General features: G+C 43.8%; 56 protein-coding genes, 7 tRNA genes, 1 pseudogene and 1 other annotated feature. Of the genes and pseudogenes, 45 read left to right on the top strand and 19 right to left on the bottom strand.

Translation table 11 applies throughout. The features are described from left to right. Nucleotides 1-75 precede the first annotated feature (75 nt). From KFT32_RS19805 to tsaD, 6 genes are all read left to right on the top strand, one after another. Nucleotides 76-384, top strand: coding sequence for a hypothetical protein (locus KFT32_RS19805; RefSeq protein WP_211749210.1), 309 nt, complete (start codon nt 76-78; stop codon nt 382-384). Then, the gene (locus tag KFT32_RS19800) at nt 384-569 is read left to right on the top strand and encodes an H-type small acid-soluble spore protein (protein WP_211749157.1); all 186 of its coding nucleotides are present in this window, start codon (nt 384-386) and stop codon (nt 567-569) included. Before KFT32_RS19805 ends, KFT32_RS19800 begins: the two co-directional genes overlap by 1 nt. 193 nt (nt 570-762) lie before the next feature. Beyond that, a complete protein-coding gene (tsaE, locus tag KFT32_RS19795; RefSeq protein ID WP_283246452.1) occupies nt 763-1,251 on the top strand; it encodes a tRNA (adenosine(37)-N6)-threonylcarbamoyltransferase complex ATPase subunit type 1 TsaE in 489 nt (162 codons plus the stop codon). Continuing rightward, entirely contained in the window at nt 1,248-2,060 is an 813-nt protein-coding gene (gene tsaB, locus KFT32_RS19790; RefSeq protein WP_211749148.1) for a tRNA (adenosine(37)-N6)-threonylcarbamoyltransferase complex dimerization subunit type 1 TsaB, read from the top strand. The genes tsaE and tsaB overlap by 4 nt, the downstream gene beginning before the upstream one ends. An 18-nt stretch (nt 2,061-2,078) precedes the next feature. After that, nucleotides 2,079-2,600 carry a ribosomal protein S18-alanine N-acetyltransferase gene (gene rimI / locus KFT32_RS19785; protein WP_211749140.1) on the top strand — a complete coding sequence of 174 codons (522 nt, stop codon included), beginning with the start codon at nt 2,079-2,081 and terminating at the stop codon, nt 2,598-2,600. Then, nucleotides 2,597-3,637 carry a tRNA (adenosine(37)-N6)-threonylcarbamoyltransferase complex transferase subunit TsaD gene (tsaD, locus tag KFT32_RS19780; RefSeq protein WP_211749130.1) on the top strand — a complete coding sequence of 347 codons (1,041 nt, stop codon included), beginning with the start codon at nt 2,597-2,599 and terminating at the stop codon, nt 3,635-3,637. The genes rimI and tsaD overlap by 4 nt, the downstream gene beginning before the upstream one ends. A gap of 433 nt (nt 3,638-4,070) precedes the next feature. Here the strand turns inward: tsaD and KFT32_RS19775 are convergent, their stop codons facing one another. Further along, entirely contained in the window at nt 4,071-6,020 is a 1,950-nt protein-coding gene (locus tag KFT32_RS19775) for an ABC-F family ATP-binding cassette domain-containing protein (RefSeq protein ID WP_211749128.1), read from the bottom strand. A 291-nt stretch (nt 6,021-6,311) separates the two neighbouring features. Here KFT32_RS19775 and KFT32_RS19770 point away from each other — a divergent pair, with 291 nt between their 5' ends. From KFT32_RS19770 to KFT32_RS19720, 11 genes are all read left to right on the top strand, one after another. After that, nucleotides 6,312-6,974 carry a 5-formyltetrahydrofolate cyclo-ligase gene (locus KFT32_RS19770; RefSeq protein ID WP_211749126.1) on the top strand — a complete coding sequence of 221 codons (663 nt, stop codon included), beginning with the start codon at nt 6,312-6,314 and terminating at the stop codon, nt 6,972-6,974. A gap of 16 nt (nt 6,975-6,990) precedes the next feature. Further along, nucleotides 6,991-7,494 (top strand): cyclic pyranopterin monophosphate synthase MoaC, encoded by a 504-nt coding sequence (gene moaC / locus KFT32_RS19765; protein ID WP_211749124.1) that lies wholly within the window; start codon nt 6,991-6,993, stop codon nt 7,492-7,494. A gap of 16 nt (nt 7,495-7,510) precedes the next feature. Continuing rightward, nucleotides 7,511-7,996: a MogA/MoaB family molybdenum cofactor biosynthesis protein gene (locus KFT32_RS19760; RefSeq protein WP_160032308.1), complete on the top strand. Its 486-nt coding sequence runs from the start codon at nt 7,511-7,513 to the stop codon at nt 7,994-7,996. A 154-nt stretch (nt 7,997-8,150) separates the two neighbouring features. Further along, nucleotides 8,151-8,393 carry a twin-arginine translocase TatA/TatE family subunit gene (gene tatA, locus KFT32_RS19755; protein ID WP_211749122.1) on the top strand — a complete coding sequence of 81 codons (243 nt, stop codon included), beginning with the start codon at nt 8,151-8,153 and terminating at the stop codon, nt 8,391-8,393. A 138-nt stretch (nt 8,394-8,531) separates the two neighbouring features. Next, the gene (tatC, locus tag KFT32_RS19750; protein WP_211749120.1) at nt 8,532-9,311 is read left to right on the top strand and encodes a twin-arginine translocase subunit TatC; all 780 of its coding nucleotides are present in this window, start codon (nt 8,532-8,534) and stop codon (nt 9,309-9,311) included. A 212-nt stretch (nt 9,312-9,523) separates the two neighbouring features. Beyond that, nucleotides 9,524-9,805, top strand: a complete 282-nt coding sequence (gene groES, locus KFT32_RS19745; RefSeq protein ID WP_211749112.1) for a co-chaperone GroES — start codon at nt 9,524-9,526, stop codon at nt 9,803-9,805. A gap of 73 nt (nt 9,806-9,878) precedes the next feature. Continuing rightward, nucleotides 9,879-11,513 carry a chaperonin GroEL gene (gene groL / locus KFT32_RS19740; protein WP_211749110.1) on the top strand — a complete coding sequence of 545 codons (1,635 nt, stop codon included), beginning with the start codon at nt 9,879-9,881 and terminating at the stop codon, nt 11,511-11,513. 257 nt (nt 11,514-11,770) lie between these two features. Further along, nucleotides 11,771-13,357 (top strand): PucR family transcriptional regulator, encoded by a 1,587-nt coding sequence (locus KFT32_RS19735; RefSeq protein WP_249436001.1) that lies wholly within the window; start codon nt 11,771-11,773, stop codon nt 13,355-13,357. 127 nt (nt 13,358-13,484) lie between these two features. After that, nucleotides 13,485-14,762, top strand: coding sequence for a cytosine permease (locus KFT32_RS19730; protein WP_211749106.1), 1,278 nt, complete (start codon nt 13,485-13,487; stop codon nt 14,760-14,762). Then, on the top strand, nt 14,759-15,862 hold the full coding sequence (locus KFT32_RS19725) for a DUF917 domain-containing protein (protein WP_211749104.1): 1,104 nt from the start codon (nt 14,759-14,761) through the stop codon (nt 15,860-15,862). The genes KFT32_RS19730 and KFT32_RS19725 overlap by 4 nt, the downstream gene beginning before the upstream one ends. Next, nucleotides 15,855-17,405 carry a hydantoinase/oxoprolinase N-terminal domain-containing protein gene (locus tag KFT32_RS19720; RefSeq protein ID WP_211749102.1) on the top strand — a complete coding sequence of 517 codons (1,551 nt, stop codon included), beginning with the start codon at nt 15,855-15,857 and terminating at the stop codon, nt 17,403-17,405. Before KFT32_RS19725 ends, KFT32_RS19720 begins: the two co-directional genes overlap by 8 nt. A 132-nt stretch (nt 17,406-17,537) precedes the next feature. Here KFT32_RS19720 and KFT32_RS27295 read toward each other — a convergent pair. The 3 genes and pseudogenes from KFT32_RS27295 to KFT32_RS19710 all read right to left on the bottom strand — a co-directional run bounded on the left by KFT32_RS27295 (nt 17,538) and on the right by KFT32_RS19710 (nt 19,496). After that, nucleotides 17,538-17,876 (bottom strand): annotated as a pseudogene (locus tag KFT32_RS27295) (LexA family protein). A 25-nt stretch (nt 17,877-17,901) separates the two neighbouring features. Beyond that, entirely contained in the window at nt 17,902-18,261 is a 360-nt protein-coding gene (locus KFT32_RS19715; RefSeq protein WP_211749101.1) for a YxeA family protein, read from the bottom strand. 320 nt (nt 18,262-18,581) lie between these two features. Next, nucleotides 18,582-19,496 carry an ArsR/SmtB family transcription factor gene (locus KFT32_RS19710; protein ID WP_211749099.1) on the bottom strand — a complete coding sequence of 305 codons (915 nt, stop codon included), beginning with the start codon at nt 19,494-19,496 and terminating at the stop codon, nt 18,582-18,584. A gap of 167 nt (nt 19,497-19,663) precedes the next feature. Between KFT32_RS19710 and KFT32_RS19705 the strand changes: the two genes are divergently transcribed. The 4 genes from KFT32_RS19705 (at nt 19,664) to KFT32_RS19690 (ending at nt 24,149) form a co-directional block, all read left to right on the top strand. Continuing rightward, nucleotides 19,664-21,439 carry a glycoside hydrolase family 2 protein gene (locus KFT32_RS19705; protein WP_249436000.1) on the top strand — a complete coding sequence of 592 codons (1,776 nt, stop codon included), beginning with the start codon at nt 19,664-19,666 and terminating at the stop codon, nt 21,437-21,439. Nucleotides 21,440-21,976: 537 nt separating this feature from the next. After that, complete coding sequence (locus KFT32_RS19700) at nt 21,977-22,954, top strand: ring-cleaving dioxygenase (protein WP_211749094.1); 978 nt, start codon at nt 21,977-21,979, stop codon at nt 22,952-22,954. Between the two features lie 150 nt (nt 22,955-23,104). Beyond that, the gene (locus tag KFT32_RS19695) at nt 23,105-23,698 is read left to right on the top strand and encodes a nitroreductase family protein (protein ID WP_211749092.1); all 594 of its coding nucleotides are present in this window, start codon (nt 23,105-23,107) and stop codon (nt 23,696-23,698) included. 175 nt (nt 23,699-23,873) lie between these two features. Beyond that, nucleotides 23,874-24,149 carry a phage holin family protein gene (locus KFT32_RS19690; protein ID WP_211749090.1) on the top strand — a complete coding sequence of 92 codons (276 nt, stop codon included), beginning with the start codon at nt 23,874-23,876 and terminating at the stop codon, nt 24,147-24,149. Between the two features lie 127 nt (nt 24,150-24,276). Here KFT32_RS19690 and KFT32_RS19685 read toward each other — a convergent pair whose 3' ends face one another. Beyond that, nucleotides 24,277-26,025 carry a glycine betaine ABC transporter substrate-binding protein gene (locus KFT32_RS19685; RefSeq protein WP_211749089.1) on the bottom strand — a complete coding sequence of 583 codons (1,749 nt, stop codon included), beginning with the start codon at nt 26,023-26,025 and terminating at the stop codon, nt 24,277-24,279. Further along, complete coding sequence (locus KFT32_RS19680; protein ID WP_211749087.1) at nt 26,003-27,220, bottom strand: quaternary amine ABC transporter ATP-binding protein; 1,218 nt, start codon at nt 27,218-27,220, stop codon at nt 26,003-26,005. The genes KFT32_RS19685 and KFT32_RS19680 overlap by 23 nt, the downstream gene beginning before the upstream one ends. A 449-nt stretch (nt 27,221-27,669) precedes the next feature. Between KFT32_RS19680 and KFT32_RS19675 the strand changes: the two genes are divergently transcribed. The 7 genes from KFT32_RS19675 to KFT32_RS19645 all read left to right on the top strand — a co-directional run bounded on the left by KFT32_RS19675 (nt 27,670) and on the right by KFT32_RS19645 (nt 37,219). After that, nucleotides 27,670-28,236 carry a GbsR/MarR family transcriptional regulator gene (locus KFT32_RS19675; protein ID WP_211749085.1) on the top strand — a complete coding sequence of 189 codons (567 nt, stop codon included), beginning with the start codon at nt 27,670-27,672 and terminating at the stop codon, nt 28,234-28,236. A gap of 219 nt (nt 28,237-28,455) precedes the next feature. Next, nucleotides 28,456-29,658, top strand: coding sequence for a LolA family protein (locus tag KFT32_RS19670; RefSeq protein WP_211749083.1), 1,203 nt, complete (start codon nt 28,456-28,458; stop codon nt 29,656-29,658). A 248-nt stretch (nt 29,659-29,906) separates the two neighbouring features. Continuing rightward, nucleotides 29,907-31,088 carry an alanine racemase gene (gene alr / locus KFT32_RS19665; protein WP_211749081.1) on the top strand — a complete coding sequence of 394 codons (1,182 nt, stop codon included), beginning with the start codon at nt 29,907-29,909 and terminating at the stop codon, nt 31,086-31,088. A gap of 219 nt (nt 31,089-31,307) precedes the next feature. Next, nucleotides 31,308-31,589, top strand: a complete 282-nt coding sequence (locus KFT32_RS19660) for a CopG family ribbon-helix-helix protein (protein WP_283246451.1) — start codon at nt 31,308-31,310, stop codon at nt 31,587-31,589. Between the two features lie 3 nt (nt 31,590-31,592). Further along, complete coding sequence (locus KFT32_RS19655; protein WP_160032284.1) at nt 31,593-31,943, top strand: type II toxin-antitoxin system PemK/MazF family toxin; 351 nt, start codon at nt 31,593-31,595, stop codon at nt 31,941-31,943. 295 nt (nt 31,944-32,238) lie between these two features. Then, nucleotides 32,239-34,428, top strand: a complete 2,190-nt coding sequence (locus KFT32_RS19650; RefSeq protein ID WP_211749079.1) for an alpha-galactosidase — start codon at nt 32,239-32,241, stop codon at nt 34,426-34,428. A gap of 589 nt (nt 34,429-35,017) precedes the next feature. Then, nucleotides 35,018-37,219: a Tex family protein gene (locus KFT32_RS19645; protein ID WP_211749077.1), complete on the top strand. Its 2,202-nt coding sequence runs from the start codon at nt 35,018-35,020 to the stop codon at nt 37,217-37,219. A gap of 83 nt (nt 37,220-37,302) precedes the next feature. On the opposite strand, the gene cmpA is transcribed toward KFT32_RS19645, so the two are convergent. Further along, nucleotides 37,303-37,446 carry a cortex morphogenetic protein CmpA gene (gene cmpA / locus KFT32_RS19640; RefSeq protein WP_211749075.1) on the bottom strand — a complete coding sequence of 48 codons (144 nt, stop codon included), beginning with the start codon at nt 37,444-37,446 and terminating at the stop codon, nt 37,303-37,305. A 136-nt stretch (nt 37,447-37,582) separates the two neighbouring features. Further along, nucleotides 37,583-37,936: a hydrolase/acyltransferase gene (locus KFT32_RS19635; protein ID WP_211749073.1), complete on the bottom strand. Its 354-nt coding sequence runs from the start codon at nt 37,934-37,936 to the stop codon at nt 37,583-37,585. Between the two features lie 114 nt (nt 37,937-38,050). Here KFT32_RS19635 and KFT32_RS19630 point away from each other — a divergent pair, with 114 nt between their 5' ends. The 6 genes from KFT32_RS19630 (at nt 38,051) to KFT32_RS19605 (ending at nt 41,681) form a co-directional block, all read left to right on the top strand. Beyond that, nucleotides 38,051-38,521, top strand: coding sequence for a SprT family protein (locus KFT32_RS19630; RefSeq protein ID WP_211749207.1), 471 nt, complete (start codon nt 38,051-38,053; stop codon nt 38,519-38,521). Between the two features lie 27 nt (nt 38,522-38,548). After that, the gene (locus KFT32_RS19625) at nt 38,549-39,304 is read left to right on the top strand and encodes an ABC transporter ATP-binding protein (protein WP_211749071.1); all 756 of its coding nucleotides are present in this window, start codon (nt 38,549-38,551) and stop codon (nt 39,302-39,304) included. Beyond that, on the top strand, nt 39,292-40,041 hold the full coding sequence (locus KFT32_RS19620; RefSeq protein ID WP_211749063.1) for an ABC transporter permease: 750 nt from the start codon (nt 39,292-39,294) through the stop codon (nt 40,039-40,041). Before KFT32_RS19625 ends, KFT32_RS19620 begins: the two co-directional genes overlap by 13 nt. Nucleotides 40,042-40,090: 49 nt before the next feature. After that, a tRNA-Asn gene (locus KFT32_RS19615) sits at nt 40,091-40,166 on the top strand. Nucleotides 40,167-40,171: 5 nt separating this feature from the next. Next, nucleotides 40,172-40,260 (top strand) — tRNA-Ser (locus KFT32_RS19610). A gap of 123 nt (nt 40,261-40,383) precedes the next feature. Next, nucleotides 40,384-40,644: a binding site (T-box leader), on the top strand. A 41-nt stretch (nt 40,645-40,685) separates the two neighbouring features. Next, nucleotides 40,686-41,681, top strand: coding sequence for a tryptophan--tRNA ligase (locus tag KFT32_RS19605; protein WP_211749061.1), 996 nt, complete (start codon nt 40,686-40,688; stop codon nt 41,679-41,681). Between the two features lie 53 nt (nt 41,682-41,734). Here the strand turns inward: KFT32_RS19605 and KFT32_RS19600 are convergent, their stop codons facing one another. Both KFT32_RS19600 and KFT32_RS19595 read right to left on the bottom strand, forming a co-directional pair. Continuing rightward, nucleotides 41,735-42,613, bottom strand: a complete 879-nt coding sequence (locus tag KFT32_RS19600; protein ID WP_211749205.1) for a Cof-type HAD-IIB family hydrolase — start codon at nt 42,611-42,613, stop codon at nt 41,735-41,737. A gap of 2 nt (nt 42,614-42,615) precedes the next feature. Beyond that, nucleotides 42,616-43,395, bottom strand: a complete 780-nt coding sequence (locus tag KFT32_RS19595; protein ID WP_211749059.1) for a DeoR/GlpR family DNA-binding transcription regulator — start codon at nt 43,393-43,395, stop codon at nt 42,616-42,618. Between the two features lie 228 nt (nt 43,396-43,623). Between KFT32_RS19595 and KFT32_RS19590 the strand changes: the two genes are divergently transcribed. From KFT32_RS19590 to KFT32_RS19570, 5 genes are all read left to right on the top strand, one after another. Beyond that, nucleotides 43,624-43,695, top strand: a tRNA-Glu gene (locus KFT32_RS19590). 8 nt (nt 43,696-43,703) lie between these two features. Next, nucleotides 43,704-43,779, top strand: a tRNA-Val gene (locus KFT32_RS19585). A gap of 55 nt (nt 43,780-43,834) precedes the next feature. Beyond that, nucleotides 43,835-43,909 (top strand) — tRNA-Gln (locus tag KFT32_RS19580). Between the two features lie 7 nt (nt 43,910-43,916). Then, nucleotides 43,917-43,992: transfer RNA gene (locus tag KFT32_RS19575), tRNA-Lys, on the top strand. 15 nt (nt 43,993-44,007) lie between these two features. Then, nucleotides 44,008-44,090: transfer RNA gene (locus KFT32_RS19570), tRNA-Leu, on the top strand. A 182-nt stretch (nt 44,091-44,272) separates the two neighbouring features. On the opposite strand, the gene KFT32_RS19565 is transcribed toward KFT32_RS19570, so the two are convergent. After that, the gene (locus tag KFT32_RS19565; protein WP_211749057.1) at nt 44,273-45,115 is read right to left on the bottom strand and encodes a DegV family protein; all 843 of its coding nucleotides are present in this window, start codon (nt 45,113-45,115) and stop codon (nt 44,273-44,275) included. Between the two features lie 229 nt (nt 45,116-45,344). On the opposite strand from KFT32_RS19565, the gene KFT32_RS19560 reads away from it, so the two are divergent. Further along, a complete protein-coding gene (locus tag KFT32_RS19560; protein ID WP_211749055.1) occupies nt 45,345-45,728 on the top strand; it encodes a helix-turn-helix domain-containing protein in 384 nt (127 codons plus the stop codon). A 122-nt stretch (nt 45,729-45,850) separates the two neighbouring features. On the opposite strand, the gene KFT32_RS19555 is transcribed toward KFT32_RS19560, so the two are convergent. The 6 genes from KFT32_RS19555 to KFT32_RS19530 form a co-directional block, all read right to left on the bottom strand. After that, the gene (locus tag KFT32_RS19555) at nt 45,851-46,798 is read right to left on the bottom strand and encodes an urease accessory protein UreD (protein ID WP_211749053.1); all 948 of its coding nucleotides are present in this window, start codon (nt 46,796-46,798) and stop codon (nt 45,851-45,853) included. After that, nucleotides 46,707-47,423: an urease accessory protein UreG gene (gene ureG, locus KFT32_RS19550; RefSeq protein WP_211749043.1), complete on the bottom strand. Its 717-nt coding sequence runs from the start codon at nt 47,421-47,423 to the stop codon at nt 46,707-46,709. The genes KFT32_RS19555 and ureG overlap by 92 nt, the downstream gene beginning before the upstream one ends. Nucleotides 47,424-47,481: 58 nt before the next feature. Further along, nucleotides 47,482-48,180, bottom strand: coding sequence for an urease accessory protein UreF (locus KFT32_RS19545; protein ID WP_211749041.1), 699 nt, complete (start codon nt 48,178-48,180; stop codon nt 47,482-47,484). Between the two features lie 87 nt (nt 48,181-48,267). Next, entirely contained in the window at nt 48,268-49,986 is a 1,719-nt protein-coding gene (gene ureC, locus KFT32_RS19540) for an urease subunit alpha (protein ID WP_211749039.1), read from the bottom strand. Then, nucleotides 49,983-50,372 carry an urease subunit beta gene (locus KFT32_RS19535; protein WP_211749037.1) on the bottom strand — a complete coding sequence of 130 codons (390 nt, stop codon included), beginning with the start codon at nt 50,370-50,372 and terminating at the stop codon, nt 49,983-49,985. Before KFT32_RS19535 ends, ureC begins: the two co-directional genes overlap by 4 nt. A 59-nt stretch (nt 50,373-50,431) precedes the next feature. Beyond that, a complete protein-coding gene (locus KFT32_RS19530; protein ID WP_211749030.1) occupies nt 50,432-50,734 on the bottom strand; it encodes an urease subunit gamma in 303 nt (100 codons plus the stop codon). A 292-nt stretch (nt 50,735-51,026) separates the two neighbouring features. Between KFT32_RS19530 and urtA the strand changes: the two genes are divergently transcribed. Genes urtA through urtE form a run of 5 tightly spaced genes read left to right on the top strand, consistent with a single transcriptional unit; the run spans nt 51,027 to nt 55,788 of the window. Next, complete coding sequence (gene urtA, locus KFT32_RS19525) at nt 51,027-52,283, top strand: urea ABC transporter substrate-binding protein (protein WP_211749028.1); 1,257 nt, start codon at nt 51,027-51,029, stop codon at nt 52,281-52,283. 46 nt (nt 52,284-52,329) lie between these two features. Continuing rightward, nucleotides 52,330-53,235, top strand: a complete 906-nt coding sequence (urtB, locus tag KFT32_RS19520; RefSeq protein WP_211749026.1) for an urea ABC transporter permease subunit UrtB — start codon at nt 52,330-52,332, stop codon at nt 53,233-53,235. Nucleotides 53,236-53,248: 13 nt separating this feature from the next. Then, nucleotides 53,249-54,343 carry an urea ABC transporter permease subunit UrtC gene (gene urtC / locus KFT32_RS19515; protein ID WP_211749024.1) on the top strand — a complete coding sequence of 365 codons (1,095 nt, stop codon included), beginning with the start codon at nt 53,249-53,251 and terminating at the stop codon, nt 54,341-54,343. Continuing rightward, on the top strand, nt 54,303-55,115 hold the full coding sequence (gene urtD / locus KFT32_RS19510) for an urea ABC transporter ATP-binding protein UrtD (RefSeq protein WP_211749022.1): 813 nt from the start codon (nt 54,303-54,305) through the stop codon (nt 55,113-55,115). Before urtC ends, urtD begins: the two co-directional genes overlap by 41 nt. Continuing rightward, nucleotides 55,093-55,788, top strand: a complete 696-nt coding sequence (gene urtE, locus KFT32_RS19505; protein ID WP_211749020.1) for an urea ABC transporter ATP-binding subunit UrtE — start codon at nt 55,093-55,095, stop codon at nt 55,786-55,788. Before urtD ends, urtE begins: the two co-directional genes overlap by 23 nt. 80 nt (nt 55,789-55,868) lie before the next feature. On the opposite strand, the gene KFT32_RS19500 is transcribed toward urtE, so the two are convergent. Continuing rightward, entirely contained in the window at nt 55,869-56,492 is a 624-nt protein-coding gene (locus KFT32_RS19500) for a PAS domain-containing protein (RefSeq protein WP_211749017.1), read from the bottom strand. A gap of 260 nt (nt 56,493-56,752) precedes the next feature. Continuing rightward, entirely contained in the window at nt 56,753-57,451 is a 699-nt protein-coding gene (locus KFT32_RS19495) for an urease accessory protein UreF (protein WP_211749015.1), read from the bottom strand. Nucleotides 57,452-57,671 lie beyond the last annotated feature (220 nt).

Genomic DNA, 57,671 nt, shown 5'->3' with positions numbered 1-57,671 from the left:
AATAACCGGAAATAGACGCATGATCCTTCCTTGTACCGGGCATAGTACATAAATAAATCAAAGGGGGAACTATAGATGGCATGGGATCATTCGGATTCACATGAAGAACGAGAAGGAAGAGACAGAGGAGGACTACCCAGTGATTTTGGCGGACCGGATATGATTGCAGCTAATTTAGTGAACTGGGAGGCCGTTACTGAACCGGAAGATGAGGTAGAAGAATCGCTTGAGAATACTGCATTTGACGTTGATCGAATGGTGAATGAAGGGCTTGGCGGTGGACAAGTTACCGAGGATAACGGATATATCGGGGACAGTACGAGCGATGCTCTTTATGACGAAAGCGAATTTCATTTGGATGATAATAAAGGAGGAGAATCATAATGGAAGCAGCACGTGCCAAAGCAATCTATGATGCGAAAGAAAATTACGCAGTGAAATTGGATGGAGAGAAGCCGGTATGGATCGAGCATGTGGATCTGGACAATAAGATGGCAACCGTTCAAATCGGAAATAATCCGCTAGATACACATACCGTGAATGTAGATCGTCTGGTTGAGGGCGAGTAGAAAAGGTAGCCTGCATTATTTAGCTTCATAATAGATGACAGTACGAATAACATAAGAACTCGGTGAGAGGTATATCCCCCGGGTTCTTTGCCATGTCTTTCGCCTTGCGAGTGAATGTCTTGAACTATATAATGAGATGAAGTATTTTGTTATCGTTGCCTTTAGGATAACGGACCGAAAGAAGGTTAGTACATTGACACAAGAGCATCAGGAATGGGTTTTTCACTCTAGAGGTGTACAAGACACGGACAAACTCGCAGCAATGATTGCGAAAATTGCGATTCCGGGTACAGTGATCGCACTTGATGGAGATTTAGGTGCCGGAAAGACGGCATTTTCCCAAAGTTTCGCGAAGCACCTCGGCGTGGAAGGGGTTGTGAACAGCCCTACTTTTACTCTGATTAAGGAATATAAAGGAAGACTTGCACTATATCACATGGATGTGTACCGCATTTCACTGGATGAAGCGGAAGGACTGGGCCTTGATGAATATTTCTATGGGGATGGCGTGAGTCTGGTTGAATGGTCCAGCATTATCCCTGAGCTGCTTCCAGAAGCTCATCTGCATATTCAGATGGAGGTTACGGGAGCCGAAGAACGTGTTATTCGTTTGGACGGTTATGGAGCACCCTATGCTGCATGGTGTCAGGAATTAAGCAGAAGTGGAGTCGATATGGGATGAACGAAGAACATAAGCCGCGTCAGCGGTTTTTGGCGTTGGATACATCGACGGCTGTGCTAGCCGCAGCGGTCATGTCAGAGGAATCACTCGTGGCTGAAAGCAATACAAGAGCAGATCGGAATCATGCAGTGCACGTCGTGCAGGCTTTGAAGGATCTGATGGAGAATAATCAAATTACAAAAGAAGATATTGCAGGTATCGCTGTCGGCATCGGTCCCGGATCATATACGGGGGTCCGCATTGCGGTGACGGCTGCTAAAACACTAGCATGGGCATGGGATGTGCCCGTAACTGCCGTATCGAGTCTTGCTGCTCTTGCTATGGGCGGGCTCAGCTCTTATGTGAGCGATAAAGAGCCGGCAGTAGGACAGGCTAGATCAGTAGAAGATAACGGAAACCGCTACTGGGTCGTACCATTGATGGATGCACGGAGAGGTCAGGCATACACCGCTCTCTTTGAAGGGGACGGTCCAAATTCAGCACTGCACCGGATGGAACCCGATGCGATCCGACTTGTGGATGGCTGGGTAGATGCTATCGCTTCGCTGCTAAGTGAACTAGATTCTTCATCAGCGCCAAGCGGAATACTTTTCGTGGGAGATGTAGAACCGCATAGACAAACGCTCGAGAAACTTCAGACGATGCAGCCTGAAGTTGAGGTCCATCTTCTTTCTTATGAGATGGAAGGGCGTTATGTAGGTAAGCTGGGAGCAGCTAGATTGCTGCAAGGAGAGCAGAATGATGTGCATACATTACTGCCGAACTACACCCAACTTGCGGAAGCGGAAGCGAATCTTCTACGTAAATGAAAGGAGTCGTAGAGCTGCATGGATAGTAAGCAAGAAAAGGGGCATCTCGTATTCCGGATGATGACGCTTCAAGATATACCGGATGTCCTTATCATTGAACAAGAATGTTTCACATTACCATGGACGGAAAGTGCGTTCGTGAACGAACTTACACATAACCATTTTGCTAAATATATGATTATGGAACTAGACGGTAAACCCATTGGGTATGCAGGAATGTGGACGATTGTAGATGAGGCCCATATTACGAATATTGCTGTACTAGAAGCCTACCGTGGGAGAAAGCTCGGAGAGAAGCTGCTCACAGAACTAATGAAGACTGCAGCCTATGTTGGTATGACAAGAATGACGCTGGAAGTGAGAGTCTCGAACACGGTAGCACAAGGGTTGTATGAGAAAAAAGGATTCAGACCTTCCGGACTACGCAAAGGTTATTATTCAGACAATAATGAAGACGCGATGATTATGTGGGCAGATTTGCCTGCGAGCGCGAACCTCGGTATGGAAGGAACAGAGGAAGGAAGTCTAAGAGATTCATGACACAATCGTCCTTACAAAATACAAGTTATATTCTCGCTGTTGAGACAAGCTGTGATGAAACATCCGTTTCCGTCATCAAAGACGGACGCGAAGTACTGGTAAATTTGATTTCCAGTCAAATCGAGACACATAAAGCTTTTGGTGGAGTTGTGCCAGAAGTTGCTTCCCGAAAGCATGTTGAGGTTATCACTCTGATCATGGAGCAGGCGATCGAAGCGTCGGGAATTAAGCCGAAGGATCTTTCAGCCATTGCGGTGACGCAGGGACCTGGACTTGTCGGTGCTTTGCTCGTGGGTATCGTTGCAGCCAAAACGCTTGCGATGGCACTCGATAAACCGCTGATCGGAACGCACCATATTGCTGGACATATTTATGCGAACCGTCTTGTGGAAGAGCTGGAGTACCCGGCCATGGCGCTGGTTGTCTCTGGTGGACATACGGAGCTTACTCATATGCCCTCGGAAGGAAAGTTTCAAGTGATTGGCCGTACGCGGGATGATGCAGTGGGTGAAGCTTATGATAAAGTGGCACGAGCACTGGGTTGTCCTTATCCAGGAGGACCGCATGTGGACCGGATGGCGCATGAGGCAGAAGCAGTCACACCACTTCCAAGAGTATGGCTTGAACCGGATTCTTATGATTTCAGCTTCAGCGGTCTTAAATCCGCGGTGCTCAATATTGTGAATCAGGCCTCCATGAAAGGTAAAGAACTTGATCGTAGCAGTGTGGCACGCGGTTTTCAGGAATCGGTGGTTGAGGTTCTTGTGGAAAAAGCGGTACGCGCTGTACGCGCATATGGTTCCAAACAGCTCCTGCTAAGCGGAGGTGTTGCCGCTAACCGTGGGTTACGCAAGGCACTTGAAGAACGTTGTGCGAAAGAGAACATCAAGCTTCTCATTCCACCTATGGAGTATTGCACGGACAATGCGGCGATGATTGGAGCAGCGGCTTACCTGAAATGGGAACGAGGCGTGTTCTCTGATCTGAAGCTTCAAGCAGAGCCAGGATTATCTTTGGAGAATTGGTCAGTGGAATAGAGTAGACTAGTAACTTATTTATTGAAACATAAAGTCGACATCTTTTTAAAAGATGATCGGCTTTTTTATTTATTCAATGGAATTGTGAACCAAGTAAGAAGGCATAGGATGGAAAATATGTCAAGATGTTAACAAAGTTATCCACATATCCGGAAGAAAATGGGGATAATTACAGAAAAGTGAGCAAAATTACGCTTTTGCAAATGAATGAAAATGGCTGGAATTCTTAACATCCTTTAAGTAGGTAAATTGTGGATAATGTGGATAGTTTGGTGGATAAAATTGGATTTATGATGAAAATGGCTTTATTAAGCCAAAAAAACAGCCCAATGGGCTGTTTAGATGGATAGATTATCCACTTTTTCTGTGGATAAAACTGTTAATTACTTCTTTTAAATGTAATTATTTTTTATTTAGATAAAAGTTTTAGCCTTTATTCGGCTAGTTCTTCCCATTCAGCATACACTTCACTAAGCTTATTCTTCAAAGTTTCGATCGATTGCTGAATCTCTTGTAGTTTCATGTAATCTTGATAAATCTCAGGCTTAGCCATTTCAGCTTGTTGATCTTCGATCTTCGTCTCGAGGTCAGCGATTTGCTCTTCAAGACTCTCCAATCTACGCTGCCTGTTCCGCTCTTCCCGCTTTGCCTGCTTCTCTGCTTGAAAAAGATCGGCTCCAGACTTCTCAGCAGGCGGAGATGCTTGTGCACTCTGTTTCGTAGTCGCTGCCCTCAGTTCCTGGCGTTCCTGCTCTATTTCTTCAAGCTCCAGCTTTTTCTGCACATAATCATCATAATTTCCTAGGAAATGCTGTGTTCCTTCTGGATGCAGTTCGACAATGCGTTCTGCCATCTTGTTCAGGAAGTAACGGTCATGTGAAATGAAGAGCAGAGTGCCTTCATAATCGATGAGCGCAGATTCCAGCACTTCTTTACTGAATAAGTCCAAGTGGTTGGTAGGCTCATCCAGAATAAGTACGTTGGATTCCTGAAGCATAAGTTTGGCCAGAGATACACGAGCTTTTTCACCGCCGCTAAGTGCGCTGATCCGCTTTTGAACATCGTCCCCGCTGAATAGGAAATTACCTAGGACAGTACGGATACGTGCCTCTTCCATATGTGGATATTCACTCCACAATTCTTCGAGTACCGTGTTTTTATCATTTAATGCCGTCTGCTCCTGATCGTAGTAGCCAAGTTTAATCTTGGTACCCCAATCCATTCTTCCTGTACGAGGAGTCATCTGACCTGTTAGGCATTTTAACAAAGTGGATTTTCCAATTCCGTTTGGTCCAATCAGGGCAACCGTCTCGCCTCTACGGAGATCCAGATCCGCATGTTGGAATAGAGGTTCACTTTCCTTGTCAAAAGCGACAGATAAGTCGCGTACATGGAGTACTTCTTTTCCAGACATATAGGCAATATCAAAAGAAAAATGAGCTTTCTTGAGGTCTCCTTGCGGCCGATCCATGACATCCATTTTCTCAAGTGCCTTGCGCCGGCTTTGTGCACGTTTCGTAGTAGAAGCTCGAACGATATTGCGCTGAATAAAATCTTCCAGCTTGGAGATTTCATCCTGCTGCTTCTCATATTGTTTCATCTGGGCTTCGTATTCGGCTGCTTTCAGCTCCATATAACGGCTGTAATTGCCTGTATATTTACGTGAACGATGACGTTCAATTTCGACGATGCCGGTTACGAGCCGGTCAAGGAAATATCGGTCATGAGACACAACTAACAGAGCGCCGGAGTAACCACGAAGATAATCCTCAAGCCAAGTGAGTGTTTCAATATCCAAATGGTTCGTCGGCTCATCCAGCATGAGTAGATCTGGTGCTTGGAGGAGGATACGAGCAAGAGCAAGCCTCGTTTTCTGTCCTCCGCTTAGTGTCGAAATCTTCGTGTCTGTAGGGAACTGACCAAATCCCATCCCATGAAGGACGCTGCGAATACGAGTTTCGATCTCGTAGCCGCCATGATCCTTGAACCAGTCCGAACGCACGGCATAACGCTCCAGCAGGTCGGCATATTTTTTCTCATCGTTCATTTCTTTCGGATCTGCAATTCGCTGCTCCATCTGTCTCAGTTCTGCTTCTGTTTCCGTAAGGTGAGCAAATACCTTTAGCATCTCTTCCCAGATGGTTCCATCGGACTCCAGTCCACTGTTCTGTGCCAAATATCCGAGTGTCGTTTCTTTGGCCTTGAAAATTTGACCTCCGTCATAGGACATCTCACCTGCTAGAATTTTCAGAAGGGTGGATTTACCTGCGCCGTTTACCCCAACGAGTCCAATACGTTCACGTTCCAATATCTGTAGGCTGACACCTTCAAGAATGCTGTCAATGCCATATCTTTTTATAATTCCGGATGCTTGAAAAAGCATGATGTTTCCTCCTGTCTCCAAAGCAATAAACTAGTCCTAGTTTACATGAAAAAGAGAGGCTTTGCACCGCCTAGAACAAGTTAAAAGAGAAGTTCCCCGCAAGTCCCTTATGAAAAGGTTTTGAACTTTCTCTCTCTTATAGTCTTTTCATGAAATAGGTGATAAACTTAATAAAGAATAATACCGAAATTTCAAGACATGCAAACTAACGTCAATTGACGAACTATATAAATGAAAAGATAGTGGAAGTACATTTTCGCACTGCGGGATGGAAACGGAGGGTGAGAATGGATGGAGGAACATCCGGACAAGCTTCAGTTAAAGAAGCAGCTTCGATCCAGAATGCATGAACTTAGGGAAGACATACCTCCTGACAGACGTACAGAAGTCTCTCGAAAGGCCTGTGAACATGCTATTCAGGAGATGAACCGTCTGCGCAGTGAACTGGGACAGAGGAAGCTGATTCTTTTTCTATATATGACTTTTCGAAGTGAAGCGGATACGTCTATATTACTGGCGGAGGCGCTGGCCCAAGGGGACATAGTGCTTATTCCCAAGGTAAGGGGGGATTCGCCACTTATGGAACTTAGGGAGATCAAGAAGAGGGAAGATGTAGAGCCGGGAAGATGGAATATTCCTGAGCCTGCTGAACATACCTCGGTGTACCCGGTAGAGAAATGGCTTGAGATTGATCTTGTTATTGTACCGGGTCTTGCTTATGATCTGCACGGAGGAAGAATTGGATACGGTGGAGGGTATTATGACCGCTTTGCCGAACTGATTGATATAGAAATCCAGCGCCAAGTGAAGCAAGGTCAAGTTGCAACACCGCCGATATATGCGGGACTTGTTCTTCCGGGGCAACTTCTTCAGCCGCATGAAATTCCGATGGAGTCTCAGGATTTTAGACTAAACCTTCTCTTTACGGAGAGTGGTGTCTTACATATTGAATAAAGGAACGTGATGGAACATGGACGCGAAGTCACAGAACGGACAGGCTGTACCTGAACTGACTCATTTCAATGAGCAGGGACGTGCTAAGATGGTGGATATCTCCGATAAGCCGATCACCGTTCGTACAGCCGTCGCAGAATCGATGATTACGATGGAAGAGGCAACTCTTCAGGCAATCAAGGCTGGAACCGTTGGCAAAGGAGATGTACTGGCGGTTGCCCAAGTTGCAGGAATTCAGGCAGCGAAGCGTACGTCGGACTGGATTCCGATGTGTCATCCGCTGCCACTTACCGGAGTGAACATTTCTTTTGCAGACAATGGAGAACGTGAGCTGTATATTGAAGTGTCCGTCAAGACAGAAGGAAAAACAGGGGTAGAGATGGAAGCTCTTACGGCTGCATCGGCAGCTGCACTAACAATCTATGACATGTGTAAGTCTTTGCAGAAAGATATGGTCATAGGTCCAACACAGCTCACATCAAAAACGGGCGGAAAAAATGGAGATTATAAATCCAAATAGAGGGATGGGTGATCTTATGTTGTGGAAAACAGCGATCCTTACAGCAAGTGATAAGGGAGCGAGAGGAGAGCGGGAAGACACGAGTGCGCAGGTCATCCGTGAACTTGTCGAAGAAGAACTGGGCGGAGAGATTATTGAATACCGCATCGTACCGGATGAACCTGACGAGATTATTGCTGCGCTTATCGAAATGACCGATTATTTTCATGCTGACCTCGTACTTACGACAGGTGGGACAGAGCTTGCGATCAGGGATGTTACCCCAGAGGCAACGCGGAGAGTCATTGACCGTGAAGTACCTGGTATGGCGGAAGCAATGCGTATGACAGTACTGCAGAAGAACCGGGGAGCCATGTTATTTAGAGGAATTTGCGGCATTCGCGGAAGGACGCTGATCGTCAATCTTCCTGGTACGCCAAAGGGAGTTCATGAGAACCTTGCAGCCATTATGGATCAGCTTCCAGAGGCTCTTCTAATGGTAACAGGACAATTTAGACAGTAAGTAGGAATCATTTCCTTCTTTCCATTTTCTTGTTAATACAGACTATGTATGTGATTACATTTGTGGTATGATTTCATGTAGATGGATTATTATGGATGTGTAATCGTATGTACATTCATACATACATGAAGTACAACAAGAAGGAGGAGTAAACGTGCCTAATATTGGAGGAACTGGATTTATTCTGCTTGTTATTGTTGCCTTGTTGTTATTTGGACCGAACAAGCTTCCTGAACTGGGACGAGCTGTCGGAAGAACGTTTCGTGAATTTAAGAATGGTGCACAAGAGATTATGTCGGATGAACCTTCATCCCGTAAGCAATCTTCTACAAACGAAGTGAAACCGGCTGAAGAGGTGACTGTTCAGAAAACAGAGGACAAGCGCCTGCCGGAGTAATTTTATATGTCTTGAGCTAGCACCGATTGAGGTGCATATGAAGTGCCTTTTGGTTGTTCAAGTAAGATTATGATCCCTTCTTTTAAGAAGGGTTTTGTTTTTTCTTCTACCTTGGTATAGCAGAGAGGGAGTGTAGAGATGTCTGAACATGAAGAAGGTATGACGCTGGTACATCATCTAGGGGAGCTTCGAAGACGTCTTGTCGCTGTGCTGGTGGTACTTGTACTGGGACTGATTGGTGGTCTATTCATCAGTGATCCGATCTACAAATATTTGACGTTACACGGGCCTCTCCCGGGTATTGAGCTTCATGCACTTACGCTGTGGGATGGACTTGGGATGTACATGAAAATTGCGCTTGTTTTTTCCCTTGTCATTACATTACCTTTTACCGCGTATCAGATTTGGAAGTTTGTGAGTCCGGGTCTGAAGCCGAATGAACAAAAAGCAACACTGCGCTACATACCGTTTGTATTTTTGCTATTTTTACTCGGGATCGCTTTTTCATATAAAATATTGCTCCCGATGGCAACCTCTTTTACAAGCAGCATCAATCAGAAGCTAGGCCTTGTTGAAACTTACGGGCTAGCACAATATTTTACGTTTATGTTTAATTTAATCTTGCCAGTATCGCTTTTGTTTGAACTGCCAGTGGTCGTTATGTTCCTGACCAAACTACGAATACTCAATCCGCTGCGCCTACGCAAGATGCGCCGTGTCTCCTATTTTGTACTTGTTTTTATCGCCGTATTTGTAACCCCGCCTGATTTTATATCCGATATTTTGGTTACTATTCCTTTAATCCTTCTATATGAGTTCAGCGTCTTTTTGTCTTCCGTTGTTTATCGTAAGCAGCTCGCGGAGGCCGAGGAATTCGAATCCAGGTATGTTAAGGTGGACACAGGAGAGCAAGCTTAGGACGAGCATAATTTACAAAGGATTGGATAGAATGGAAGATGGCTTCAAAGACTTACACAAAAGTTCCTTTAAAATCGTGAAAAGGACTTGAAATCATCTTCTAATTTCAGTATCATGAAATTGGTTGTTAGCACTGACGACTGTCGAGTGCTAATACATGAGTGCAACAACCGTAAGATAGGTAATTTACTTAATTAAGGAGGCTATTTTTCATGATCAGACCTTTAGGTGAACGCGTATTGGTAGAACCGATCGAACAAGAAGAAACAACAGCTTTCGGAATTGTACTTCCGGACTCTGCTAAAGAAAAACCGCAAGAGGGTAAAATTATCGCTGTTGGCGCTGGAAGCTTAAAAGATGGCGTTCGTGTTCCTTTGGAAGTGAAAGAAGGAGACCGCGTTATTTTCTCCAAATACGCTGGAACAGAGCTTAAATACGAAGGTAAAGAATATTTGATTATGAAGGAAAGCGACATTCACGCAATCTTGGGTTAATCTTCATACGTGAAGAGCTTGAATATATGAATCGAAGCGTAGATTTCATAATTTATTAGGAGGTTTTATCACCATGGCTAAAGATATTAAATTCAGTGAAGACGCTCGTCGTTCCATGCTTCGTGGTGTGGACGCTTTGGCAAATGCAGTGAAAGTAACACTTGGACCAAAAGGACGTAACGTTGTTCTTGAGAAAAAATTTGGTAGCCCGCTCATCACGAATGACGGTGTAACGATCGCTAAAGAAATTGAACTTGAAGATGCATTCGAGAACATGGGTGCTCAGCTTGTTAAAGAAGTAGCGACAAAAACAAATGATGTAGCTGGTGACGGTACAACAACGGCAACAGTTCTTGCACAAGCCCTCATTACGGAAGGTTTGAAAAACGTAACTGCAGGTGCAAGCCCAATCGGTATCCGTAAAGGGATCGACAAAGCGGTTCGTGCAGCAGTAGAAGAACTGCGCAGCATCTCCAAACCTGTTGAGAACAAACAATCCATCGCACAAGTTGCTGCTATTTCCGCAGCTGACGAAGAAGTAGGCGAATTGATCGCTGAAGCTATGGAAAAAGTGGGTAACGACGGTGTTATCACTGTTGAAGAATCCCGTGGTTTTGAAACAGAACTTGAAGTGGTTGAAGGTATGCAGTTCGACCGCGGATACATTTCTCCATACATGATCACTGATACAGATAAAATGGAAGCTGTCCTTGACAACCCATACATTCTGATCACTGATAAAAAAATTACAAACACGCAAGAAATCTTGCCTGTTCTTGAAAAAATCGTTCAACAAAGCAAACCGCTTCTGTTGATCGCTGAAGATATCGAAGGCGAAGCGCAAGCTATGCTGATCGTGAACAAACTGCGCGGAACATTCAATGCAGTAGCTGTTAAAGCTCCTGGATTTGGTGACCGTCGTAAAGCAATGCTGCAAGATATCGCTGCTTTGACTGGTGGCCAAGTGATCACTGAGGAACTCGGACTTGATCTGAAATCCGCTTCTATTGATCAACTCGGTACTGCTCGTCAAGTACGTGTAACTAAAGAAAACACAATCATCGTTGACGGTGCTGGAAGCAAAGAAGACATCGATGCTCGTGTGAAACAAATTCGTTCCCAACTGGAAGAAACAACTTCCGAGTTCGATAAAGAGAAATTGCAAGAGCGTCTTGCTAAACTTGCTGGCGGCGTAGCTGTTATCAAAGTAGGTGCAGCAACAGAAACTGAGCTGAAAGAACGTAAACTTCGTATCGAAGATGCGCTGAACGCAACTCGTGCTGCAGTTGAAGAAGGTATCGTATCCGGTGGTGGTACAGCTCTCGTGAACGTATACGGCGCTGTAGCTGCAGTAGCTGAGAAGCTCGAAGGTGACGAGCAAACAGGTGTAAACATTGTTCTGCGCGCACTGGAAGCTCCAATCCGTACGATTGCTGCTAACGCTGGTGAAGAAGGTTCCGTTATCGTGGATCGTCTGAAACGCGAAGAAGTTGGCGTAGGTTACAATGCTGCTAACGGTCAATGGGTAAACATGATCGAAGCGGGTATCGTTGACCCTGCGAAAGTAACTCGTTATGCACTTCAAAACGCAGCTTCCGTAGCAGCTATGTTCCTCACTACTGAAGCAGTTATCGCTGACAAACCAGAACCAGCAGCTCCTGCAGGTCCAGATATGGGCGGCATGGGTGGAATGGGCGGTATGATGTAAGGCTTACAAGCCCTAAATCATGTGCCTAGCGGAGTGAATTTTGGGTCAATTTGATCTGAGATTTATGAAGCAGTCACTGTTACGAACTATAATTAATACAACGACCACTCCTTAAAGTATTAAGGAGTGGTTTTTTTTGTTGGTTTCTCTTTTAGGTAGGATGGGCTCCAAATTCATAGCGTGAATTGCCAATATCAAATGAGATATAATAAAGGCACGACAACCATAAGAAAAACACAGAAGAAGTGGTGATAGTCATGGGGATAACCGTCAAAGACATGCTGCAATTGCCCTCCTTCCGAGGAGCAAAGGTGTTAACTGGAAATAATAATATTCAACGTACGGTCTCCTCTTTATCCGTACTCGAGGTTTCTAACGCGGATTTTTCATCTCAAATCGTCCATACGATCCAAGAAGAGTGGTATGCGGAAGAGATTGTCATCAGCTCTTTTTTCTCCATTAAAGATAGTGTGAAAAAACAGTGTGAAGCGGTCCAATACCTGATCGATCTTGGAGAAGTGGGACTGATTTTATATTATGTAGGAATTATTATTCCGGAAGTGGCTGAAGAGGTACTGCAACTGGCAGAGTCCCAAAATTTCATTATCATTTGCATGCCTGAAAACGATTATTCCCTTCGTTATAACGAAGTCATATATGAAGTGATGGAAGCGATTGTCCTGAACAATCAAACGATCAATGATAATTTTGTGAATGAATCGTTAGAGAAAGTTTCTCTTTTGCCTGAACATTTGCAGAGTGTGGAAATTACGCTGAAATTGTTATCTGATCGGCTGAAAGCGAACATTGTCCTGACGAATACCCATATGGAGATTGTGAACCAAGTGATGTGGCCTCGTAATTCTACGTTAGACGTGTCTCATCTTATTGAGGAATATGCGCCTTACTTGATGAATGGAGCGAAGGGACAAGCAGAGACCTATTCAGACTGTTTTGTAGAATACAAAAGTATTCATCAAAAAAACGGGGAATTGCTGTATCTATTTCTGATTAAAGAAAATTCGAAATTACCTACCAAAACGATCGATAAAATTAGCGAAGTTGTCCAGGTGGCTATTAATTTGTGGGGAGACAAGCATAACGAGATCAGCGAATATGCTTTGGTAAAAGCGATCATTAATGATGAAAGCGAAAAAATGCGCAGACTGGCTCATTTTCTCCATATTGATGTCTCTGCTATTCAAATGATGTGGTTAGTGTATATTCAGGATTTGTCGGAAGAGAAACGGATTCGCGAAGAGCTCCAAGATCATTTGTTCAAATATTACAAAACGGCGGTCATTCAAACCATCGACCATTGTATTATTGTCCTCTTGGGAAATTGTTCTTATAAGTACAATGAGTACGAAATTGCCGTAGAGTATATGGATACGACGAATTCTGCCTCATTTATATCTGAAATCGTGTACGCCCCTAGAATGAGAAACACGCAAGAAGTACGCCGCATGTATCAGCTCGTGAACAGTGTGGGACAGAAAGTCCATCTCATTTATGAACAGCGTAGATTATATACGGCAGCTGAGATCCGCTCGATGAAGCGGGCTATTGATTTTAGTGAACAAGGAGAAGAAGCTATTGAAGAGTGGATGTCTGTAATTGATCCCATTCTGGATGATCCGATGTCGATGAGAACGCTCACGACTTTTCTATTAGATGCTAAAGGCAGTTTCGATGACTGCGGAAAATTGCTGTTTGTTCATAAGAATACAGTAAAGTATCGCATTAAAAAGATCAGTGAATTAATTGGGTATGACGTAACGGTGAATTCTGAATTTTACGATGTGTACATCGCCTGCATGATTTATCGACTCATTCATAGATAACATGGTCCGTAACTTTTGTCGAAAAAGACAAAAATTACGGATCTTTTTTTTATTTTAGCAAAAGACGCTCCCTATGATTCCTTCTATAATAAGAAAAATCTACTTTACGAGATCGGAGGAAGGGTTCATGAAAAAAGAAGGAACACAGCACCAGTCTTGGTTCACGCTGGCGATTGTTTGGGCCGGAGCGATGATCAGCATACCCGGTCTCCTGGTAGGAAACACGCTCATATCGGGGATGAGCCTACCTAAGACTTTACTTGTCACCTTAGTTGGATATTCCATTATCGTTGCCATCATGATTCTTCAAGGTATTCAAAGCACGGACCTAGGTAAGTCAACCGTTCAGGTCGCAGGTCAGGTGTTTGGGAAAAAAGGCTCGCGAACGATTCTATCTATTATTCTCACCATTGCATGCCTCGGTTGGTTTGGGATTCAGGCCAATGTATGTGGGGAAGCGCTGGCGAATTTGTTGACAGAGTTTGGAATGACGGTTCCTGTTCCTGTTGCTTCTCTAATTAGCGGCTTGGTCATGGTAATCTCTGCGATGTACGGAATCAAAGTACTGCGTGTACTCAGTTATATTGCAGTGCCATTATTAGTCGTCATATGTATATATGGTTTATTTCAAGCTTTCACTGGGGGTTCTTGGGATCTCATTTCGAACTACCAGCCTGACCAGCAGATGAAATTCATGGATGGATTATCAGTTACGATGGGATCTTTTGCCCTGGGGGCCGTCATTGCAGGCGACTACTCGCAGTTTTCGATAAAGCGTTCTGATGTGTGGAAAGCAGCGATTTTCGGAATTATACCGTCTGGTGTTCTGATGATCAGTGTAGGGGCTATCTTAACACTCGCTTATCAAACTAACGATGTCGCAGCCGTATTTTTGAATATTACAACGCCTTTTATCGGCGGGATTGTTTTCATCTTGGCGGCATGGAAAACGAACATGGTCAATGCCATCTCAGGTGGATTTGCCTTGACCAATGTATTCCGCGTTTCCAAAGATAAAGAAAAATGGGCAGTGGGTGTTGCTGGACTTATCGGGACTATACTCGCAGTGGTCGGTATCTTGAATTACTTCACGCCAGTGATGTCGATATTTTCGGCTATGGTTCCGCCTGTAGCAGGGGTCATGATTGCTTCCTACTGGGTGATGAACAAAGGGGATAAGAATAGCTGGAAAGAAACAGAAGGCGTTAATCGTCTAGGTGTATTTTCTTGGCTCATCGGTTCTGTCATTGCTTGTATACCTGTCGTTATGTCCTTCTTCCCAAGTTTGCCTCAAGTAACGAATCAGCCATTGATCGGGATCGTCATTTCATTTGTCATTTATGTAGTATGCTACCGATTCACTGCTTCAGCTTCAAAGACTGTCATATTGGAGGAAAATAGATGAGATATTTAGATAAAGACGCCATTGAACATATTGCGGTAGGCGCTGCATTTTTAGGTACAGGTGGTGGGGGAGATCCTTACATCGGTAAACTCATGGCTCTTTCAGCTATCGAAAAAAACGGGCCTGTAAGATTATATTCCGTGGATGAAATTGCAGATGATGACTTTTTTATTCCTGCTGCCATGATGGGTGCACCTTCCGTCTTAGTTGAGAAATTCCCTAGAGGGGACGAGTTTGTTAAGGTATTTCAAAAGCTCGCCAAGTATTTGGGCAAAGAAAAAATTACAGGCACGTTTCCGATGGAAGCGGGGGGAGTCAATTCAATGGTTCCCATTGTTGTTGCAGCGCAGCTAGATTTACCACTAATTGATTGTGATGGTATGGGTAGAGCATTTCCTGAACTTCAGATGGTGACTTTTAACCTGGACGGCATTTCCGCCGCGCCGATGGCGATCACAGATGAAAAAGGAAACATCGGTATCTTCGAAACAATCGATAATAAATGGACTGAACGGATTGCAAGGGCAGCTACGGTGGAGATGGGGGCTAGTGCTTTAGTAAGCCTATATCCAACGACGGGTGCCCAGATTAAGAAGAGCGGTGTCCACAACATTGTGACCCTATCTGAACAGATTGGCGAGATCATATCTTCCAAAAACAGAGAAGCCAAAGATAAGCTTCAGCAACTGCTGAGCTTGATATCCGGCTATGAGCTCTTTCAAGGAAAGATAACAGACGTAATCCGGGAAACCAAAGGTGGCTTCAATCTGGGGAAAATGAACCTAGAAGGCATTGAGACGAATAAAGACGAACAGATGCATGTTCATTTTCAGAATGAGAATCTGCTTGCAGAGAAGAATGGTCAGGTAGTAGCCTTGACGCCGGATTTAATATGTCTGGTCGACTATGAAACGCTATTACCCGTTACAACGGAGAGTTTGAAATATGGAAAACGTGTACGTGTCATTGGGCTCCCGGCGCATCCGAAGTGGCGAACCGAAAAAGGAATCGAAACGGCAGGACCGAGATACTTTGGATATGATTACGATTACGTTCCGATTGAGGAACTGGTGAGTAAGGCGGTGGCTAAACATGTATAGAATCGGGATTGATGTAGGCGGTACGAATACGGATGCCATTATTTTGGACGGACACAACCATTTGATCCATAGTGTGAAATCCCCAACAACGCTGGATATTAAAACAGGGATTGAGAACTCGCTGCGGAACCTGCTTCATGAAGCGAATATTGATAAAACAAAAATTACCCATGCGATGCTCGGGACAACGCAGTGTACGAATGCCATCGTGGAACGTAAAAAATTAGCCAAAGTTGGTGTAATCCGTTTGGGATTCCCAGCTACCGCTTCCGTTCCTCCGTATACAGCTTGGCCAAAAGACATGGTGGAGAAATTATCAGGAAACTACGCATTAGCTCATGGCGGATATGAATATGATGGTCAATTGCTGGGTGACATCAACGAACAGGAGATTAAAACTCTACTAGGCGAATGGCGAGATAAAGTAGAATCGATTGCGGTCATTGGCGTTTTCTCATCGATCAAAAATGATCAGGAACTCAAAGTTAGAGAGTGGATCTGGGAAGAATACGGGGAAGCTTATCCGGTTTCTTGCTCATCTCTAATCGGTTCTGTTGGCCTCATTGAGCGCGAGAATGCAACGATCCTGAATGCGGCTTTATGCAAAGTCATTGAGACGACCACGACAGGATTTGTTCACGCATTAGAAGAAGAGGGGATCAAAGGTGCCGAAGTGTACTTATGTCAAAATGACGGAACACTCATGTCGATTGAATATGCTAAAGATTTCCCGATACTCACCATTGCCTGTGGACCGACAAACAGCATACGGGGTGCATCCTATCTAGCCAATATTAAAGATACGATGGTCATTGATGTGGGCGGGACCACTTCCGATATCGGTGTATTGCAGGATGGATTCCCAAGAGAATCTTCTGTAGCGGTGGAAGTAGGAGATATTCGCACGAACTTTAGAATGCCGGATATTATCTCAGTAGGACTTGGCGGAGGAAGCATCGTTCGCGTGGATAACGGCAAGATTACGGTTGGGCCGGATAGCGTAGGTTATAAAATCGGAGAAGAAGCGCTTGTCTTTGGCGGAAATACGCTGACGACAACGGACATTGCGGTTCGACTCGGACTCGCTGACATGGGTGACAAGAGTCTAGTAAGCCACATTGATGAGGCTTTTGCGAAGCAGGTTCAAACCGAAATTTCTTCGATTATTGAACAAGCCATTGATAAGATGAAAACTTCGTCCGAAGATGTGCAGATCGTGCTCGTCGGCGGGGGCAGTGTCATTATTCCGGATCAGATCCGCGGAGTTGCCAGCATTATTAAAGCGGAGAACGGAGGCGTCGCGAATGCCATTGGTGCATCGATTGCTCAAATCAGCGGACAGTACGAGCAAATCTATATTTACTCTCGCGAGCCGCGCGAGGATTCGCTCAAAGATGCAGAGGAAAAAGCAGTGAAACAAGCGGTAATGGCAGGAGCCGACCCAACGACGATTGAACTGGTTGAAGTGGAAGAAACGCCACTTGCCTATCATCCAGAAAATGCGACCAGACTTAGAGTCAAAGTTGTAGGTAAAATGAGTTAAAGGCATTGTATCAATAAAGAGGCTTCTCAGCAGTAATGAATCACTGTTGAGAGGCCTTTTTCTGTATGTTTTTCACATCAAAAAGAAGCTTATCTTCACCCAGAGGAGCTTCTTCTTTCAATACCAAGGGGGTTATTGCCGAAAATGGCCTACATACGTACCGCACACCATAAATTCATTCGGGGTCAATTCGAATGGATCATACGCATCATTCTCCGGTGATAATGTAAATTTACTCGAATCCTCAGACCATCTCATCCGTTTAAGTGTCCCTTCCTCGCCATTAATAATGACAGCAACAATCTGCCCATTATATTCCGGCCATGAAGCCTATTTCATAAACACAATATCCTGATCAAGAATTCCTGCATGAATCATGGAATCGCCTTGTACTCTCAGCGCGAAATCAGGCTGAGGCTGTGCTGGGAAGGGGTAGCTAACATAGGCTTCAATCTCTTCGCTCGCAATCATAAGGAATATAACTATTTTATCTACCTTAATCTGTCAACAAACTCCTCGGAACCTCAGTCTCCTTCACTTCCTCATATCCAATAACGAAACCTGACTTTTCTTTAATTCGTAAAAAAGCATCCTCACGCAATTTCTTCAATCCTGTAAACTCGATATCTTTACGCTTATTTTTATCATTAACCGCTGGAAGCTTGTAATCATATTGTCCCATATCCGATTTACTAACGATCCCGGCTGAATCTACTTGAACATACCAATGTTCTACTTCAATAAACGGGTTAAACATGGCCTTATTTACATCTGACATCTTGTTATAACCTATGTTAACTCCGATCCCGGCAATAATAATGATTCCGAGGAGAAAGACGAAAATATACTTTTTCAATGTGAACACCCCTGTAAGGTTTTTTATTTATTTTCATTATAGCTAGCTCCAAAAATAGGGGACATCGATTCCTCTTACAATGGACTAACATTTTTGTCACACGGATTTAATACAAGGTTATTCTTTTGATTTCGCTCTGTTTTTCTCCTTTGCAAAATGAATCTAACATAAAAAAGGTCTCCCTAAGCTTGAAGAGCTTAAGAGAGACCTTTTATTTTTTTGGCAACTTTGTCAATCAGGAAACCGAGCAAAAACCAGATCATCAAGGAAATCAGATCTACGATCCTCTCCCTTTCATTTTTGACGTGTTCTCTAAGTACCTACGCTTCCTCGTAATGTACCGTTACTCTGATGTCCTGATCATAGTTCCCAAACTTCTTCCCAAACAGGCTTATTCCACCCGCATTGCGTGCATCCGGAGGAGAGGAAAGACGAAAACGGAAATCCTCACGCTTGTTCATAGGAATGGACGATAAGGAGATATCAGATAGCTTTACCCCATCCAGATAGGTTCCATCTGTACGTACAGACAAGGTCTTGAGTAGTCCGTTTTGTGTACCTAAGTCCCACCAGGAAGGGGTTAGTGCACCACGCTTGCTTCCAAAGTCACCCGGGCATGTCCACATGCCAATACAAACATCATTTATATAAAATGAGATATCGGATGGCCAGTCCTCATTATATTTTGGAGCTTCCGAACATAACTCTAACGCGAATTCCAATGAAGTAATATGCTGTGTTCCATATAGATAATTAGGGACCCGGTATTCCACATAACCGCTACCGAACCATAGATGGGCTGCCTCTGTCCGCTCAGGGTCTGAGAAGTAACGCGGATCGTCGACAAGGCCAATGATTTTATGTGATGAAGCGAGTCCACATGTAGGATTTACTTCATAGGATGAGTACTGCCCAACAGGAATTTCTACTGTATATTTGGTTTCCTTAACCGGTTGTTCCGAGGTTTTGTGAAGCTGGAGGGTAATTTCCTCAACAGCGAGAGTACATATCTTCGGGGCACCTCTTGTCCCACTGAGAATACGTGTAGAAACAATACCTGCTTCCTCCAGCTTCTGAATATGTTTGGTCGTAATAGCTGCAGACAGTCCAAGTAAACCGGCCAATTCCTTGATGCTGTGAGGTGATTTATTTAATAGTTCAATAATATGTACCCGAGTAGAAGAAGAGAAACACTCTAGTATAGGCATGGAGCTGCGATTTACAGGGATTTTCATGAGAAACCTCTTTCTAAAGGAAGAATTCCATCTATTATATAACTCTAAAGTTAATTGAACAACATTTATGTTGACGTTATAAAAGGTAGAAGCTAAAATGAAATCGTATTAAAGTTACTCATTTGTTGTTATATTAACTTATAAATTAATAAATGGAGGAATACAAAATGACAGTTGTACCAAGCCGTTCTGATTATCCGCGTCCTCAGTTCTCACGTAGTTCCTGGCTTAGCCTAAATGGTGAATGGGATTTTGAATTTGATGATGAACGAGTAGGAGATGCTGGTAGATGGAGTCGTGGGAAGCATACGTTTCGTCGGAAGATCCAAGTTCCTTTTAGTTTTGAAAGCAAACTCAGCGGAATTGGAGAACCTGATTTTCATGATGTGGTTTGGTATCAACGAAAACTGGACCTGCAAGAGAAAGGGACAGACAGCCGCATTCTGCTCCATTTTGGAGCTGTAGATTATGAAGCAACGGTGTGGGTGAATGGAACGCAGGTCGCCTATCATGAGGGAGGCCATACGCCTTTTTACGCAGATATTACAGATGCACTTGAAAAGGACAATAATGTGTTGGTCGTAAAAGCAGTAGATTATGGTGAAGACGTATACTTACCGAGAGGTAAGCAGTTCTGGAAAGAGAAGTCGGCAGGGATTTGGTATACACGAACTACGGGGATCTGGCAATCGGTTTGGGTAGAAACGGTGCACAAAGTTCATCTGGAGAAGGTCAAATATTTACCTGACATCGATCATAATGAAATTAATATTCGTTCCTTTGTACACGGGCTGGAGCATCTGAATAAATCTTCAAACGTTGAACTTGCGATATCTATTTCTTTTCAGGGGGAGCGAGTATCTACGAGCCGATATCAAGTCTTAACTTGCGAGGAGAGTCGTACCATTCGTCTTACAGGACTGAATGATCATGGGATGGACCGCTTTTGGAGTCCGGAGCATCCGAATCTATACGATGTAGAATATACTCTTCTCGTAGATGGCAATGCAGTGGATGAGGTGAAAAGTTATTTCGGTATGCGCAAAATATCAATCGAAAGCGGCCGTTTTAACCTAAATAATCGTCCTTATTTTATGCGTCTTGTGCTGGACCAAGGATATTTTCCAGACGGTAATCTGACACCACCCTCTGATGAAGCTATTCGCCAGGATGTGGAACTGATGAAGCAAATGGGCTTTAACGGCGCACGTAAGCATCAGAAGGTGGAGGATCCTCGTTTTCTCTATTGGTGTGACAGACTAGGGTTAATCGTATGGGGGGAAATGGCGAATGCGTATGATTTCTCTGAAAAATACGCTCAGCGTTTCACCAAAGAGTGGCAGGAAGCAATGGAGCGGGATTACAATCACCCTTGCATTGCGGTATGGGTCCCGCTGAATGAAAGTTGGGGTGTTCCGAACATTCAGGTTGATGAGCGTCAGCAGCAGCATGCCCTCGCGATGTACCATTTGACTAAATCGCTTGATACCTCACGGCTTGTTGTTTCCAATGATGGGTGGGAGATGGTGAAGACGGATCTCTTTAACATTCATGATTATGAATGGCGCAAGGAAGTGCTTGAAAACCGCTACAGTACAGTAGAAGAAGCAACATCTGGTATGCCAGGGAACCGAAGACTCAGTGTTGAAGGATATCCTTATGAGGGGCAGCCGATCCTTATTACTGAATTTGGAGGGATTGCTTACAAGAAAAGTGATTGGGAAGGCTGGGGATATTCCGGTGCATCAACAGATGAAGATTACGCCGATCGTCTTACGAACGTGATCCTGCCGCTTCTTCATTCGGGGGTGGTTCAAGGTTATTGTTACACACAGCTGACGGATGTAGAGCAGGAGATCAATGGACTGCTTACATATGACCGTGTACCGAAACTTCCGCTGGAGACGATTGAACGAATCGTAAAAGGGTTGCCTGAAAAATAGAAAGTAGCCTCAATCCTCTATAGTTAGTGGGGGAAAGAGGCTTCTTTCTATTTTATAAATGCTAACATGTGACTGTTTTATGATAATAAAAGGGTCTCATATGTTCGGAATTGTTAAGAAAATGAATAAAGCTGTTCATTTTTGTTTAATGATAGGTATGGTTTTACTCCATTAATGAAGTAAAAAACAATCAAATATATTTTCAGAAAAACGGTTGACATTTCATCAGTTTAGTAATAAACTTTATTTAAGTGATTGAGAAAAAGTAAGTCACAAACGCAAAGTAATGAAGATTAGATTTGGGAATCTCAGAGTTTGTCGTAGTCGTGTTTTTTGTGTAAAACAGAAACATTGTAAGACGTTCGTCGTCAACTATTGAACAACAGTATAGAGATTCTTATTTTAAACCATATATCTTAATTTTATAATACTTTAATTAGAGATATATGAGGGTTGCTCTATTAAGAATAGAAGTTTCTTATAAGGGGTAAACTTCGGTAGGCTTTGCTTCTAGGTAATGTAAGGGGATGAACATAAATGAACCATTTAAAAGGAATTCACCATGTAACGGCGATTACTAGCAATGCGGAGAAAAATTATGAGTTTTTCACTTATGTATTGGGTATGCGCCTCGTGAAAAAGACAGTAAACCAAGATGATATCCAGACGTACCATTTGTTCTTTGCAGATGATAAAGGTAGTGCAGGTACGGATATGACCTTCTTCGATTTCCCTGGTATCCCGAAAGGGGTCCATGGTAATGACGAGATCTATAAATCTTCTTTCCGTGTTCCAAATGACGAAGCGATTAATTATTGGAAAAACCGTTTTGATCGTCTTGGAGTAAGTCATACGGGAATCCAGGAATTGTTCGGGAAGAAAACCTTGTCTTTCGTTGATTTTGATGATCAGCAGTATCAGTTGATTTCAGATGAGAATAACAAAGGTATTGCTTCAGGAACGCCTTGGCAAAAAGGTCCGATTCCGTTGGAATATGCAATCACAGGACTGGGTCCGATTTTTGTACGATTCTCCCAGTTTGATTATTTCAAAGAACTGATGGAGAGAGTGCTGATGTTCAAGGAAATTGCTCAAGAAGGGTCCCTTCATTTATTTGAAGTAGGAGAAGGCGGAAATGGAGCACAGGTTGTCGTTGAAGACAACACTGAACTTCCACCAGCACGCCAAGGATACGGCACGGTTCACCATGCTGCATTCCGTGTAGAAGACCGTGCAGTGCTCGATGAGTGGACTTCCCGTATGGAAAGCTTTGGCTTTACTACTTCGGGCTATGTAGATCGTCACTTCTTCGAATCGCTGTATGCGAGAGTGACACCGCAAATTCTATTTGAATTTGCTACAGATGGTCCTGGATTTATGGGGGATGAACCTTATGAAACGCTGGGAGAGAAATTGTCCCTGCCGCCATTTTTGGAACCACATCGTGAACAGATTGAGCGGGATGTTCGCCCGATTGATACGATGCGTAGCGATAAAGTTTTCAACAAGGAATAACCTGCAATAATTAGGTCAATCTTGAAATGAGCTGATGAATTATTGCAGGGACCTGCAAAATTCGCTCAATCTCGAAATGAGCTGACTAATTTGAAGGTGACTTGTGAAATATATAAATAATATGTTCAATTAATAGGAGGAAAATTTATTATGAATTTTTTTGAAGCTGTAGAAACACGTCGTTCCGTATATGCATTAAACAAGGATGTAAATGTATCAGATAATCGTATTAAAGAGATCGTGGAGCATGCTGTGAAAAATGTACCATCTGCATTCAACTCCCAATCTTCTCGCGTGGTTGTTCTCCTGAAAGGCGAGCACGATAAATTGTGGGACATGACGACTGAAGTTCTTAAAGCTGTAATGGGCGATGCTGACTTCTCTGGTACACAGCAAAAAATGGATATGTTCAAAGGTGCTTATGGTACAGTATTGTTCTTCGAAGATCAAGCTGTAGTAGGTGGACTTCAAGAAGCATTCCCTTTCTATGCAGATAACTTCCCAATCTGGTCTGAACAAACGACGGGTATGCACCAATTCGCAGTATGGACAGGTCTTGCTACAGAAGGTCTGGGCGCATCCCTGCAGCATTATAACCCTCTTGTAGACGAAAGAATTGCTAATGAGTGGAACGTTCCTGAATCTTGGAAACTTCGTGCTCAAATGCCTTTCGGCGGAATTGCACAACCAGCTGGCGAAAAAGAATTCAAACCGCTTGAAGATCGTATTAAATTCTACGGATAAGTTATCTTCCATATCAAAGCCGTTCCTTCATCTTCGGATAAGGGACGGTTTTTTATTTCGCATTCATAAGAAAAATCCATTTAATCAATCATATTACCTTTCCATCTGTACTGTCTTTCCTGCTTACTGCATACATAACATTATATCTTACTATGTAGAAGAGGAGAGTGGGAAGATGGACTGGAGTGTCATATGGAATCTCATCGACCCACGTCTGGTTGGCGTTGTAGCGGTTTGTTGGGTAGTAGGGTTTATACTCAAGTCCACACCGCCTATACCGGACTGGACGATCGTATATGTTGTAGTCATCGTTGCAATATTGCTTACCATTTGGATGCTTGGTTGGTCTCCCGATTCAGTCATACAGGGAATTTTGGCAGGTTCCTTTTCCGTATATGGGCATCAAGTGGTCAAACAGACACGCAGTATCGGAAAAGAGAGCAAGGGATAAAGTGAAAGGGAAGCACATGGAGATCTATTTCATAAGTATCAGATTTGTTTTCCGATATATAACACAAAAAAAGCCGTAACCCAGTTGGGTTACGGCTTTTTGCTTTACGCATTATTCTATATCGGTCTTATTTTAAATCTTCAATGGAGTTGACATCCATGTAGGCAGGAACGGTAAGACCTGTTTTAGCACCTTCCATGTTAACACCGATATCTTCAACCTGATCAATATACCGATCGTAATATGCAGCTGAAGTGATAGGTAGCCATGCGGCAAGTGTTGCATCGACATCGCCTGAAGCGACACCCGTCCACATTGGGCCCATCTCTACTTGAAGGGAAGTTACTTTGTAACCAAGCTTCTCTGCGAGGATATATTGTACAAGATTCGTACTTGCAATTTCGGAATCCCAAGCTACATAACTAAGTTTTAGTGTATCGCCATTTACAGGTTTAAGGCCTTTCGTCCACTCAGCCACTTTGTCTTTATGAGCTTCAGCCCAGTCTTTCGCAGCTTTTTCAGGAGTTACTCCATCCTGGATAGCGATCATGATTTCACCCATATCTTCTGGAGTCCAGTTAAAGCGATCCAAGAATTCATAAGCTGTTGGCTTATCTTCTTTAAGCCCTTTACGAACAATCGTATGAATTTCCTCTGCTTCTCCATAAGATTTAAGTGGGTCTTCAAGATATTTTAAATCATATTTGTTGAACATCCAGTGTGGTGTCCAGCCTGTAATAACAATAGGTTCTTCGTTCTTCATGGCTTTTTCCAGCATTGCCGTCATTGCAGAACTCGAGCCTTCAACAAGCGTCCAATCGGTTAGTCCGTAATCTTCCATCGCTTGTTTGGTGGAGGCCATGATGCCAGCACCAGGATCAATACCGATAATTTGATAATTCACTTCTTTACCAACTGCATTGCCGCCTTCTGCACCACCAGCAGTGTTATTACCTACAAAATACTGAGAGAAACCAGCAATGAGTACAATGGCTGTAGCAGCCGATGTCATCCAAATTCGCTGTTTCGAGGTGAAACGGCTCGTTTTTTTCTTACCAGGTTTTCCTACTAGGTTTTGTGAGAAGCGGTCAAGCACGATGGCGAGAACAACCACAACAAGGCCTGCTTCGAAACCTTTACCAATTTGTAGCTGACCAACTGCACGATATACTTCCGCACCAATACCTTGTGCACCAATCATCGACGCGATTACGACCATGGAAAGGGACAACATAATGGTTTGGTTAACACCACTCATCAGCGTTGGCATTGCCAAAGGAAGCTGAACTTTAAACAGTTTTTGTGCCGACGTAGAACCAAAAGCATCTGCTGCTTCCACAAGTTCCGTTGAAACTTGACGAATACCAAGATGTGTCATCCGGATCGTCGGTGGAATAGAGAAAATAACGGATGCAATCACACCCGGTACCACACCAAGACTGAAGAATGTAACCGCTGGTAGTAGATACACGAATGCTGGCATCGTCTGCATCAGATCAAGGATCGGAGTAACGACTCTTTCTAAACCTCGACTGTACGCAGATAAAATACCGATAGGTACACCTAGGATCACGGATACGATCCCTGAAGTTACGACAAGACCAAGGGTATCCATGGACTGCGGCCAGTAACCGAGGTTATAGATAAGTAGGAAGCCGAGAACTGTAAACAGAGTGAGCTTCCATTTTCCGAGTAAATAAGCAAGTAAACCAATAATAATAATGAAAAGAAAAGGATGGGGCAGCATGAACAGCCCCGAGAAAAATCCGACGACACTTTCGATAATAGTCGAAATGACGCCGAAGAATCCGGAGAGTGAATCATTCAGCCAATTAACTGCGGCATCTGTCCACTCAGCTATGGGTAACTTCGGCATTAGATGGTTCCTCCTTCGTTGTAACTTCGCCGCCAAGTGCACCTAGAAGCGCGCCTCTTACGATGACACCTACTAGCCTTCCATTTTCACCAACAACGGCAACAGGAACTTTGGCAGAGCTTGTAATTTCGAATAGATCATTCATCATCGTTTCAGGTGGTACTTGAGGTCCATCTGTGATGAGAATATCTTGAATTGTTTTTCCTTCTTTAAAAGCACGAGCTGCATCTTCTGCTGTAATAACACCAAGTAATTTCTTCATACGGTCGATTACGAACAGGTTAGAAATCCCACGCTCACGCATAAGTTCGAGTGCTACACGCGGACCGCGATCTAGTGTGATTGTCTCGGGTCTAAGCATCACATGAGATGCAGTGAGTACTTTGGACAAATCCACATCCTCAACGAAACGAGCTACAAATGAGTTAGCAGGTTGAATCATGATTTCTTCTGGTGTACCAATTTGTTCAACCGCTCCATCTTTCATGAGAGCAATTCGGTCACCGATACGAAGAGCTTCATCCAAATCATGAGTAATGAAGATGATCGTTTTTTGCATGCGTTCTTGTAGCTCAAGCAGCTCATCTTGCATGTCACGGCGAATCAGCGGGTCAAGTGCACTGAAGGCCTCATCCATGAGCATTACTTCAGGGTCGTTTGCGAGGGCACGCGCCAGACCGACACGCTGCTGCATCCCACCACTAAGTTCGCTTGGAAGTTTATCTTCCCAGCCCTTGAGTCCAACAAGTTCAAGTGCTTCTTTTGCTTTTTGTGTACGTATTGATTTGTCTACTTTTTGAATTTCCAGACCATATTCCACGTTATCGAGAACCGTCCGGTGAGGTAGAAGAGCAAAGCTTTGGAACACCATGCTGATGGTTTCTCTGCGTACTTTACGCAGCTGCTCTTTATTCATTTTGCGAAGGTCTTTCCCGTGAACGAGTATTTCTCCAGAGGTAGGCTCAATTAAGCGATTTAGCATACGAACGAGCGTAGACTTACCACTACCGGACAACCCCATAATGACAAAGATTTCTCCTTGCTTGATTTCCATGTTGACTTGATTTACGCCGACCGTAATATTTTTCTCTTTGGCCAGACGCTTCTTGTCCCAACCTTGTTCAAGAAGCTTTACTCCCTCTTGAGCGCCAGGACCAAACAGTTTGCTAACATTTTTTACTTCCAGTATGGTCATGCTTACACTCCTTTTTTAAGAACTATATAAGCTCGTGTAGCCTATTTTTGAACATTAGCCTTTGCCATTGTAACAAAATTGTACTATAGTTTCAATTGTATATTCCGTATGTATAGTTTGTACAGAAAAAACTGTACGGATTGAATACACGGAAAATACGTATAATTCCTTAAGTATTCTTGGTTTTCTGGCATTTAGCTACGGATTTGACATCTTTACTTTTCATATGGCTTTTTTTAAAATAGATCATGTCATTTCAAAATAAAATGTGATCTAGGTATCGATTCCTCAATTTTTCTCAATGTAAATATAGATTGTCCTTAAAGTATTTCTTTTATGATTCAGTTCATAGGGTTAAAATCATGAGGTTATATAAATAAAAAATCAAACCAGTAAGCGTTTTTATAAATGAAAGTTGAAGGATTAAGGTAGAATGGGAGGTTGCAAGCATGAGCTTGGACCAATTAAACGAAGAACAACAGGCAAAAATAATGAATATTCGTAAGCGTGTCATACAAACGGTGGGGAAAAATATGGAATTGTACGGTCTTACCTCTTCTGCCGGACATCTGTATGGACTGCTCTTTTTTGCTGATAAACCGATGACGCTTGATGAGATGGGCAGAGAAATGGAAATGAGCAAGACGAGTATGAGTACCAGTGTACGTAACCTTCTTGATCTACAAATGGTAAACAAGGTGTGGAGCAAAGGTTCCCGCAAAGATCAGTATGAAGTGGAATACGACTGGCATCAAACTTTTACGGATTATTTTACACTTAAATGGAGACAAGCAGCGGAGAGTAATCTCCTTTCTTTTAAAAAAGCGATTGAAGAGCTGAACCGGCTCTTGAGTGAACATGCCGAGGATGAATATTTGTACCCAATTCTATCTATAGACAAGCAAAAGATGGAGGAAGCCGTTGCTTATTATAAGTGGCTCAACCGATTAATTGATGCGATGGAATCAGAAGAAATTTTTAAACTTGTTCCGAAACAGGAAGATATGAACGGATAAATAATGGATGAACTTAGGACATTATTGATGATGGTTTCTGGGTAGTGTGTATCAAATAAGTCTCACTTTCTGAACTAGAAGGCTGGGGCTTTTTTGTGTTGTCTTTTCTTTATCTATAAATATTGTTTTTATGCTTGTCAGGCTAGTCTGCATAAATCGAACAAGTCCCTCATAAACATGTATCAATCAGTTGAAATCAGTGTTAAAGGGGATGATGTCATGCGCCGGATATCATGGATAATTGCCATGGTACTGTGCTTTTCAGGTCTGCTTACGGCTTGTGGACCAAAGGATGCAGAGTCAGTAGTAAAAGATTTGAACGAGGTCGTAGGTGATCTTGAAAGTTACCAGGGTTCGGGTGTAATGACTCTCTATTCTGGTGAAACACCTCAGGAATACAAAGTGGAAGTATGGCATCAAAAACCTTCTTATTACCGAATCGCTTTAACGAATGCTAAGAAAAATATTACTCAAATTGTTCTTCGTAATGATGATGGGGTGTTTGTCCTTACACCAAGTCTCAACAAAAGCTTCCGTTTTCAAAGCAATTGGCCAGACGATCAAGGCCAAGTCTACTTATATGAAACACTTGTCCGCAGCATTGTTGGTGACAATGCCCGTCAGTTTGCAGATGAAGATGACAGCTATGTATTTGACGTAGCAGCTAATTACAACACACATTCTCTTGTCCGCCAGAAAATTTGGCTCGATAAAGAAAACTATTCACCAAAGCATGTCGCCGTATCTGATGCGAACGCGAATGTAGTCGTAGATGTTAAATTTGATAAGTTTGAATTTGGTACGAAATTTGAAAAAGAATCTTTTGATATGCAGAGAAATATGTCCACTGGTGCAGGCCAAAATACCACTCCTGAAGAAGGAAACACATCTACCATTAATGAGGATGTAAATACTCCGGAAGTAACTGTTCCTGAGTCTGGTGATAAAGATCAGGGTTCTGATCAACCCGATCAGCCTCAAGGAGGTCAACCGGGTGACGAAGTTGGAGGGGAAGTAGATCCTGATGACAGTGCGACACTTGCACCTGGGGCGGAGGAAGAGGAAGCGAGTAGCGAACTTGGAGACTTTGGGGTCATCGAACCAACGTATCTTCCGAATGGTGTAAACATGAAAGATGAGCCGACGATTATGGAAACAGCAGATGATTATGCAGTCATGTTGCGATATGAAGGAACATATAATTACACTATCATTGAAGCAAGACCTCAAGACCGTGCTTCTTCCTATGCGGCTACGACGCCAGTAGATCTTGGATTCACCATTGGTATGATGACCACGGATTTACCACAAACATTGACGTGGTTTGATGAGGGAATGGAGTACCGAATTACGAGCGATAATCTACCTGTTGCAGAAATGGTACAAATCGCCGCTTCTATGCAGGACCAATCGGGTAAATGATATATGAGACAGGCGGATACCGATCATTTACGGAGTCATTTTCCGTAAATTACACGGCTGTTCGCCTCTTTTTTTATCCGCTGAATGTAGGCAAAATGAGGCATTACGTCGAATATGTCAATAAAACGTATTCCAATTCCTTTAACTTATAGGAATACCTTAGTCACAGGGATTTGACAGTGGACTTTCTCTCGCATACCATTAGTTTATTGCTCGCATGGAAATGAAATCAGGGAAGGTGACTAAGGGTGGAAGGACAGTATCGCCCGACCCAAGCTGAAATTAACTTGGATCATTTAAGACATAATGTAGATGTTTTTCGTAAGACTTTGCCTAAAGATGTGTTATTCAGTGCTTGTGTTAAGGCGAATGCCTACGGACATGGAGCTGTAGAAATAGCGAAGGAACTGGAAAAGATAGGAGTTGACTATCTTAACGTCGCTTTTCTTGACGAAGCTCTAGAACTGCGTAGGGCAGGTATAAGCACACCTATACTTATACTGGGATATACACCACCGGAAGGGATAGAGGTTGCATATCGTTATGATATTACGGTAACGGTATTCAGTGAGGAAGTGATCTCTAGAATTGAATCCCTTACTCCTTCCGAAGACATACGCAAGCTGAAAGTGCATTTAAAAATTGACAGTGGAATGGGCCGTCTAGGGGTCATTACTACGAATGATGCTGAACAGGTTTTACGTCGCCTGTCACGTCTTTCTTATGTTGAACTCGAAGGAGCTTATACCCATTTTGCCAAGGCGGATGAAGAAGAAAAAAGCTATACACTGATGCAATATCAACGGTTTATGGATGTGACTAGCGCGCTGCGGGATTTAGGTTATAGGCTCCCGATCATACATACGGGTAATAGTGCTGCTGCGATCGATACTCCGTCCCTCTCTCCAAATATGGTGCGAGTGGGGATTAGTCTTTACGGACTGTACCCATCGGACGAAGTAGATCACCAGAATGTTCATTTACTCCCAGTGCTGACGCTCAAATCAAAGCTAGTTTATGTAAAAAATGTTCCCGAACATTGGGGCATTAGTTACGGAACCAGGTACTTCTCTTCAGAAGAAGAGAGGATTGGAACGCTTCCTATCGGTTATGGAGACGGATATTCCCGAATGCTGACCGGTAAGACAGAAGTCTTAATACGCGGCAAACGCGTCCCTGTCGTTGGTACGATTTGTATGGATCAGTGTATGGTGTCTTTGCAAACTTTAGATGATAAAGAAGAAATTAAAGCTGGTGAAGAGGTTGTTATCATCGGTCAGCAAATGGGCAGTATCATTACTGCCGATGAGCTGGCATCGAAGATTGATACGATTAACTATGAAGTTTTGTGCATGCTTGCAAATCGCGTCCCGCGTATCTATATACGGGGCGGGCAAGTCATCTCTCGAGTCAACTCACTGCTAAACTAAGTTTCGGGAAATTTTTTGTGAGGAAAGAGGATTTTCGTCTAAAGCCCACGAATTGTGTAGATATCTAAAATGGATGATGTACGTATGGGTTTATACCGTTTATAATGAGTAATGCATACTTGATATACGCGGGGCATATATATCCTCTTGTATAAATTTCCTGAAATAACGTTATACTGGTTCACAGTGGCGTAGGTTTTGTGTGGGGGTGGAAGAGACTTGACCAATGTACAGAACACCAAACGGATTATGATCAGTTTGCCAGATCATCTTTTGCAGGAAGTTGATGGTATCGTAGCAATGGAAAATTCGAACCGCAGTGAATTTATTAGGCAGGCTATGAAGCTGTATTTGACGGAACGTAAAAAGCGTTATATCCGAGAATCAATGCAGCGTGGCTACATGGAAATGGCCAAAATTAATTTGACCATGGCTTCCGAAGCCTTTCACGCGGAGGATGATGCAGACAGCACTCTGGGCCGCTTAGTGAGCGGGGTGTAAACATTGATCGTAAAACGCGGCGACGTTTTTTTTGCGGATCTTTCACCCGTTGTCGGTTCCGAGCAAGGGGGAGTCAGACCGGTGCTTGTGATCCAGAATGATATCGGCAATCGTTTCAGCCCAACCTGCATCGTTGCAGCCATTACGGCGCAGATTCAGAAGGCTAAATTGCCGACCCACGTAGAAATTGATGCCGAAGCGCATGGTTTTGATCGGGATTCTGTCGTTCTGCTTGAGCAGATTCGGACCATTGATAAGCAGCGTCTCACTGACAAGATTACTCATCTGGATGATGAGACGATGAAGCTTGTTAATGAATCGCTTCAGATCAGTCTCGGCTTGATCGATTTCTAAGTGAGCAAAAGAGCGTACAGCATTGCAGTGCTGTACGCTCTTTTGCTATGCCTTTTTTATGGACTAGATTGGGTACATTCCATCATGGTTTTGTAACGATTTTGTATGTTGGATAGTTCTCACATCAACCACCTTTCATTTGGTACTTATTTTAGATTCGGACGAGATCAGAAGGCGAAGATAGTGCATTGCATTTGAAACGGTCCACTCCTATACTGTGAAGAGAACGTCATATGCATTTTTGACTGAATCATTTGAAAGCGCTATTAAATAGACATGGGAGTGAGTAAATAACATGGCCATTTTTTATAATGAAGAAAAGCAATTATTCCATTTACAAACGAAAAGTTCGAGTTATATATTTCACACTTTACCTACAGGTCATTTGACACAGTTATACTATGGTAAAAAATTACGCGATAACGATTTAAGCTGGCTGCACGTTCGTCAGGAACGTGCCTCTTTTAGCCCGAATCCAGTACCCGAAGATCGTACGATTTCCTTTGATACCTTGCCGCAGGAATATCCAGTATACGGTACAAGTGATTTTCGTCATCCAGCTTTTCAATTGCGTCAAGTTAATGGCTCTACGGTAACCGAGTTTCTGTATAAGAGTCACCAAATTGTAAGCGGTAAACCTGCATTATCTGGATTGCCTGCTACATACACGGAGCAGGATTCTGAGGCAGACACGCTTATCGTGGAATTGGAAGATTCCATTGCTGGTATCCGCCTAGAGCTGACATATACCGCTTTTCATGAGTACGATGCACTCACACGTTCTGCTCGAATTATCAACACAGGAAATGCCCCAAGTGAAATTGTGCGTGCATTAAGTGCCAGCATTGATTTTCCGCATGCGAATTACGAGTGGCTGCAGCTTTCAGGGGCTTGGATTAGAGAACGCCATATTGTGCGCAAACCGCTTACTTTTGGTAATCAAAGTGTAGAAAGCCGCCGAGGTTCCAGCAGTCATCAGCAGAATCCATTTGCAGCGTTGTTAAGCCCGAATGCAACAGAAGACACGGGTGAAGTTTACGGATTCAGTCTTGTATATAGCGGTAATTTCATTGCCCAAGCAGAAGTGGATCAGTTCGCTACCACACGTTTGTCTCTTGGTATCAACCCATTTGAATTTGGTTGGATTCTTGAGCCAGGTGAATCTTTCCAGACGCCGGAAGTCGTTATGGTTTACTCTGACAAGGGTCTAGGCAGTATGTCTCATACGTTCCATAAGCTTTACCGGGAGCGTTTGGCAAGAGGACAACATCGCGATCAGGAGCGTCCGATTCTCGTAAATAACTGGGAAGCGACTTATTTTGACTTTACTGCAGACAAGATTGAAAATATTGCTCGTGCAGGTAAAGAGCTTGGCATTGAGTTGTTCGTTCTTGACGATGGTTGGTTTGGTCACAGGGATAGTGACAACTCTTCACTTGGAGATTGGTTTGTGGATAAAAACAAGCTACCTGAAGGATTGGACAACCTTGTACATCGAGTGACAGAAACGGGGATGCAGTTTGGCTTGTGGTTTGAGCCTGAGATGATATCACCGGATAGTGAGCTGTACCGAAACCACCCGGACTGGTGCTTGCACATACCTGAGAGACGTCGTACGGAAGGCAGACAGCAGCTCGTTCTCGATATGTCCCGTAAAGATGTACAGGATGAAATCGTTCGTATGGTATCTGATATTTTGGCAAGTGCTCCGATTACCTATGTAAAATGGGATATGAATCGAAATATGACCGAAATTGGTTCGGCTTTATTGCCGCCAGAGAGACAGAAAGAAACGCCTCACCGCTACATGCTTGGGTTATATGACGTAATGGAACGCATTACTTCCCGTTTCCCGCACATCCTGTTTGAAAGCTGTTCAGGCGGTGGCGGAAGATTCGATCCAGGAATGCTGTACTATATGCCGCAAACATGGACAAGCGATAATACGGATGCGGTATCCCGGATGAAGATTCAATATGGCACAAGTCTTGTATATCCAATTAGTTCCATGGGTTCTCATATTTCAGCTGTTCCGAATCATCAGGTTGGACGGAGCACATCCCTTGAAACCCGAGGTCATGTCGCGATGTCCGGTAATTTTGGCTATGAGCTGGACCTTACATTGTTCGAAGAGAATGACAAGCAAACCGTACAAGAGCAGGTAGCCTTGTATAAAGAGATTCGTAAGACCGTACAATTTGGCGTATTTCATCGTCTGTTGAATCCGTTTGAAGGAAATGAAGCTGCATGGATGTTTGTATCGCCAGATGGTGAGGATGTAGTGGTATTTTATTTCCGCGTTCTTTCAGAGCCGAATGCTCCTCTTCAGCGCTTGAAGCTAAAAGGACTGAATCCTGAACGTGACTATGCTGCGGTAGATGGAGAAGGCGTATACAGCGGGGATGCCTTAATGTATGCAGGTATTTCGGTAGGAAACAAGATTGGTGATTACCATAGCGAAATGTATCGTTATAAACGAATATAGTTAGGATTCATCTATTTCTTTATATGTTTTACAGAAAAGACTGCGAAAGCCGGTATTATACCTGTGCCAAAGTAGTCTTTTTTGCCGTCAATACAGCAATTAGGAACTCCAAAAGTGGAAATTAAAGCGAAGTTCTGTGATAATAAGATATCATCCAGTTGAGAACGGTGACATGATGCTCGGAAATACTGGATGAGATTAAAAGATTCGTGTAAGATTTATTTTCCGAGCGAGCTTATTCCTAAATAAATAGAAACCGAAGTGCGTATTCCATGCGATATACTTCGGACCTAACCTAAAAAATATGAGCGTTTTACTAAAAAAATAAATTGGACGTCTCTTATTCTTTTGCTTGGATGTTGCAAATAAGCACCGATGTTGACTTGGGGAGTAACAAATGGGTTCCAAGAAGCGAAGTGTCCGCCTTTGTTATAGGAGTTTATTCAACCCTATTCTTATTCATTAAACTCCAATAACAACAGCGGTCATGGAATTCATTTGTGTACGTAGCGGGTATCGCAGGTGGGTATGCTAGTCATCTAGCAACTGGAATATGAGCGGGTAATCCATAGAAGAAAGAGGGATTTTTTTGTCAGAACAAACGGCAATCGAAGTGAACGAAGAGAAACTAAAAAAAGAACAAGAAGAGCGCATCGTTAATCAGGTGGCGAAAGAACTTTCGCTGTCGCTCAAACAAGTCAGAACAACAGTATCCTTGTTGAATGAAGGGAATACCATTCCGTTTATCGCTAGGTACCGTAAAGAAATGACAGGGGAGCTGGATGAGAACGAACTACGTCTCATTGAGGAGAGAACCGTCTATCTCCGCAATCTAGAAGACCGCAAAGTCGAGGTCATTCGGATCATCGAAGAGCAGGGTAAGCTTACAGATGAACTGTTGAAGTCGATTAAACAAGCTGTGAAGCTTCAGGAAGTAGAAGACTTGTACCGTCCTTATCGTCAGAAGCGTAAGACTCGTGCAAGTGTAGCGAAAGAAAAGGGACTGGAGCCGTTGTCCGAGTGGATGTGGAACCAGCCTAAACAAGGGAATGTAATGGACGAGGCAGGACGTTATGTGAACGAAGAACTTGGAGTGGACAGTGCAGAGTCCGCCTTGCAAGGAGCAATGGACATTCTAGCTGAAAATATAGCTGATGATGCGTCCATTCGTTCATGGGTAAGAAGGTATACACTGGATCACGGTATGCTGACGTCTGAAGCAAAAGATACAGATGCGGAGTCCGTATATGAGAATTACTATAACTATCGTGAGCTGGCCAAAAAAATGCCGCCACATCGTATTCTTGCAATTAACCGCGGAGAACGCGAAGGCATACTGAAAGTAGGACTGGAAGTTAACGCAGAGCCGGTACACAACTATATCGGTCGTCAGCTTCTGAAACCTTCATCCGTCGTGTACGATATACTTGAAAGTGTTATTTTAGATGCTTACAAACGTCTGATTGCACCATCTATTGAACGGGAAGTACGGGCTGAACTTACGGAAAAAGGGGAAGCGCAGGCCATTTCCATTTTCTCTGGTAATCTGCGTAGTTTGCTTTTACAACCTCCAATCCAGAATAAACGTGTACTTGGAGTTGACCCGGCTTACCGTACCGGTTGTAAACTTGCTGTAGTAGACGAAACCGGTAAGCTGCTTGAAGTTGCGGTGACATACCCAACACCACCGAATAACAAGAAGCAAGAAGCATCTGCTAAGTTTAAAGAACTGATCAGCAAGTACAGCATCGAACTGATTGTCATTGGTAACGGAACGGCTTCTCGTGAAACCGAGCAATTTGTAGCAGAAGTAATGCAGGAAATTGGAAACCCGGAACTTGCTTACCTTATCGTGAATGAGGCGGGAGCAAGTGTATACTCCGCTTCCAAGCTCGCACAGGAAGAATTCCCTGATCTGGATGTAGCGGAGCGTAGTGCGGCTTCCATTGCCCGCCGGGTGCAAGATCCACTGGCTGAGCTAGTTAAAATTGATCCTAAAGCCATTGGTGTAGGTCAATATCAGCATGATGTATCGCAGAAATATTTGGAAGAGAGCCTGAAGGCGGTTGTAGAATCAGCTGTTAACCATGTAGGGGTAGACGTGAATACTGCTTCACCTTCACTGTTGTCTTATGTAGCGGGAGTTAACTCTACGATTGCCAAAAATATTGTGAAGTATCGTGAGGAGAACGGTAAGTTTTCTTCCCGTAAAGAATTGCAAAAAGTACCGCGTCTTGGTGCGAAAACATTCGAACAATGTGCAGGTTTTATGCGTATTTCAGAAGGCAAAAACCCGCTTGATAAGACAGCAATTCACCCGGAATCTTATGCGGTGGTTGACCGCGTCTTCGCGGAACTCAAAATCGATCTGGACAAACTGGGAACAGAAGAACTGACCCGCATTCTGGCTGAGCATAGTGCACAGGAACTTGCTGACAAAGTAGAGGTGGGACTACCAACACTGCGTGATATTCTGGACAGCTTACAGCGTCCGGGGCGTGACCCTCGTGAGGAGTTGCCTCTTCCTATTTTCCGTACAGACGTGCTGAAGATTGAAGATCTGGAACCGGGAATGGAGCTGCAAGGAACCGTTCGAAACGTGATCGACTTTGGTGCTTTTGTTGATATCGGTGTGAAGAGTGACGGGCTTGTCCATATTTCGCAGCTTAGCAGCGGATTTGTTAAACATCCGATGGATGTGGTTTCGGTTGGAGATAACGTTACAGTGTGGGTGCTTAGCGTAGATTTGAAAAAAGGCCGTGTCGCATTAACAATGAAAGATCCGAACTAATCAGATCACTGATCTTCAGCAAAAGTGGGTGGGAGCCGATGATGGTGGATGTACTCATTCCGATTCATCGGCTAGCCAGCATACTAGAGACTGGAGTCATTCGATATTCCATCATGTGCACCTGGACGATTGCGATAGAAAAACCAGCATTCATTGAGCAGGCGGATCTGGCGCCGATCCTTCTTATGGAAAGCGCGCATGAGTTGATTACTGAGCCATTGGGGCAAGGGAATCCCTCCTCCACAGGTTAACTTCTGTACGTTAGCATATGGGGAAAGAGCCCGATTTGTGCAGGTCTACATGAAAATAACCGTTCTACATGTCTTGTAGAACGGTTATTTGTGTCGTTTTTTATAAGGTTATTTAGATAAGATCTTCTTCCTCGTACCATTGTTCGAGCTGTGCCTGAAGGGCACGAATCTCGGTGAGGAGAGCAATCAGCGGATAATGTTCTTCCTTTACAGATGCAAAGGATTTCTCTAGATCATTAATATAGGCAAGACCTTGTGAGATCACATAACGTTCTTCCAAAAGATCAAGCTGATCACATTCAGCGATGGCTCTTGGAAGCTTAGGAACGATATCTGCAGTTAGCTTGTCGATTTCTTTATTCAGCCTGAGATTCAGTGCACTGAGTTGGTAAGCATAATCGGAAGGCATTTCTACAAATTCTAACTGATCGGCGTGTTGCAGAATAACGTATCGCATTTTAGACATACGTGCATTTCTCCCCTTTAGTTCGGTCAGTGGTTCCTTGACAGTGTATCCCAAGGTATACTTACAATCAAGTAGAAAGAATGAAAGAAAGAGAGCTGAGCGTACATGAATTCCATGACAAATGAAGAACTACAGACATGGATTGAGCGAGTCTCACTCGAAAGTTTTGGCGTTCCTTTTCGGCATGAGGCGGTGTTTAACAGTCGGTTAACGACGACAGGGGGCAGGTACATGCTCCGCAGTCACCGAATAGAAATAAATCCCCATCAGCTTAAGGTTTACGGTCCAGAAGAGGTTGAGAAGATCATTAAGCATGAACTGTGCCACTATCATTTACATATACGAGGTAGAGGTTACCAGCATCGTGATCCTGAATTTAAGCAGCTTCTAGCGAAAGTAGGGGGAAGTCGATTCTGTCAGTCACTACCTGATGGAAAAGGACGTAGAACCTTGCCATATAAGTATAATCTCGTCTGCCAGAAATGTGGACAAACCTATCAGCGTAAGCGAAAGGTCGATATCAGAAAATATCGCTGTGGTAGATGCGGTGGTAAGCTTGCTATGTCCGAGCTAGAGACTCCATAAATTTCATCTATGAAGGAGGTTAATACATTGCAACCTATTTTACGTGTAGAAAATATGCGGAAAAAGCATGCAGGAACAGACCGTCCCTGGTTATTTGAGCATGTGACAACAGATGTTCATTCGAATGACCGAATTGCACTTATTGGTGTTTCTGGACAAGGAAAAAGTACCTTGCTTCGTATTCTGTCGAGACTCGACCTCCAGGACGACGGTATGATGGAGTACCGCGGAATTTCTTATGAACAAGTGGACCCAAGAGAGTGGCGGACTCATATTTGTTATGTAGCGCAGCAGGCCGTGATGTTAGAAGGAACAGTAGAAGATAACCTGAGGTTGTATAGCTCATTACATCAAACTACATACAATGTGGAGCTGGCTACCCTTTTGCTAGAGAAGATGGGTTTGTCGGGACTTGATCTTACTCAAGATGCAAAAAGTTTGTCTGGCGGTGAGAAGCAGCGTGTTGCGCTTGTGCGATCTCTTCTGATGCAGCCTGAGGTACTGCTCCTTGATGAGATTACCGCCTCGCTGGATCAAGGAAGCAAAAAGAGGGTTGAAGAGGTCCTTCAAGATTGGCATGAATCTCATCAAACGGCGATGATCTGGGTTACTCACGACCTGGAACAAGCCAGAAAGGTTTCGAATCGGATATGGTTTATGGCCCAAGGAACATTGTTACATGATCAAACATCGACCGAATTTTTTGATCATCCCTCAGATGATGAGGTTATTCGCTTTTTGAATGCAGCAAGTGGAGGAGAGAAACAAAAATGTCCATCATAGCTCTTAGTTTTACCCTTATTTTTGTCATGATTACGATGCTGGCCTCGGTATGGCAGAAGGTTGGGCTAGAAAAAGAAATTGCAATAGGGACGATTCGTTCCGCTATACAGCTGTTACTCGTTGGGTATGTTTTGCAATATGTATTTAATACAGAAAACCCTTTGCTGCTGCTACTTATTATTTCGATTATGATGCTCGTGGCTGCCTATAATGCATCGAAACGAGCCAAGGGAGTTAGGGGCATGGTTTGGCGTATCTTTGTATCGATTGCACTCACGGAGATACTTATGATGGCGCTCGTATTGGGTCTTGGCATCGTTGAGGTATCTCCACGTTATATTATCCCTATTAGCGGGATGACAATCGGTAATGCCATGGTGGTGGCTGGATTATTTCTGAATCGGATGAAGGAAGAAGTACATACGTCAAGACCGGAGATGGAGACTTTGCTTTCGCTGGGGGCAACAGCCAAGCAGGCAGTACATCCTCAATTGAAAAAGGCGGTAAAATCAAGCATGATTCCGACAATTGATAGTATGAAGACGGTTGGGATCGTACAGCTCCCGGGAATGATGACCGGGATGATTATAGCCGGAGCAGATCCGATAGAGGCAGTTCGGTATCAGATATTGATTGTATTTGCCTTTACAAGTTCTGCAGCGATTACGGCCATTACGCTGTCTCTTCTTAGTTATAAGCTATGGTTTACAGATGATTTAAGAGTCAAAGATTATTGAAGCTTGACTCTTTTTTTATCTTTTGTTAAATTATATTTATAGTCAATTTTCCCTGATAGCTCAGTTGGTAGAGCACTCGACTGTTAATCGAGTTGTCACAGGTTCGAGCCCTGTTCGGGGAGCCATTCATGGAGAGATACCCAAGTGGCTATAAGGGGACCCTCTGCTAAGGGGTTAGACTGCGTAAGCGGTGCGAGGGTTCGAATCCCTCTCTCTCCGTTCATAGAACAACAGGAAAGCCCATAAGGGCTTTTTTTGTTGTGTATAAGGATAAATAACAGATATAAAATCACATTTGACATTTCTCTTTATTAATGTAAAAATATACTAAATTTAATTATCCTATACGCGATGAAAAAGAGAGTACGCATAACCATTACTTCAGAGAGCTGATGTCTGGTGCAAATCAGTGTAAGATTATGCGGAAGTGGGCTTTGGAGCGTCCAAACCGAAATTAGTTGCAAGTAGGCTTTGGCGAATGTCTCCTCGTTACAAGAGACACGTATTCTAATTGGAGTAATTCGGAGTAATTACGATACGTTAAAGTGAGTCCGCTTTATTGCGGGCTAATTAAGGTGGTACCACGGGCTTCCCGTCCTTTATAGGATGGGGGCCCTTTTTTTATTTTGATAAGGAGGGTTATTATGGATCGCGTCATTCTAACGGGCATTAAACCGACAGGGGAAGTACATGTGGGTAACTACATCGGAGCAATTAAGCCTGCACTTCAACTTGCTGAGCAGAGTCAGTCTAGCGCCCTGTATTTCATTGCGGATTATCATGGACTAACCTTTCTCCAAGACGCTAAAGAATTCAGTAGACTATCTTATAGTATTGCAGCGACATGGCTTGCACTAGGCCTAAATCCAGAGCAAGTTACCTTTTATAGACAGTCTGATATTCCAGATGTGTTTGAATTAGCCTGGATTTTGTCTTGTGTCACTTCGAAAGGGCTGATGAACCGAGCCCATGCTTACAAGGCAATAGTGGATCGAAATGATGAGTCTGGTTTGGATAAAGATACAGGCGTCAATATGGGATTATTTACTTATCCTATCCTGATGGCAGCGGATATCCTGTTATTTCAGTCTAATCAGGTTCCAGTAGGAAAAGATCAGATTCAGCATGTAGAAATTGCCAGGGATATTGCTGAAGAGTTTAATAAAAAATTCGGAGATACGTTTACACTACCCAGCTACTCGGTCGAAAAGGAAATAGCTGTTATACCCGGATTAGACGGAAGAAAGATGAGCAAAAGTTATAACAACACGATTCCACTTTTTGATTCTCCGAATAATCTGCAAAAAAAAATTAGTAAAATAAAAACAGATTCTATTCCGCCAGGTGAACCAAAGGATCCAGCTACTTCCTCTATTTTTAGTCTTTATAGACAATTTGCAATGCCTGAACAAACCGAAGAGATGAGAAAAAAATACATGGAGGGGATTAGCTGGGGAGAGGCTAAAAGGGAATTGTACGAAGTAATGAATAGCTTTCTGGAAGGTCCGCGTAGAAAATATGATGAGCTTATGGCTGATCGCCAAAACATAGATCGTATTCTGTATGAAGGAGCTAGAAAGGCGAGAGCGCAGGCTGCGCTAACGATGGAGCTTGTCCGTAATCGAATTGGTCGATGTTAGAGATAATATAAGAAAATAAAAAAGGAGAGCATGAATTCATGCTCTCCTTTTCATTAGGCGTATATATTTTCAAGTGGTAAGCCACTAAGTTTACGTTCAATGGCATAGGCAACACCATGTTCGGTATTTTTCAAGGTGACTTCTTTGGCAATCTCTTTAATGGCGGGGTTGGCATTACCCATTGCAACAGAATGACCGACTTTAGACAACATCGATACATCGTTAAAGCTGTCTCCGATCGCCATGGTTTCCTCCATGGTTACACCTAGTCTGGAGGCTAGCTTACTTAGTGCATTTCCTTTGGAAGCTTCGGGATGCTCCATCTCGAAATTATGATCTGCAGATATGACCATGGCAACATGCTCGTCGTTTTGAAAATGTGCACGTCCCATCTCGAGCTTCTCTTTGTCAAAAGAAAGGGAGAGGATATTATAAATCTCGTCATTCTCCGGAATGTTACGGTAACTTGGCACTCGTACGATTCCAGTCTGCTCATATTGTTTCTCTGCCATCCGAAGTAATCGATCCATACTTTCCTCTGGATTGGAACTAAGTACTCGGTCGATTTCGATAGACATCAGCTGATGTCCTTGGTTAGGTGAATAAATCGCCTGATCGGTAAGTACTTCATAATAAAAATCATGCTCTTCTAGCCACTCGAGTGCTTTTGTAGCAGTGTTTCGATCCATGGGTATGGAATCGAGCCTATTTTCATTCTCGTCGTGTGTGGTAGCGCCGTTCGCCGCAATGACAGGTGTGACAAGGCCAGCCTTCTTACAGATGGCACGTACATCCGCGTGGGCTCTTCCAGTAGCAATCGTTACGTGGATACCGCTATTCTGGGCCGAACGTATGGCATCCGCATTTTCGGAGCTGATTTGGCTTTCTGTATTTAGCAGTGTTCCGTCTAAATCAATTGCGATAAGTTTAATCATCATAAAACCTCCTGATCTTCATTGGTTTCCGGAACAAGAACTTCTACCTGATGTTTCTCAAAGAAATCCATCATAGAAGCGCTCGGTAATTGATCCGTAATGATGACATCGACCTTGGACCAATCAGCAAAACGGTAAAAATAGTTTCGGCCAAACTTGGAGTGGTCTGCAAGAACAATAACCATTTCTGCTTGTTCCATCATTTTGCGCTTTACTTTGCCTTCCTCATCATCTGAGCTGAGACCGTCCTTAGTAACTCCGCCAACTCCAATAAATGCCTTCTCCACATAGTAATTAGACAAAGCTTCAATAACGGACGCTCCATAAACGTAACGGTGTTCTTTATGTAGAATGCCGCCTAAGAGCCGAATATGGATGGAGTCTTTTTCAGATAGAGAATCAGCTGAATTAATGGAGTTAGTAATCACGGTACACGGATCAGCATGTAAAAATTCTGCACATGCCTGAACCGTTGTAGAAGAGTCAAGAATGATGCGGTCACCTTTACGGACAAGTGCGGCAGCAAGTTTTCCTATTTGCTTCTTCTCATCGGATACGATGACAAGTCGATCTTTATAATTTTTAAATTCCTGAATAGGGGAGGGAAGAAGAGCGCCTCCGCGAGTACGGACAATAAGATCTTGTTCTTCGAGCTTAATAAGATCCCGTCTTGCTGTGTCTCTGGAAACTTCAAAGTTATTACAAATCTCTTCAATAGAAATTCGACCTGAGTTCGTAAGATGATCCATGATAAGCTGCATTCGTTCTTCCTGATACAATTCGATACCTCCTTCATAAGATGCATCAATATAAGTAATCTTAATGCATAATAAGTTTATTTACAACATTTAATAAATAATCACTTACACAAAAAGAGGATTTCACGATTTTTGGTAAGGAGTTGTAAGTTTTTATGAGTGTTTAAATAAAATAAAAAAAAGGCTTGTCATGTTGTTCTATATTTGATATACTCTATCTTGTCGCCAAAGAGCGAAGGTTGTTAATAAGGCCCGTTGGTCAAGGGGTTAAGACACCTCCCTTTCACGGAGGTAACAGGGGTTCGAATCCCCTACGGGTCACTTTATATGGAGATTTAGCTCAGCTGGGAGAGCATCTGCCTTACAAGCAGAGGGTCGGGGGTTCGAGCCCCTCAATCTCCACCATTCATTTTTTGAATGTGGATAGAATGTGAATAGATTACAAATCATATAAGAATGTTGGGGATTAGCCAAGCGGTAAGGCAACGGACTTTGACTCCGTCATGCATAGGTTCAAATCCTATATCCCCAGCCATTTATATGAGCCATTAGCTCAGTTGGTAGAGCACCTGACTTTTAATCAGGGTGTCGAAGGTTCGAGCCCTTCATGGCTCACCAGTTATAACTTAATATGCGGTCGTGGTGGAATGGCAGACACGCTATCTTGAGGGGGTAGTGGGTGTATACCCGTGGAGGTTCGAGTCCTCTCGACCGCATCCAAATGAAAGAAGAGTCTTATGCATTTGCGTAAGGCTCTTTTTCTACGTTTGTATTTCCAAGATCTGACTATGAAATGGATATACAAAAAGGACTATTCTGGATCCGATTTGATGAAACGGGCCAAGAAAAGTCCTTTTGAGATACGAAAAGGAAACGATGAAGTTATATCGAAACAATTCTAATCAAAATAATACATAAACCCAATTGCACCTACGCCTGTGTGTGTACTGATAATAGGGGAGGTGTAACTGATTTCGACATCTTCGTATCCGGTAAGTTCAATAATCGCTTGTTTGAGCTGAGATGCCAGTTTGTAACCTTCAGCATGTGCGATCCCGACTTTGTGTATGGTTTTTCCTTTTACATCTTCAGCAAACTGTTTGGCTAGATGTCTCACAATTTGTGCATGACTTCTAAGGTTGACGACTGGAGTGTACTTACCTTCGGCTAGCGTAGCAATCGGCTTGATATGAAGCAGGGAACCGATGATTGCTTTCCCTTTACCGATCCGACCACCTTTGATCAGGTTTTCAAGTGTATCGACAGCGACAAACAGTTTCGTGTTTTTTTTGACCTCATCTATTTGCTTAACGATTTCTTCAACTGATTTGCCTTGCTCTGCCATCATAGCAGCTTCTAACACCTGATAGGAAAGTGCTTTGGAGATGAATTCGGAATCGATTACGGTAACTTTGGCGTCCGACATCTCAGCAGCCATTTGGGCTGAACGTACGGTGCCGCTCATGCTTCCAGTCATATGAATGGATATAATTTCGTATCCTTGCTGATGAAGACGATTATATCTTTCCATAAACTCGCCAGCAGCAGGTTGTGAACTCTTAGGTAGTTCTTCACTTTTAATCATTTTCTGAATGAATTCTTCAGGTGTAATATCTATTTGGTCGAGAAAAGTTTCGCCATCAATGGTAAAAGAAAGGGGTACCACCTCAATACCGTATCTTTGAATGACGGAGTTGTCGAGATCTAGTGTAGAGTCCGTCACGATTTTAATTTTACTCATTTGTTCACTCCTTCATAAATAGAGGCCATCAATGTCAAGGATAACGCATTTTTAGCGTAATCACCAGTGACAGATATAAGTATATTCAACTTCCGTGCTCAGAACAAATGGCAGGCTGAGTAGAAGTTGGTAATGTGCTATAATATGGAATTATTATTAGATATGTAAGATGCTAGTCATGGATTGCTGGACTTTATTATTATAATGACTTCATGGAAGGCGGTCTTATATGCATTCGATTTACGAACGAATTGAACAATTGATTTTGAAACGAGGTATGACGAAAAAAGCATTTTGTGAGGAGTTGAAAATCAGTACAGGAAATTTGGGGGATTGGAAACGAGGTAAATCAACCCCGAGTACGGCTAAATTAATTGAGATTGCATCCTTTTTTCAAGTGAGTTTGGATTGGATCATTCTTGGTAGGACAAGGGAAGAAATTAAGGAACAGAGAGCGCTCTATAAGACGGGGAATTGTGAATTAGATTGGGACGTTGATGATTTAACCGCAGAAGAACAGGCTTTTATTAAGGAATATATTGAATTCACCCGGTATCGAAAAAGAAAACATACGGATGAGAACTCTAACCAAGGTTCTTCCAATTACAAATGATTACATAAGAATAACTAAATTAGCTATACATAACAGGCCATGATCTTTAAGATCATGGCCTGATTCATCTTTGTAACGCCTTGTTAACTGATAAACAGAGAGTGTTTCTAGAAACGCCAGTTTTACTTTCGAAACTGTAGAGGAGGCTTATGGAGTGTTTGCTCCCTGATGCTGTTCCAGAGGGTTAAGCAAAACTCTTGTAGTTCAAAGGCGGCTCTGCCTAGCATTCGTACTGCAATCCCTTCGCCTCCAGCAAGAAAGCTTGCACCCGCAAGGATTCGTGTGTCCTTCGGGAGGAGGGAACGTATCTGGTGTAGTTCTTCTGTCCCAATACTTGTTCCAACCATCCACAAAGAGGCCAAGTGGGTATAATCCATCATGCTGGATAAGGTATCCGGTACCGACTGATCTGGCTCAAGTGCGAAGCGGTCCCATATCACGAGCTCCTGATCTCGCCAAACTTCAGTATTTCCTTCAAAACGAATAAAATCATAGATTTCACCACGATGAACTCTTCCTGCTGACCATACATCTGCATATACCAGAACTGAGCTCTCTTGTAGATGAAAGGTAGCGGAAAGTGTGGCATTACTCCCTGCAAAAGGGATAACACATTCGGGAAAATACTCCAGCACCGCCCCTTTTTCAAGTTGAAAAGTATGGCTCACGCTTGAAGGTAGGGTCGGTGTAGGGTGGAGTCTTGTTGCAGATGTGCTGGTAAGCACGACATGGGCATTTTCCCTGATTTGCCACACGGATTCGTAGGCGTCTCCATTCATAACGCCTGGAGATACATCGGAAGTATATACACATAGTTCTCCGTCGCTGCCTGGAAGACGGAAGGCTCTGCTGATCCGCAGAGGTGCTTCGTAATATCGGTCGGTAATATGGGTGCGGCCATGTTGGTCTTCAAAAGTAGCATAGAGCTTAGCGAGCCCTCTTCTGTGCAGCTGCTCCGGTTTCACTGGAGCAGTTGCATTAATGGGAGTGGTGATGTCCATGGTCATGAGTGTGGATGTGAACTGCTGCGGATTCATCATCCATGTATTGGTGTTCAAGCCAATGTACAATTTCGGAGACGCCTTCTCCGCTCATTAGGTTTGACATGACATAAGGGCGACCGTCTCGAACTTTTTGAGTATCAGATTCCATAACGGTAAGATCCGCTCCTACGAAAGGTGCCAGGTCGGTTTTATTGATCAGTAGAAGATCTGATCTTGTAATACCTGGACCGCCTTTACGAGGAAGCTTCTCGCCTTGAGCGACGTCAATAATATAGATGAATACATCAGCCAGCTCTGGACTGAAAGCGGCGGATAGATTGTCTCCACCACTCTCAATAAAGATCATCTGCAAATCGTTGAAACGTTCTTGGAGTTCTTCCACTGCTTCGAAGTTCATCGAAGCATCCTCTCGGATGGCGGTATGTGGACAACCGCCGGTCTCAACCCCGATGATGCGGTTTGAATCCAGTGCGTTTTGACGAAGCAAAATTTCAGCATCTTCCTTGGTGTAGATGTCGTTGGTGATAACGGCAATGCTGTAGCGAGTGCGCAGTGCTTTGGACAGTTTTTCAACAAGTGCAGTTTTTCCGGAACCTACAGGTCCTCCGATTCCGATTCGCATAGGACGGCTATGATCAAAAGGGATACGCTCCCAGTTGGCGTTGTGCGTGTGATTAGCTCCTTGACACATGATAAATTCCTCCCGAGTATTATTTTATGAATCTATGATTGCTGTAACATCGTGAAAATTACGACATAAACAAACGGGCATTTAGCGTTTCATGTCTCATTGCATAAATTTCCTGTGCGATGCTGAAGCTGCTCATGTTCTCTGGTTCTTCCTGCCGGATATCACTCCAGTACTTGTCGATGACAGGGAGGAGCTCTTGAACGAGTTTTTGTGCTTCTGTCTGACCAATAGGCATTAATCGGAGTGCGCTGTTTACATAGGCATTGACAGCTGTATAAAGATGGCCAGTAATAGCTTCATCAAGATCAATTTCTAGTTGGTAAGCAATGAATGCATGTGCAGTTGGGAGACAGCAAACCGCTCCATGCAGATGTATAGCTGTATCTAACAGCTCAAAGCTCATATCAGGGTAAATGCTTCGTGCCAGTTTTAGCAGTCGTTTTCCCATCTTGTGTGAACTCTCTCGAAGTTCTCTTGATGAGCGCTGAGCATGAAGACGTTTGTCGTACCTTGCAATAGAGGCTGCATCATGATGTGCTGTTGCCTGATAAATTCCTTTCATGGCGAGTCCGTCCAGTCTAGTTAAGCTGGATTCAAGCTGACTCTGAATGAAAGAAGAGAGGTCACTCCTGGTCCGGATCACTCCTTCGGTAGTGTAGGTCTCAAGAGCGGATGAGTGGGAGAACCCGCCAATCGGAAGAGCGGAGTCGAGTAGTTGTGCATATTTTAGAAGCTTCAAGCTTGAGCTTGCTGTCAAAGTGAAGCCCCTCCTTTTGAGCTGGATCGTGATGGCTAAATACTGAATCTGTGTACTAATTAATCAGACCCTGTTAAGGGCCTGGGGTTAGAACATAAAATAACGCTGCGCCATAGGTAGAACTTCCGCTGGTTCACAGGTAAGGAGTTCACCATCAGCTTTCACTTCATAGGTTTCGGGGTCTACTTCAATTTCGGGTGTTACATCGTTATGAATCATATCTTTTTTGGAGATGCTCCGGCAGTTTTTCACTGCCTCGACCCGTTTAGCGAGACCTAGTTGTTCCTTGATTCCACTGTCCAGTGCGGCTTGGGACACAAAAGTAATGGAACCTTTCTGCAAGGCTTTCCCGAAAGAACCGAACATGGGCCGGCTGAATACAGGTTGTGGTGTAGGGATAGAGGCATTAGGATCGCCCATCTGGGCATGTGTGATAATGCCGCCTTTTAGCACCATCTCCGGTTTGACACCAAAATAGGCTGGGTTCCAGAGGACCAGATCTGCCCATTTTCCGACCTCTACAGAACCTACCAGATGACTAATTCCATGAGTGATGGCGGGGTTGATCGTGTATTTGGCTACATAACGTTTAATGCGGTCGTTATCTGAACGTGAATTTTCGGTCCATTGTAATGGGCCTCGCTGTTTTTTCATTTTGTCGGCGGTTTGCCAGGTTCGGATGATGACCTCGCCAACACGGCCCATGGCTTGAGAGTCGGAGCTGATGATGCTAAATACACCGAGGTCATGTAAAATGTCTTCGGCGGCAATCGTCTCAGGCCGAATTCGAGAATCGGCAAAAGCAACATCCTCGGGAATGGAAGGATCGAGATGATGACATACCATAAGCATGTCTAAATGCTCTTCTACAGTATTGCGAGTATAAGGTCTCGTAGGATTCGTAGATGATGGGATAACGTACCTCTCACCGGCGGCTCGAATAATATCAGGAGCATGGCCGCCGCCCGCGCCTTCCGTATGGTATGTATGAATCGTTCTACCATTGATAGCGGCAAGGGTGCTTTCGAGAAATCCGGTCTCATTTAGGGTATCCGTGTGGATCGCTACTTGGACGTCATATTCATCGGCAGCGGTAAGACACGCATCAATTGCCGCAGGTGTTGTCCCCCAATCCTCATGTAACTTGAGGCCGATAGCACCTGCTTTAATCTGCTCCACGAGCGGGGGAGTGGTGGCGCTGTTGCCTTTGCCAAGAAAACCTAGGTTCATCGGAAAACCTTCTGCTGATTCCAGCATCGTATGAATGTGCCACTCACCTGGAGTACAAGTGGTCGCTTTGGTTCCGGTGGCAGGACCGGTCCCACCGCCAATCATGGTTGTTATACCAGAATAAAGAGCTGTTCGAATCTGTTGGGGAGCGATAAAGTGAATATGAGTATCAATGCCGCCTGCAGTAATGATAAAACCTTCGCCAGCGATAATTTCCGTTGAGGCCCCGATGACGAGAGTGGGGTCAACGCCATCCATCGTATCTGGATTGCCTGATTTACCTATGCCGCATATAAATCCATCTCGTATGCCGTCTTCTGCTTGAAAAAAAACCCAATGATCAATAATGATAGCGTTCGTGATGACTGTATCTGGTGTTCCTTCCCTACGTAATGCAGTGGCAGATTGCCCCATGCCATCTCTAATGACCTTTCCCCCGCCGAACTTACTTTCATCCCCATAAACGGCATAATCCTTCTCGATTTCAGCCCAGAGATCCGTGTCTGCGAGCCTAACTGCATCGCCCAGGGTCGGGCCAAACATGGAGGCATATTGATCGCGGCTCATTTTTTTCATGTTGGTTCACCATCGTCCTTAGGTTCAGTGCCAGCATAAAGTTCAAGAAAATTTTTGAGCTTCTGCAGGTCAGGGGGTTGATCCAACGTACCGTTTGTCAAATTGTTAAATCCAACAATTTTACGTTTGCCCCCAAAGGTTGTTAGTTCGACTGGCTTTTCTTCTCCGGGTTCAAAGCGGACAGCTGTTCCGGCAGGAATGTGTAGCCTTGTGCCGTAAGCTTTGCTGCGGTCAAAATCAAGCTGTGCATTTACTTCGTAGAAATGGACATGAGATCCGATCTGAACAGGTCTATCGCCCCGGTTCACGATTGTCAGCTGGATCGTCTCCCGATCAGGGTGACAAATAATATCATCCTGCTTTAATCGATATTCTCCTGGTATCATTAGCAATCCCTGCTTTCTTCTTCGTAAATATACGTTCGTTGGTAGAGGCTATAGTAATCCTAACGGATCGGTTCATGAATGGTGACAAGCTTTGTTCCATCCGGGAAAGTGGCTTCTACCTGTACCTCTGGAATCATTTCTGATATCCCTTCCATACAATCTTCCTTCGTTAAAACGGTACCTCCATAGCGCATGAGTTCTGCAACTGTCATACCGTCTCGTGCTCTTTCCATCACTTCTGAGGTAAGGATTGCAATTGCTTCAGGGACATTGAGTTTGAGTCCTCTAGCTTTACGTTCTCTTGCCAAGTTCGCTGCTACGGTAACGAGTAATTTATCTTTTTCTTCTTCAGTCCAGTGCACATGAATTCAACCTTTCAGCGCTTATTTCTATGTTTTATCATACATAATCTAATCAAAAACCTATTTTAAGTAATTATTTATGTAAAATATACTCACACAGATTTGAACATATTGTCAACAATGTTCTTGTTTTTTGTCAATATGCATCATGTGACTGGGCATGGAATAAAATTATGTAAGGTATATTGACATAAAGGATTTTATCCCTCTATAATGTGAGACACCAAACATTTATGGAAAAATATATAAGAAATGTTCGGATTCGACTAACCTATTGAAGGGGATGGAGTTCATGTTGAAGCGAAAGTTCGGTAAATTGTTTCCGGTGTTGTTAACGGGTGTGGTGATGTTATCTGGATGTGTATCTGGAGGAGAGAATCCGGCAGCTCAGCCTGCGAATGGGGGCGGCACGGTGGAAGCCTCTAGCGAGGGAATAATTAAAGTAGGGATATTGCATTCGCTCAGCGGAACCATGTCCATTAGTGAAGTGTCTGTAAAAGATGCGGAAATGCTCGCCATTGAAGAAATTAATGCAGCCGGCGGGGTGCTTGGAAAACAAATCGAGCCTGTCATTGAAGATGGAGCTTCGGATTGGCCGACTTTTGCAGAAAAAGCAGGGAAATTACTACAGCAAGATAAAGTGGCTGCTGTGTTTGGGGGTTGGACATCGGCAAGTCGTAAAGCGATGCTGCCTGTTTTTGAACAAAACAACGGACTCTTGTTCTACCCAGTACAATATGAAGGGCTCGAAGCTTCGCCGAACATTTTCTACACTGGAGCCACGACGAATCAGCAGATTGTCCCTTCTGTAAGTTGGTTGATCGAGAATCGTGGGAAGAAATTTTTCTTGTTAGGGTCGGATTACGTCTTCCCTAAAACGGCAAACAAAGTCATTCGTGCTCAGCTTCAAGCGGAGGGTGGCGAAGTGGTTGGTGAGGAGTACACTCCACTTGGGCATACCGACTACAGTACCATCATTAGTAAAATTAAAGCTGCAAAACCGGACATTGTTTATAACACGCTGAATGGAGATAGCAACGTTGCCTTCTTCAAACAACTGAAAGACGCGGGGATTACTTCAAAAGACCTAACGACGTTATCCGTCAGTGTAGCGGAAGAGGAGATTCGAGGCATTGGTGCGGATGTCCTGGAAGGACATTTAGCGGCTTGGAACTACTATCAAACGACAGATACGCCGGAGAACGTAAAGTTCACTGAGGCCTATAAAGCGAAATACGGCGCAGATCGAGTGACTGCTGATCCAATTGAGGCGGGATACACAGCGGTTTACTTGTGGAAGGCAGCTGTTGAAAAGGCTGGATCAACTGATGTCGCCAAAGTAAAAGAAGCTGCCAAAGGAATTGAGTTTGATGCACCAAGCGGTAAAGTGACTATTGATGGAGACAATCAGCATATTTACAAAACGGTGCGCATTGGCGAGGTTCAAACAGATGGGCAATTCAAAGAACTCTGGAACTCAGGTGAACCTGTGAAACCAGACCCATATCTTGAAACCTATGAGTGGGGTAAATCGCTTAGCGCAAAATAACTTGTTTCTTCTATATAAAAGAACTTGAAGGGAGGCGGCATGATCCATGGACATGTTTTTACTACAAGCCTTTAACGGGCTGAGTGTAAGTTCGATTTTACTTCTGATTGCACTCGGCCTGGCCGTTACCTTTGGACTGATGAATATTATCAATATGGCGCATGGTGAGATGATTATGATTGGTGCCTACGCGACTTATGTCACCCAGAATTTATTCGTTTCATACATGCCAACATCTTGGTTTAGTGCGTACTTTCTTGTGGCGTTACCCGTTGCTTTCCTTATTGCTGCTGGGATCGGCTGGTTGCTTGAGGTGCTTCTTATCCGTCATTTGTACGGGAGACCTCTTGATAGCCTACTCGCTACTTGGGGTGTGGGTATGATTTTACAGCAGCTGGCAAGAACAATTTTTGGTGCCCCGAATGTCGGGGTTACCAGTCCAACTTGGCTGAATGGAGGGTTAATGGTAACGGAAGGAATTACGCTGCCTTATACAAGGTTGTTCATTATTTTGCTGGTCGCCGTCGTGCTCACACTGATGTATATCTACATCTACAAGACATCAGCGGGCCGCCGGATGCGAGCAGTCATGCAGAATAGAAATATGGCAGGATGTCTTGGCATATCCACTCGTCGTGTTGACGGAATGACCTTTGCGATCGGTTCCGGTATTGCCGGGGTGGCAGGATGTGCGCTTACTTTGCTCGGACCTATTGGTCCGTCTATTGGGACGTATTACATCGTAGATGCATTCATGGTCGTTGTTCTAGGTGGTGTGGGTAAGCTTATTGGCACGGTTACGGGGGCGCTTGGAATCGGCATATTTAATACGTTATTTGAGACGTATACGAGTGCATCGATTGGTAAAGTGTTAGTTTTTGCTTGCATTGTTGCTTTCCTTCAGTGGAAACCAAGAGGGCTCGTTGCACTTCGTTCACGGAGTTTAGACTAGAGGGGGAGTAAGGATGCCATTGTTTAACAAGTTGGGAACACGGGGACAGCGGATCGCTTGGGGAGTGGTGCTTATTCTTATGAGTCTTGCTCCGCTTGTATCGACAGAATTTAGGTTGAGTTTACTAGCAAAATTTCTTGCTTTCGCCATTTTGGCGATAGGACTTGATCTGATATGGGGTTACGGAGGTGTGCTCAGTCTGGGGCACGGTGTGTTTTTTGGGCTCGGAGCATACGCTATGGCTATGTACCTGAAGCTGCAAGCCAGTGGTGCGGCATTGCCTGATTTTATGGTGTGGAACAGTGTAACAGAACTTCCTTGGTTTTGGGAGCCTTTTCGATCTTTTCTTGTAGCACTTTTGCTGGGGATTGTGCTGCCTGCGCTGTTAGCTTTCTTGCTCGGATTTTTTACCTTCCGTAATCGAATTACAGGTGTTTATTTCACGATTTTAACGCAAGCTCTTGTCATGATCGTCGTGACTTTGTTTATTGGTAAACAGGAATGGACTGGGGGGACAAATGGGTTAACAGGCTATAATCAAATTTTTGGTATGCAGCTTCACGAGCCTGGAACAACCATTATGCTCTATTATGTAACGCTTCTTATTCTGGTTTTGGCCTATATTTTCTGCAGATGGGTCGTGCGCAGTCGTTTTGGGCAAGTACTTGAAGCGGCGAGGGATGGGGAAAACAGGGTTCGTTTTTTGGGATATGATCCTGCTTGGTACAAAACAATAGCTTTTACCTTGTCTGGTGCCCTTGCGGGGATAGCAGGTATGTTGTTTGTTCTTCAGGTCGGTATCATTTCTCCGTCTATGATGGGAATTGTTCCATCTATTGAAATGGTGCTATGGGTTGCGCTTGGAGGACGGGGTACGCTGGTTGGTGCAGTTATAGGTGCTGTGGTGCTGAACGCGGCAAAAACAGGAATCAGCGAAGCATATCCAGAAGGTTGGCTCTTTGTAATGGGTGGGTTGTTCGTCTCCATTGTGTTGTTTATGCCGAGAGGTCTTGTTGGTGTGTACCAAAGTGTAACGGGAATGTGGAGGAAAAAAGGAGGTGTGCCTGATGGGAAGTCTGTCCGTAAACGTAAACAAGCCACCTCTTAGTGAACAGACTGTGCTGATGGTTCGGGATGTCACTGTTTCGTTCTCGGGCTTTGTAGCTGTTCGCGGGATGAATTTATCTTTGAGGCAGCGTGAACTTCATTTCTTGATTGGTCCTAATGGGGCGGGGAAAACGACGATGCTCGATGTGATTTGTGGCAAAACAAAACCTTTGTCTGGTCAGGTGCTTCTTCCTGATGGGACAGATCTTGTTCGGAAGAAAGAACACCAGGTTGCGAGACTAGGTATTGGCCGTAAGTTTCAAGCTCCTTCCGTATTTGGGGGATTAACGGTGCTGGAGAATTTGGAAATTGCACAGGATCCGAATAAAAATGTTTTTCATGCCCTTCGAAAGCGGCGAAGTGACCGCGTGACGAGTTCTATGGAAGAGGTGCTGGAGCAGATTGGTCTGGGGCATCGTTTGGACATCAGAGCGGGTTCCTTGTCCCATGGAGAAAAGCAGTGGCTTGAAATTGGGATGCTTCTGCTTCAAGAACCGGATGTGCTGTTGCTGGATGAACCTGTTGCTGGAATGACAGATGAGGAGACGGATAAGACAGGAATTCTGTTGACGGAGATTGCCAAGAAACGGTCTGTAGTTATTGTAGAACATGATATGGAGTTTGTCAGACATTATGCTGAAAAGGTTACGGTCATGCACGAAGGAAAGTTGCTCACAGAAGGGACAATGCAGGAGGTTCAGTTGAATCCAGTAGTTGCCGAAGTGTATCTGGGGAAAAGGAGGGGAAGTGATGTTGTCGCTGAAGGGGATTGAATCCGGATATGGGGAAAGTATAGTGCTTCGTCAGGTTCATTTTAATATGGAGCCGGGGCAGGTCGTATGTTTAATGGGTCGTAATGGAGTAGGTAAATCCACACTCCTACGCACACTTATGGGAATTCTCAAGGTGCGTGGCGGAAGTATCTATTGGGATGGTAAAGAAGTGACGAGATGGGATTCAGCGAAACGCGCTCGCGCAGGGATCGGGTATGTGCCTCAAGGGAGGGATATCTTTCCTCAGCTGAGTGTCAAAGAAAATTTGGTGTTAGGACTCGAAATGGCCCCCAAAGGAACGAAAAGTTTTCCAGAGGACGTACTCGCAATGTTTCCCGTGCTGCAGACTATGCTCAAAAGACAAGGTGGAGATTTAAGCGGTGGTCAGCAGCAGCAACTGGCCATTGCCAGAGCACTTGCCTCTAGACCGAAGTTGCTGCTGTTGGATGAGCCGACAGAAGGGATTCAGCCTTCCATTGTAGATGATATCCGCGATGTTATTATTCAGATTAAAAATCAGGGGGATACGGGCATTTTACTTGTGGAGCAGAGCGAAGAATTTGTTCGAAGTGTAGCGGATTACATCTATGTTATGGATAAAGGCGCTATTGCGATGCATGGAAAACCAGAGGAACTTGATTTTGCTAGTTTTGAACATTATCTTACGGTTTGAAAAATGTTGTTGTTCTACCTTTGGGCAAGTTTGTTTCATAGCAGCTCTCCAGTGTTCCGAGGAACAAGAGGGCTGCTTATTTAAGGTTCATCCAAAAATCCGGAATATTTAGGGTAGAGTCTCCTTATACAATCAGGGCAAATGTCGTGTGTGAACTCTGCGTGTGTATTTTTCTCAATGAAACTCTCGACGGAATTCCATTCATCTTCCTCATCCCGGATTCGTTTGCACACTGCGCATATGGGTAGCATGCCTCGGAGAGTCTTGATCTGAGACGAAGCGTCGCTGAGATGTGTCTCCATTAGTTTAAATGAAGTGATGTCAAAATGTGAAATGACCAGACCTTTGAAATCGGGCTGAAGTGAGGTTTCATACAAGGAGGCTTCTAGACGTAGCCACGAGTAACCATCATCCGTGATGGAACCAACTTCACACACATAGCCTGTTGTTTGCTGAAGTAATACTTTTTGTAGGTTGTGAACAATGAGTTGTGTATTATGTATGCAGGTGCCCGGTATTTCTCTAAGCATCGTATAATAATTCATTCCTAAATAGCTTTCTGCTGGGTAGGGTAGAAGCCCTGTCATCTTTTCTAACCAGTTGTGGTTGTACGAACGAATGGTCCCTTCTTCATCAATCATCACGGTCCCTGAACGAAATTGATGGTAGGAATCTTCTAATCTAAGTGGATTTGCTTCAGGCAATGGCAGTCTCTCCCTATCGTAAATTCGTTCTTGTTTGAATAATAAAAAGAAATGAAACGTCTAATGAATTCTTCCAAAAAAAGTATGTTCATATTATATACGTTTTTACGTCATCTAACAATGATTAATAACTTACATACGTCTTTCTTTTCCGACAAGATTGCTGAAAAATGATGAAAAAGCACGCTGGCATGAGATGGCCAACGTGCTTTTAAGGTGGGGGGAAGGGCATTTGCTGCCCGTTTGGGTAGTTAGTGGTGTTAAGCTCTAGATTGTTTTATTCCAGGTTCGGGGAGGTAGAATCCTGGGATTAGGGATTGAATGGAGAGGAGGGAGCGCTGGAATACAGAAGTATCCGAAAGGTCTATTTTGTTCCACTCCTGATCAAGTTCCTCTCCCAGCGTACTGAGCAGGCGTTCAAGTTCTATGGGGTCCAGATGAAGAAGGCGTCTAACGTGGATAAAGCAAACATCCTTAGCGGCGTGGAGGTAGCCGGAAACGGCGTCATGGATAGGAGCCTCGAGCTGATAATTAATCCAAGCGTGTACCACAGGAAGGGAGCCGACCGCATCGTACTGTTCAAGTGCCTTCTCAAGTGGTTCGAAGTTCATCCATGGATGAAGGGCTTTGGATAACTTTAATAGCCGTTTTCCCATTGCTCTTGAGGAACTTCGTTTGTTTACCGGGTTTCGCTGTACATGGATCATCTTATCAATGAGTGCAATTCTCCAATAATCCTGTTGTGATACAGCTGAATAGATTCCCTTGATGGCAAGGCCCTCTATTCTGACAAGACTAGGGTGAAGTTCAAGCTGCATAAAAGTCTGGATATCTTGGGCTGTACGTATCTTTCCTTCCTCAATCTGCGACTTGAGCCCGAAGGAGTGAGAAAATCCTCCTACCTGAAGTGAGGAATCAAGCATTTTTACGTAGTCAAGCAGCTTATTTCCTCGGTTCAATAGAATCGCCTCCCTAGATTGAAGTGATAACGGGATGTATCGTTTAAAGTCCGAAAATTAATGTTATATACATGTTAGTTATGTAGGGTTTCTGTTGTATTTGATATGTATTTTCACATAAAAATTGACTTTATGTCAATAATAATTTAATTAATCCTAAATATATGTAAGTTTAATTAACATATATATTACAATTAGTTGGTTTTTGTTAGTCTTACTC

The organism is Paenibacillus sp. Marseille-Q4541, from assembly GCF_018310695.1.
GTDB lineage: Bacteria > Bacillota > Bacilli > Paenibacillales > Paenibacillaceae > Paenibacillus.
This window is presented reverse-complemented; position numbering and strand designations above follow the sequence as displayed.

Coding starts and splice junctions, on each gene's coding strand:
- KFT32_RS19805 (WP_211749210.1), top strand. CDS start 76: ATGGCATGGGATCATTCGGATTCACATGAAGAACGAGAAGGAAGAGAC.
- KFT32_RS19800 (WP_211749157.1), top strand. CDS start 384: ATGGAAGCAGCACGTGCCAAAGCAATCTATGATGCGAAAGAAAATTAC.
- tsaB (WP_211749148.1), top strand. CDS start 1,248: ATGAACGAAGAACATAAGCCGCGTCAGCGGTTTTTGGCGTTGGATACA.
- rimI (WP_211749140.1), top strand. CDS start 2,079: ATGGATAGTAAGCAAGAAAAGGGGCATCTCGTATTCCGGATGATGACG.
- tsaD (WP_211749130.1), top strand. CDS start 2,597: ATGACACAATCGTCCTTACAAAATACAAGTTATATTCTCGCTGTTGAG.
- KFT32_RS19775 (WP_211749128.1), bottom strand. CDS start 6,020: ATGCTTTTTCAAGCATCCGGAATTATAAAAAGATATGGCATTGACAGC.
- KFT32_RS19770 (WP_211749126.1), top strand. CDS start 6,312: ATGGAGGAACATCCGGACAAGCTTCAGTTAAAGAAGCAGCTTCGATCC.
- moaC (WP_211749124.1), top strand. CDS start 6,991: ATGGACGCGAAGTCACAGAACGGACAGGCTGTACCTGAACTGACTCAT.
- KFT32_RS19760 (WP_160032308.1), top strand. CDS start 7,511: ATGTTGTGGAAAACAGCGATCCTTACAGCAAGTGATAAGGGAGCGAGA.
- tatC (WP_211749120.1), top strand. CDS start 8,532: ATGTCTGAACATGAAGAAGGTATGACGCTGGTACATCATCTAGGGGAG.
- groES (WP_211749112.1), top strand. CDS start 9,524: ATGATCAGACCTTTAGGTGAACGCGTATTGGTAGAACCGATCGAACAA.
- groL (WP_211749110.1), top strand. CDS start 9,879: ATGGCTAAAGATATTAAATTCAGTGAAGACGCTCGTCGTTCCATGCTT.
- KFT32_RS19735 (WP_249436001.1), top strand. CDS start 11,771: ATGGGGATAACCGTCAAAGACATGCTGCAATTGCCCTCCTTCCGAGGA.
- KFT32_RS19730 (WP_211749106.1), top strand. CDS start 13,485: ATGAAAAAAGAAGGAACACAGCACCAGTCTTGGTTCACGCTGGCGATT.
- KFT32_RS19725 (WP_211749104.1), top strand. CDS start 14,759: ATGAGATATTTAGATAAAGACGCCATTGAACATATTGCGGTAGGCGCT.
- KFT32_RS19720 (WP_211749102.1), top strand. CDS start 15,855: ATGTATAGAATCGGGATTGATGTAGGCGGTACGAATACGGATGCCATT.
- KFT32_RS19710 (WP_211749099.1), bottom strand. CDS start 19,496: ATGAAAATCCCTGTAAATCGCAGCTCCATGCCTATACTAGAGTGTTTC.
- KFT32_RS19705 (WP_249436000.1), top strand. CDS start 19,664: ATGACAGTTGTACCAAGCCGTTCTGATTATCCGCGTCCTCAGTTCTCA.
- KFT32_RS19700 (WP_211749094.1), top strand. CDS start 21,977: ATGAACCATTTAAAAGGAATTCACCATGTAACGGCGATTACTAGCAAT.
- KFT32_RS19695 (WP_211749092.1), top strand. CDS start 23,105: ATGAATTTTTTTGAAGCTGTAGAAACACGTCGTTCCGTATATGCATTA.
- KFT32_RS19690 (WP_211749090.1), top strand. CDS start 23,874: ATGGACTGGAGTGTCATATGGAATCTCATCGACCCACGTCTGGTTGGC.
- KFT32_RS19685 (WP_211749089.1), bottom strand. CDS start 26,025: ATGCCGAAGTTACCCATAGCTGAGTGGACAGATGCCGCAGTTAATTGG.
- KFT32_RS19680 (WP_211749087.1), bottom strand. CDS start 27,220: ATGACCATACTGGAAGTAAAAAATGTTAGCAAACTGTTTGGTCCTGGC.
- KFT32_RS19675 (WP_211749085.1), top strand. CDS start 27,670: ATGAGCTTGGACCAATTAAACGAAGAACAACAGGCAAAAATAATGAAT.
- KFT32_RS19670 (WP_211749083.1), top strand. CDS start 28,456: ATGCGCCGGATATCATGGATAATTGCCATGGTACTGTGCTTTTCAGGT.
- KFT32_RS19650 (WP_211749079.1), top strand. CDS start 32,239: ATGGCCATTTTTTATAATGAAGAAAAGCAATTATTCCATTTACAAACG.
- KFT32_RS19635 (WP_211749073.1), bottom strand. CDS start 37,936: ATGTCTAAAATGCGATACGTTATTCTGCAACACGCCGATCAGTTAGAA.
- KFT32_RS19630 (WP_211749207.1), top strand. CDS start 38,051: ATGACAAATGAAGAACTACAGACATGGATTGAGCGAGTCTCACTCGAA.
- KFT32_RS19620 (WP_211749063.1), top strand. CDS start 39,292: ATGTCCATCATAGCTCTTAGTTTTACCCTTATTTTTGTCATGATTACG.
- KFT32_RS19605 (WP_211749061.1), top strand. CDS start 40,686: ATGGATCGCGTCATTCTAACGGGCATTAAACCGACAGGGGAAGTACAT.
- KFT32_RS19565 (WP_211749057.1), bottom strand. CDS start 45,115: ATGAGTAAAATTAAAATCGTGACGGACTCTACACTAGATCTCGACAAC.
- KFT32_RS19560 (WP_211749055.1), top strand. CDS start 45,345: ATGCATTCGATTTACGAACGAATTGAACAATTGATTTTGAAACGAGGT.
- ureG (WP_211749043.1), bottom strand. CDS start 47,423: ATGTGTCAAGGAGCTAATCACACGCACAACGCCAACTGGGAGCGTATC.
- ureC (WP_211749039.1), bottom strand. CDS start 49,986: ATGAAAAAAATGAGCCGCGATCAATATGCCTCCATGTTTGGCCCGACC.
- KFT32_RS19535 (WP_211749037.1), bottom strand. CDS start 50,372: ATGATACCAGGAGAATATCGATTAAAGCAGGATGATATTATTTGTCAC.
- urtA (WP_211749028.1), top strand. CDS start 51,027: ATGTTGAAGCGAAAGTTCGGTAAATTGTTTCCGGTGTTGTTAACGGGT.
- urtB (WP_211749026.1), top strand. CDS start 52,330: ATGGACATGTTTTTACTACAAGCCTTTAACGGGCTGAGTGTAAGTTCG.
- urtC (WP_211749024.1), top strand. CDS start 53,249: ATGCCATTGTTTAACAAGTTGGGAACACGGGGACAGCGGATCGCTTGG.
- urtD (WP_211749022.1), top strand. CDS start 54,303: ATGGGAAGTCTGTCCGTAAACGTAAACAAGCCACCTCTTAGTGAACAG.
- urtE (WP_211749020.1), top strand. CDS start 55,093: ATGTTGTCGCTGAAGGGGATTGAATCCGGATATGGGGAAAGTATAGTG.